The 57,671-nt window shown below is 63.6% G+C and carries 52 protein-coding genes, 1 tRNA gene, 2 rRNA genes and 1 pseudogene (2 of these 56 cut by a window edge); 48 read left to right on the top strand and 8 right to left on the bottom strand.

The features are described 5' to 3' along the window. The 4 genes from HL653_RS05550 to HL653_RS05565 form a co-directional block, all read left to right on the top strand. Positions 1-1,201: ribosomal RNA gene (locus tag HL653_RS05550) — 23S ribosomal RNA — on the top strand (it extends 1,591 nt beyond the left edge of the window). A 134-nt stretch (positions 1,202-1,335) separates the two neighbouring features. Beyond that, positions 1,336-1,450: ribosomal RNA gene (rrf, locus tag HL653_RS05555) — 5S ribosomal RNA — on the top strand. Between the two features lie 146 nt (positions 1,451-1,596). Then, a tRNA-Met gene (locus HL653_RS05560) sits at positions 1,597-1,673 on the top strand. 187 nt (positions 1,674-1,860) lie between these two features. After that, entirely contained in the window at positions 1,861-3,234 is a 1,374-nt protein-coding gene (locus HL653_RS05565) for an integrase arm-type DNA-binding domain-containing protein (RefSeq protein WP_171743636.1), read from the top strand. 255 nt (positions 3,235-3,489) lie between these two features. On the opposite strand, the gene HL653_RS05570 is transcribed toward HL653_RS05565, so the two are convergent. Then, the gene (locus HL653_RS05570) at positions 3,490-4,041 is read right to left on the bottom strand and encodes an opacity protein (protein ID WP_171743637.1); all 552 of its coding nucleotides are present in this window, start codon (positions 4,039-4,041) and stop codon (positions 3,490-3,492) included. A gap of 740 nt (positions 4,042-4,781) precedes the next feature. Here HL653_RS05570 and HL653_RS05575 point away from each other — a divergent pair. From HL653_RS05575 to HL653_RS05615, 9 genes and pseudogenes are all read left to right on the top strand, one after another. Then, positions 4,782-5,263: pseudogene (locus tag HL653_RS05575) on the top strand (glutathione peroxidase). Between the two features lie 268 nt (positions 5,264-5,531). Then, positions 5,532-5,963: a DUF1134 domain-containing protein gene (locus HL653_RS05580; RefSeq protein WP_171743638.1), complete on the top strand. Its 432-nt coding sequence runs from the start codon at positions 5,532-5,534 to the stop codon at positions 5,961-5,963. Between the two features lie 567 nt (positions 5,964-6,530). After that, a complete protein-coding gene (locus tag HL653_RS05585; RefSeq protein WP_171743639.1) occupies positions 6,531-7,025 on the top strand; it encodes a hypothetical protein in 495 nt (164 codons plus the stop codon). 373 nt (positions 7,026-7,398) lie between these two features. Then, entirely contained in the window at positions 7,399-8,094 is a 696-nt protein-coding gene (locus HL653_RS05590) for a flavin reductase family protein (protein WP_171743640.1), read from the top strand. Between the two features lie 179 nt (positions 8,095-8,273). Continuing rightward, positions 8,274-9,347 (top strand): bifunctional DNA-binding transcriptional regulator/O6-methylguanine-DNA methyltransferase Ada, encoded by a 1,074-nt coding sequence (gene ada / locus HL653_RS05595; protein ID WP_171743641.1) that lies wholly within the window; start codon positions 8,274-8,276, stop codon positions 9,345-9,347. A gap of 79 nt (positions 9,348-9,426) precedes the next feature. Next, positions 9,427-9,975, top strand: coding sequence for a methylated-DNA--[protein]-cysteine S-methyltransferase (locus HL653_RS05600; protein ID WP_216599953.1), 549 nt, complete (start codon positions 9,427-9,429; stop codon positions 9,973-9,975). Further along, positions 9,972-10,676 carry a 2OG-Fe(II) oxygenase gene (locus HL653_RS05605; protein ID WP_171743642.1) on the top strand — a complete coding sequence of 235 codons (705 nt, stop codon included), beginning with the start codon at positions 9,972-9,974 and terminating at the stop codon, positions 10,674-10,676. The genes HL653_RS05600 and HL653_RS05605 overlap by 4 nt, the downstream gene beginning before the upstream one ends. 43 nt (positions 10,677-10,719) lie before the next feature. Next, positions 10,720-11,322 (top strand): DNA oxidative demethylase AlkB, encoded by a 603-nt coding sequence (gene alkB / locus HL653_RS05610; protein WP_253717574.1) that lies wholly within the window; start codon positions 10,720-10,722, stop codon positions 11,320-11,322. A 63-nt stretch (positions 11,323-11,385) separates the two neighbouring features. Next, the gene (locus HL653_RS05615) at positions 11,386-11,682 is read left to right on the top strand and encodes a hypothetical protein (protein ID WP_171743644.1); all 297 of its coding nucleotides are present in this window, start codon (positions 11,386-11,388) and stop codon (positions 11,680-11,682) included. Between the two features lie 589 nt (positions 11,683-12,271). Here HL653_RS05615 and HL653_RS05620 read toward each other — a convergent pair. After that, complete coding sequence (locus tag HL653_RS05620; protein WP_171743645.1) at positions 12,272-13,159, bottom strand: LysR family transcriptional regulator; 888 nt, start codon at positions 13,157-13,159, stop codon at positions 12,272-12,274. 106 nt (positions 13,160-13,265) lie between these two features. Here HL653_RS05620 and HL653_RS05625 point away from each other — a divergent pair, with 106 nt between their 5' ends. The 9 genes from HL653_RS05625 to HL653_RS05665 all read left to right on the top strand — a co-directional run bounded on the left by HL653_RS05625 (position 13,266) and on the right by HL653_RS05665 (position 22,691). Then, complete coding sequence (locus HL653_RS05625) at positions 13,266-14,132, top strand: SDR family oxidoreductase (protein ID WP_171743646.1); 867 nt, start codon at positions 13,266-13,268, stop codon at positions 14,130-14,132. 282 nt (positions 14,133-14,414) lie between these two features. Next, entirely contained in the window at positions 14,415-14,744 is a 330-nt protein-coding gene (locus HL653_RS05630) for a helix-turn-helix transcriptional regulator (protein WP_171743647.1), read from the top strand. 10 nt (positions 14,745-14,754) lie between these two features. Beyond that, positions 14,755-15,186 (top strand): arsenate reductase (glutaredoxin), encoded by a 432-nt coding sequence (arsC, locus tag HL653_RS05635; RefSeq protein WP_171743648.1) that lies wholly within the window; start codon positions 14,755-14,757, stop codon positions 15,184-15,186. After that, positions 15,183-15,851, top strand: coding sequence for an MIP/aquaporin family protein (locus tag HL653_RS05640; RefSeq protein WP_171743649.1), 669 nt, complete (start codon positions 15,183-15,185; stop codon positions 15,849-15,851). Before arsC ends, HL653_RS05640 begins: the two co-directional genes overlap by 4 nt. After that, the gene (gene arsH / locus HL653_RS05645; RefSeq protein ID WP_171743650.1) at positions 15,848-16,597 is read left to right on the top strand and encodes an arsenical resistance protein ArsH; all 750 of its coding nucleotides are present in this window, start codon (positions 15,848-15,850) and stop codon (positions 16,595-16,597) included. The genes HL653_RS05640 and arsH overlap by 4 nt, the downstream gene beginning before the upstream one ends. A 61-nt stretch (positions 16,598-16,658) precedes the next feature. Continuing rightward, a complete protein-coding gene (locus tag HL653_RS05650; RefSeq protein WP_171743651.1) occupies positions 16,659-16,985 on the top strand; it encodes a hypothetical protein in 327 nt (108 codons plus the stop codon). Between the two features lie 54 nt (positions 16,986-17,039). Beyond that, positions 17,040-18,302 (top strand): TolC family protein, encoded by a 1,263-nt coding sequence (locus tag HL653_RS05655; protein ID WP_171743652.1) that lies wholly within the window; start codon positions 17,040-17,042, stop codon positions 18,300-18,302. After that, positions 18,299-19,450: an efflux RND transporter periplasmic adaptor subunit gene (locus HL653_RS05660; RefSeq protein WP_171743653.1), complete on the top strand. Its 1,152-nt coding sequence runs from the start codon at positions 18,299-18,301 to the stop codon at positions 19,448-19,450. The genes HL653_RS05655 and HL653_RS05660 overlap by 4 nt, the downstream gene beginning before the upstream one ends. Position 19,451: 1 nt before the next feature. Beyond that, complete coding sequence (locus tag HL653_RS05665) at positions 19,452-22,691, top strand: efflux RND transporter permease subunit (RefSeq protein WP_171743654.1); 3,240 nt, start codon at positions 19,452-19,454, stop codon at positions 22,689-22,691. Positions 22,692-23,045: 354 nt separating this feature from the next. On the opposite strand, the gene HL653_RS05670 is transcribed toward HL653_RS05665, so the two are convergent. After that, complete coding sequence (locus HL653_RS05670) at positions 23,046-23,552, bottom strand: GNAT family N-acetyltransferase (protein ID WP_367613594.1); 507 nt, start codon at positions 23,550-23,552, stop codon at positions 23,046-23,048. Between the two features lie 331 nt (positions 23,553-23,883). Continuing rightward, positions 23,884-24,309 carry an NUDIX hydrolase gene (locus tag HL653_RS05675; protein ID WP_253717990.1) on the bottom strand — a complete coding sequence of 142 codons (426 nt, stop codon included), beginning with the start codon at positions 24,307-24,309 and terminating at the stop codon, positions 23,884-23,886. 252 nt (positions 24,310-24,561) lie between these two features. Here HL653_RS05675 and HL653_RS05680 point away from each other — a divergent pair, with 252 nt between their 5' ends. The 8 genes from HL653_RS05680 (at position 24,562) to HL653_RS05710 (ending at position 34,817) form a co-directional block, all read left to right on the top strand. Then, positions 24,562-25,581 (top strand): aspartyl protease family protein, encoded by a 1,020-nt coding sequence (locus HL653_RS05680; RefSeq protein ID WP_171743656.1) that lies wholly within the window; start codon positions 24,562-24,564, stop codon positions 25,579-25,581. A 79-nt stretch (positions 25,582-25,660) separates the two neighbouring features. Continuing rightward, positions 25,661-25,852: a DUF6771 family protein gene (locus HL653_RS24570; protein WP_367613595.1), complete on the top strand. Its 192-nt coding sequence runs from the start codon at positions 25,661-25,663 to the stop codon at positions 25,850-25,852. A gap of 195 nt (positions 25,853-26,047) precedes the next feature. Then, positions 26,048-26,728 carry a response regulator transcription factor gene (locus tag HL653_RS05685; RefSeq protein ID WP_171743657.1) on the top strand — a complete coding sequence of 227 codons (681 nt, stop codon included), beginning with the start codon at positions 26,048-26,050 and terminating at the stop codon, positions 26,726-26,728. After that, on the top strand, positions 26,715-28,082 hold the full coding sequence (locus HL653_RS05690; protein WP_171743658.1) for an ATP-binding protein: 1,368 nt from the start codon (positions 26,715-26,717) through the stop codon (positions 28,080-28,082). Before HL653_RS05685 ends, HL653_RS05690 begins: the two co-directional genes overlap by 14 nt. A 148-nt stretch (positions 28,083-28,230) precedes the next feature. Beyond that, complete coding sequence (locus HL653_RS05695; protein WP_171743659.1) at positions 28,231-31,461, top strand: efflux RND transporter permease subunit; 3,231 nt, start codon at positions 28,231-28,233, stop codon at positions 31,459-31,461. After that, positions 31,451-32,611 (top strand): efflux RND transporter periplasmic adaptor subunit, encoded by a 1,161-nt coding sequence (locus tag HL653_RS05700; RefSeq protein ID WP_171743660.1) that lies wholly within the window; start codon positions 31,451-31,453, stop codon positions 32,609-32,611. Before HL653_RS05695 ends, HL653_RS05700 begins: the two co-directional genes overlap by 11 nt. After that, positions 32,604-34,025, top strand: a complete 1,422-nt coding sequence (locus tag HL653_RS05705) for an efflux transporter outer membrane subunit (protein WP_171743661.1) — start codon at positions 32,604-32,606, stop codon at positions 34,023-34,025. The genes HL653_RS05700 and HL653_RS05705 overlap by 8 nt, the downstream gene beginning before the upstream one ends. A gap of 159 nt (positions 34,026-34,184) precedes the next feature. Further along, positions 34,185-34,817: a tyrosine-type recombinase/integrase gene (locus HL653_RS05710; RefSeq protein WP_171743662.1), complete on the top strand. Its 633-nt coding sequence runs from the start codon at positions 34,185-34,187 to the stop codon at positions 34,815-34,817. A 201-nt stretch (positions 34,818-35,018) separates the two neighbouring features. Here the strand turns inward: HL653_RS05710 and HL653_RS05715 are convergent, their stop codons facing one another. Continuing rightward, positions 35,019-35,936: a LysR family transcriptional regulator gene (locus HL653_RS05715; protein ID WP_171743663.1), complete on the bottom strand. Its 918-nt coding sequence runs from the start codon at positions 35,934-35,936 to the stop codon at positions 35,019-35,021. Between the two features lie 112 nt (positions 35,937-36,048). Between HL653_RS05715 and HL653_RS05720 the strand changes: the two genes are divergently transcribed. The 10 genes from HL653_RS05720 (at position 36,049) to HL653_RS05765 (ending at position 48,233) form a co-directional block, all read left to right on the top strand. Further along, positions 36,049-37,245: an MFS transporter gene (locus HL653_RS05720; protein ID WP_171743664.1), complete on the top strand. Its 1,197-nt coding sequence runs from the start codon at positions 36,049-36,051 to the stop codon at positions 37,243-37,245. A 341-nt stretch (positions 37,246-37,586) separates the two neighbouring features. Then, positions 37,587-39,206 carry an ABC transporter substrate-binding protein gene (locus HL653_RS05725; RefSeq protein ID WP_171743665.1) on the top strand — a complete coding sequence of 540 codons (1,620 nt, stop codon included), beginning with the start codon at positions 37,587-37,589 and terminating at the stop codon, positions 39,204-39,206. A 200-nt stretch (positions 39,207-39,406) separates the two neighbouring features. Further along, positions 39,407-41,614 (top strand): TonB-dependent receptor, encoded by a 2,208-nt coding sequence (locus HL653_RS05730; protein WP_171743666.1) that lies wholly within the window; start codon positions 39,407-39,409, stop codon positions 41,612-41,614. A 54-nt stretch (positions 41,615-41,668) separates the two neighbouring features. Beyond that, the gene (locus HL653_RS05735) at positions 41,669-42,691 is read left to right on the top strand and encodes an aldo/keto reductase (protein ID WP_171743667.1); all 1,023 of its coding nucleotides are present in this window, start codon (positions 41,669-41,671) and stop codon (positions 42,689-42,691) included. 7 nt (positions 42,692-42,698) lie between these two features. Next, positions 42,699-43,769, top strand: coding sequence for an ABC transporter permease (locus tag HL653_RS05740; RefSeq protein ID WP_171743668.1), 1,071 nt, complete (start codon positions 42,699-42,701; stop codon positions 43,767-43,769). Beyond that, positions 43,769-44,602: an ABC transporter permease gene (locus tag HL653_RS05745; RefSeq protein ID WP_171746800.1), complete on the top strand. Its 834-nt coding sequence runs from the start codon at positions 43,769-43,771 to the stop codon at positions 44,600-44,602. The genes HL653_RS05740 and HL653_RS05745 overlap by 1 nt, the downstream gene beginning before the upstream one ends. Next, positions 44,599-45,609 carry an ABC transporter ATP-binding protein gene (locus HL653_RS05750; protein ID WP_171743669.1) on the top strand — a complete coding sequence of 337 codons (1,011 nt, stop codon included), beginning with the start codon at positions 44,599-44,601 and terminating at the stop codon, positions 45,607-45,609. The genes HL653_RS05745 and HL653_RS05750 overlap by 4 nt, the downstream gene beginning before the upstream one ends. Beyond that, positions 45,587-46,600 (top strand): ABC transporter ATP-binding protein, encoded by a 1,014-nt coding sequence (locus HL653_RS05755; RefSeq protein ID WP_171743670.1) that lies wholly within the window; start codon positions 45,587-45,589, stop codon positions 46,598-46,600. The genes HL653_RS05750 and HL653_RS05755 overlap by 23 nt, the downstream gene beginning before the upstream one ends. A gap of 17 nt (positions 46,601-46,617) precedes the next feature. Further along, the gene (locus HL653_RS05760) at positions 46,618-46,950 is read left to right on the top strand and encodes a tautomerase family protein (protein WP_171743671.1); all 333 of its coding nucleotides are present in this window, start codon (positions 46,618-46,620) and stop codon (positions 46,948-46,950) included. Between the two features lie 11 nt (positions 46,951-46,961). Next, positions 46,962-48,233, top strand: coding sequence for an MFS transporter (locus HL653_RS05765; protein ID WP_171743672.1), 1,272 nt, complete (start codon positions 46,962-46,964; stop codon positions 48,231-48,233). An 18-nt stretch (positions 48,234-48,251) separates the two neighbouring features. On the opposite strand, the gene HL653_RS05770 is transcribed toward HL653_RS05765, so the two are convergent. Then, complete coding sequence (locus HL653_RS05770; RefSeq protein WP_171743673.1) at positions 48,252-49,214, bottom strand: aldo/keto reductase; 963 nt, start codon at positions 49,212-49,214, stop codon at positions 48,252-48,254. Between the two features lie 160 nt (positions 49,215-49,374). Between HL653_RS05770 and HL653_RS05775 the strand changes: the two genes are divergently transcribed. From HL653_RS05775 to HL653_RS05795, 5 genes are all read left to right on the top strand, one after another. Continuing rightward, positions 49,375-50,502: an LLM class flavin-dependent oxidoreductase gene (locus HL653_RS05775; protein ID WP_171743674.1), complete on the top strand. Its 1,128-nt coding sequence runs from the start codon at positions 49,375-49,377 to the stop codon at positions 50,500-50,502. Positions 50,503-50,533: 31 nt separating this feature from the next. Next, complete coding sequence (locus HL653_RS05780) at positions 50,534-51,931, top strand: NtaA/DmoA family FMN-dependent monooxygenase (protein WP_171743675.1); 1,398 nt, start codon at positions 50,534-50,536, stop codon at positions 51,929-51,931. Between the two features lie 2 nt (positions 51,932-51,933). After that, complete coding sequence (locus HL653_RS05785; RefSeq protein WP_171743676.1) at positions 51,934-52,746, top strand: sulfurtransferase; 813 nt, start codon at positions 51,934-51,936, stop codon at positions 52,744-52,746. Between the two features lie 264 nt (positions 52,747-53,010). After that, entirely contained in the window at positions 53,011-53,430 is a 420-nt protein-coding gene (locus tag HL653_RS05790; protein WP_171743677.1) for a hypothetical protein, read from the top strand. 182 nt (positions 53,431-53,612) lie between these two features. After that, entirely contained in the window at positions 53,613-54,068 is a 456-nt protein-coding gene (locus tag HL653_RS05795) for a hypothetical protein (protein ID WP_171743678.1), read from the top strand. A gap of 31 nt (positions 54,069-54,099) precedes the next feature. Here HL653_RS05795 and HL653_RS05800 read toward each other — a convergent pair whose 3' ends face one another. Both HL653_RS05800 and HL653_RS05805 read right to left on the bottom strand, forming a co-directional pair. Further along, on the bottom strand, positions 54,100-54,516 hold the full coding sequence (locus HL653_RS05800; RefSeq protein ID WP_171746801.1) for a MarR family winged helix-turn-helix transcriptional regulator: 417 nt from the start codon (positions 54,514-54,516) through the stop codon (positions 54,100-54,102). A gap of 96 nt (positions 54,517-54,612) precedes the next feature. Further along, a complete protein-coding gene (locus HL653_RS05805; protein ID WP_171743679.1) occupies positions 54,613-54,921 on the bottom strand; it encodes a hypothetical protein in 309 nt (102 codons plus the stop codon). Between the two features lie 326 nt (positions 54,922-55,247). Between HL653_RS05805 and HL653_RS05810 the strand changes: the two genes are divergently transcribed. From HL653_RS05810 to HL653_RS05820, 3 genes are all read left to right on the top strand, one after another. Then, positions 55,248-56,507 carry an MFS transporter gene (locus HL653_RS05810; RefSeq protein WP_171743680.1) on the top strand — a complete coding sequence of 420 codons (1,260 nt, stop codon included), beginning with the start codon at positions 55,248-55,250 and terminating at the stop codon, positions 56,505-56,507. A 253-nt stretch (positions 56,508-56,760) separates the two neighbouring features. Continuing rightward, positions 56,761-57,627, top strand: coding sequence for a nickel/cobalt efflux transporter (locus HL653_RS05815; RefSeq protein ID WP_171743681.1), 867 nt, complete (start codon positions 56,761-56,763; stop codon positions 57,625-57,627). Between the two features lie 6 nt (positions 57,628-57,633). Next, positions 57,634-57,671, top strand: partial view of a metal-sensing transcriptional repressor gene (locus HL653_RS05820; RefSeq protein WP_171743682.1) — the 5' portion only. The gene runs 229 nt beyond the window's last position; the window shows 38 of its 267 coding nt (coding positions 1-38); its start codon is at positions 57,634-57,636; its stop codon lies off the right edge, out of view.

The following is a 57,671-nucleotide window of genomic DNA, read 5'->3' on the forward strand; positions in this document are numbered from 1 at the left end:
TGAAGGAACTCGGCAAATTGCCTCCGTACCTTCGGAAGAAGGAGGCCCCAACTATGCGCAAGCACTGTTGGGGGGCACAGGCCAGGGGGTAGCGACTGTTTAGCAAAAACACAGGGCTCTGCTAAGTCGGCTTCAAGACGACGTATAGGGTCTGACGCCTGCCCGGTGCCGGAAGGTTAAGTGGAGATGTGCAAGCATCGAAATGAAGCCCCGGTAAACGGCGGCCGTAACTATAACGGTCCTAAGGTAGCGAAATTCCTTGTCGGGTAAGTTCCGACCTGCACGAATGGCGTAACGACTTCCCCACTGTCTCCAGCACATGCTCAGCGAAATTGAATTCTCCGTGAAGATGCGGAGTACCCGCGGTTAGACGGAAAGACCCCGTGCACCTTTACTGCAGCTTCAGAGTGGCATTAGGAAAGAACTGTGTAGCATAGGTGGGAGGCTTTGAAGCATTGGCGCCAGCTGATGTGGAGCCATAGGTGAAATACCACCCTGTTGTTTTCTGATGTCTAACCTCGTTCCGTGAAGCCGGAACAGGGACCCTCTGTGGCGGGTAGTTTGACTGGGGCGGTCGCCTCCCAAAGAGTAACGGAGGCGCGCGAAGGTTGGCTCAGGCCGGTTGGAAACCGGCTGTTAGAGTGCAATGGCATAAGCCAGCCTGACTGCGAGACTGACAAGTCGAGCAGAGACGAAAGTCGGTCATAGTGATCCGGTGGTCCCTCGTGGAAGGGCCATCGCTCAACGGATAAAAGGTACGCCGGGGATAACAGGCTGATAACCCCCAAGAGCTCATATCGACGGGGTTGTTTGGCACCTCGATGTCGGCTCATCACATCCTGGGGCTGGAGCAGGTCCCAAGGGTTTGGCTGTTCGCCAATTAAAGTGGTACGTGAGCTGGGTTCAGAACGTCGCGAGACAGTTTGGTCCCTATCTGCCGTGGGCGTCGATATTTGAGAGGACTTGTCCCTAGTACGAGAGGACCGGGATGAACATGCCTCTGGTGGACCTGTCGTCGTGCCAACGGCGCAGCAGGGTAGCTATGCATGGACGAGATAACCGCTGAAAGCATCTAAGCGGGAAGCTCCCCTCGAGATAAGATATCTTAGGACGGTCGAAGACCACGACCTTGATAGATCGGATGTGGAAGTGCGGTAACGCATGGAGCTAACCGATACTAATTGTCCTATTCGCGCTTGAGAGTCCCACCATCATCGACAAGGCTGATGCCTTCGATGTGGCGGTTCCAAGCTCATCATAGTGGTGCACATCGATTTCGAACCCGAACCGCAAGGCGTGACCCAACAGTCACGCCGCATCACGCAGGCTCCATTGCTTGGTGACCATAGCGTCTGTGACCCACCCGATCCCATCCCGAACTCGGCCGTGAAACCAGACAGCGCCGATGGTACTATTGCTTAAGCACTGGAAGAGTAGGTCGTCGCCAGGCATTGAAGCCTGCGTCATGCGCGCGGTTCACGAACCCATACACAATGTCTTTCGCCCGTCAGGGCCCGAACGCCCTCGATCCATATCGGGGGCGTTCGTGTTTGACGGACAAATGGTCCAGGGCTCACACCCAGGACCAACAGGTGGCGCGGGGTGGAGCAGCCCGGTAGCTCGTCAGGCTCATAACCTGAAGGTCACAGGTTCAAATCCTGTCCCCGCAACCAACATCACATAGACCAAAACCGCCCAGGACATCCTGAGGCGGTTTTTTTTATGCCTGCTTTCCGTGGCTTAGCCCCGAGTCGCGATGTCCAGCCGCGTCCGTCCGAGACCCACCGAGCCCCAGGACGTCGATTTGACGGCGGGGGTATTTTTAGCGGTACCTCCCTCGCAGACGATGGAGATACCCCCATGGCGCTCAAGGAACTGGAGGCTCGCTACGCCACGAAGCGGGCAAAGGACTATAAGCTGGCCGACGGCGAGGGCCTGTATCTGCTCGTCCGGCCCAACGGCTCCAAGCTGTGGCGGATGAAGTACCGCTATGCCGACAAGGAGAAGCTGCTCTCCTTTGGCCGCTATCCGGCGCTGAGCCTTGCTGACGCCCGGTTGAAGCGCGCCGAGGCCAAGCTCGCCTTGGCCGCCGGACGTGATCCTGGCGCCAGAGAGACGGCGCCTGCAGGGAAGACGTTTGAGGAGGCAGCGACGGCGTGGCATCAGAACCGCGTCGAGGCGCTCGACGAAGCCCATGCCAACCGGATCATGGCGCGGCTCAAACGCGATGCGTTTCCGGAGCTGGGCCCCATGGCCTTACGCCAGATCAAGCCGGCTGACGTTCTGGCGATGGTGCGGGTCGTGGAGGCGAGGGGGGCTCTCGATGTCAGCCGGCGCCTCAAGCAGCATGTCAGCCAGATCTATCGCTTTGCCATCCCGCAGGGCTGGGCCGATACCGATCCTGCCGCTTATCTGGCGGATCTGCTCAAGCCCAAGCCGCGTGTGCGGCATATGGCCCGTGTGGCGAGCGAAGAGCTCCCGGACCTCGTTCGCGCGATTGACGGGTATGACGGGGAGGAGAACCCGAAGAGGCGCGCCATCACCCGGGCGGCTTTGCTCTTCACGTTGCTGACGTGGGCACGGACCGCCGAAACACGGCTCGCCACCTGGAGTGAGATAGAGCGCCTCGACGGACCCGAGCCGATCTGGCGGGTGCCAGCCGAGCGGATGAAAATGGAGCGCGAGCATATCGTACCGCTGTCCGGTCAGGCTGCAGACCTGCTGAAAGCGCTGCGGGAGCATAGTCGCAGTGCTTATGTGTTTCCGGGCGAGAAGGCCGGGCAGCCGCTCTCCCAGAATACGATGATCTATGGCTGCTACCGGATGGGATATCGCGGGCGGCAGACCGTCCATGGCTTCCGGGGGCTGGCGTCGACCTGGGCCAATGAGGCGGAATGCTACCGTTCGGACTGGATAGAGATGGCGCTCGCTCATGCCGACGAGGATGAGGTCCGTAGCGCCTACAACAGCGCCCTCTATCTCTCGCCTCGCAGGCGCATGCTCCAGGCTTGGGCTGACCATATCACGGCGATGATTGAGGGTGGGGGGCAAGACAGCGCGTCAGCAGCCCTGCAGAGCGGTTGGCCTAGGAGGAACGCGGCGTTCCAATCCGCCGCCGCGTCCCTCTGTCGTGCAGCCGCATCGACTGCGGCCGGATTTAGGTTCGGCGAACGCGCATCCGCGAATGTCGGAGCCCGGGCCTGTCCAGCTACCGGACAGGCAGAGGCTTCCTAGCCGACCGCGCTTAACAAACCGGAACCAGGGCCACGGGAATATTGCGGTCTTTCCGCAATAATTCTGTGGAGAGGCTACGGATTTTCCGCACGGATCGGAGCAGAGCGAACGGAAACAGATCCGCCGTGCTCCTCACCCTGCCGGATCGAGCGGGTCGGCCGACACCTTCTATGACGATGCGTTTCGGGGGGCTGCCGAAGAACCCAAGATCAGGGGCACGCTTAGGCACGTGTCGGCTACCCGCCGCCCTTCAAGTCAGAAGTGGAATACCACGCCCGCCATCGGCCGGATGCTGTCGAAATCATACGTATCGATCTGCAGACGCAGGCGCGCGCCGGCCGGCAGGCTCACGCCGTCAAGGCCAACGTCCTTCGGGCCGACTTCGATACCACCGCCGTATACCCAATCCTTCTGATCACTCCAGCCGCGGCGGCCATTCACCCACTGATAGCCGGCCGACAGAAAGATCAGGCCGCTCTGGCCGGCGCGGAAGCCCGCACGGCCCTTAGCGCCATACTCCCAATCGATATCGCCGAAGCCCTTGGTCGCATTACCTTCGGCGCCGACGAAGAAGGCACCCAAAGGAATGTTCACGCCAGCAATGCCACTGAGCAGCGCGCCGTTGAAACGGCGATGGCCCGGAGCGGAGCCGAACTCGCTGTCGCGGTCGAAGCTATGATAGCCGCCGAGGACGCCGACATAAGGCTCTATTCCAAACGCCTTGCTACCGTCCGGGGCAGCGTCCTGTGCATGAGCTGCAACGGGCAGGAGGGCGGCAAGCAATGCCGCAAAAGCAAACTTCTTCATAAATAGCTCCTAGTACTTTTCTTTAGTGCGTGGGGCCACAAGCGGGCGCGCCGGGGCAGAACTGGGTCGGTTCTCGATAGTTGCTCGCGTCATCGCTTCGAAAAAAGCCGTGTCTTTCCTGCCACAACCCGCTGGCGGTCGGATCATGCCGGGCAAGCCGGTCGACTGCTAAGGCACGATCGTGGCGGCTCCGGCGTTAATGCGGAGAATGCAAGGAGCGCCCATGCCGGATAAGAAGCCCTCAGATCGCCCCACGCGAAACCTGCTCATCTACTTAGTGATCGCCGTGCTCGTCGCGATTGGACTCGTGGCGTATGCGACGCACGGTCCTGGAAGCATCTCGGTCCCCGATCGGCCGGGCTCTAACGGACGCAGCATGAGATAATCAATCGAGCGCATGGTTGCGAAGGACGGCCCCGCTACGCTGGATCGGTCGGCCTTGAGGCTACCTCTGCCATTCTTTTTAGATGCCGAAGGCCATTAGACCCGGAGGCTGATGAAAAGGAGCTCGGGAAAAGATTGAGGTGCGGCTGAGCTGCGGAGGTACTTCGGCCAGGAAGCTGGCATTCGGCCAACGTGGCACAGATCGGCGGCCAGCTGCCTGCCGCATCTCGGTGGCCTCGTTCAGCAGAAAAGGATGCTGTGCTAGCCAACCCAGCATAGCAGCTGCCCGCCAGTTGGAAGCCCGAACGTTACCCCTTAGACAGTAAGTTGTCGAAACCGAGAGCCACCCAAACGAGATGATTAGCGCTTACGACTTCACGGTTCATTCCAATGATGGGCGGGAGGTGTCGCTCGGCGACTATCGGGGCAAAGTCTTGTTGATCGTCAACACGGCCAGCAAATGCGGCTTCACGCCACAGTATGATGGGCTAGAAAAGCTGTACCGGGACCTTCGGGGTCGTGGTCTCGTGGTGCTCGGCTTCCCTTGCAACCAATTCGGCGCACAAGAGCCCGGCGATGCGATCGAAATAGCCAGCTTTTGCAAACTGAACTACGAAGTAGATTTCCCGCTCTTCGAGAAGGTCGATGTCAACGGGTCAGCAGCAAGCCCTCTCTATGAATGGCTGAAGGCGCAAGCGCCGGGCATCCTTGGCAGCAAGGCAGTCAAATGGAATTTCACAAAGTTTCTGATCGACCGCAACGGAAGGTGGCGGCTCGCTTCGCGCCAACGACCAAGCCAGAGGCAATCCGCGGCGAGATTGAAAGGCTGCTTACCTAGCGGCTAGCGAGCCGCTTTGGGAGGGAATACGCCGAGAAGCGGAAAATCGGGCCCGCGGGATCGCTTCTCAAAATCTAGCATTTGCTGATTTGAACCGTTCTCTTCAGCGGTTTGGGCGCTCCGGTCAGAACGACTTGAATTAGGACGAAGCTGCTATTCTTGTTGACCTGCGGCAACGGCGGCTCGCGCGGGAAGCGGTCGGAACTCAGCGACCCTGCAACAATTGCGGAAATATAGCGTTTAGCGCGCAATCTCAGAAGGATTTCACATGAGCATTTGCCGCAACCTCGTTTTCGCGACCGCAGCAGCGGCCTTGGTTGGCACTCCGTTTATTGCTGACGCGAGGACAACCAGCGGTAGAATCTCAATAAGTGAAACCCAGTTCGGCTTCTTGGTCGGCGGGAACGTCGGCGGTGGTACGCTCACGTACAATGGCAAAATCTACAAGTTCAAGATCGGCGGTATTTCAGTCGGCAAAATCGGTGTGGCGAAAATCCGCGGCTATGGTCGGGTTTCGAACCTGACCAACATCTCCAACTTCGCCGGGACCTATGTCGCGGCTGATGCGAGCGCTACGGCTGTCAAAGGCGCGGGCAGCATCAAGCTCAAGAAGGGTGATATTACCCTTGAGCTCGACACCAGTTCGAAAGGCTTGCAGCTCAGCGCCAGCGGAGGCGGCGTCAAAATTACACTCGAGTAACCGGGAATGCCACCCAAGATGGTGCGGTATGGCACGGTCGGCTTAGTTCACTAAGCCGCCGTTGCCCCCCGGTGCCCATTGTCACCTCCTAGGCGTTGCGACGGGCGTATCCCACCGCCTCGTACGGAGCGCTCGATCAATTGATGCTGAAGAGCGCGGGAGGACGAGCAGGGAGCCCGTCCAGCGCTATAATTGGCAATCCCATGCCCATAATAGAGGCGATTGCCGAACGTCCGCTCTACGGCGCTCGCAGGCGACTCCTGCCCGGAGTTGCCGTCTGCGGACCGTTCTCCGCACGGTAGTACTTGGTCGGTAGCCGCCGAGCCCCTCAGACCCAGAAGCAGACTTCATGCCGCCCTTTTCGCTTCCGGAAACCGGCTAACCGTTCATGCCGCCGGTCGTCCGCTATCGAGGTTGCGAACCGGCCGCTCGCAACGGCTCGAAGTGGTGGCAAGCGGACGCTCGCCCGGCGCTAAGTGCTAAGGGTCTTATACCGGCAATAGAGCTGGCTTCCCGGTTTATTGACGCTACAGGTCGCCGCGGGGACGATTTAAAGAAGGGGCGGCGATGCGCAGCGGCTATTGGGTGGTGGCGGTCTTCGCGACAGGCTGGGCCAGCGCCGGGTTAATCGCGGTGGGTTATTCGCCACTCACATGTCTGCTGCCCGCCTTAATCTCAGGCGCCATTCTTCTCTGCGCATACAGCCTGCCATCGACCGGGGGTCAGCTTGGCTCTCACACGCGCAAGGTGCTTGCGCGATGGAGCCTGCTGGAAGGACTGGCTATCGTACTTGCAGTCAATCTACTTCACCAGACGCATCATCCGGACGCAACGTTTCCTATCGTGGCGGCGATCGTCGGTTTTCACTTCCTCCCCTTGGCGCGCGGTATTCCAGTACGGCTATACTATCTCACGGCTGCCGGTTTGGTGCTGATTGGGGCGACAGGAATGCTCGTCCCGACTGGCGAACGCCCATTTTTTGTCGGCCTTGGGGCCGCTGCTGTGCTTTGGGCGACGGCGGTCTATCGACTGACCGAGGCGCGCAGGTTAGTCGCTGCCTGATACTCGCTTGCGAATGTCCGATTCTGGGCGATAGCCGCTCGGCAGGTTGGCAGCGGCAACGACCCAATCGCGGCCGCTCACGCCGCCCGTTTCGCGTCCCAAAACCAGCCGCTCGTTCACGTGAGCCGGCCGCCTGGCTAAACGATTCAGGCGGCCTCTCGACCGGCTCCGGTTTGACAAATGCTTTTCACCGCCCGCGCTCCTCTGCTGTAGCCGAGCTCTGACGTCGCACTCTTCGTCGCGCTGACGCTACGAGGTCTCGCAATTATGGTCACGCGAACGCGCGTTAATCCGATTGCAGAGCAGGAAGCGGAGTTCTTCGCCTCCTGCTCGACCCCATAAGCGGCTCATCGTTCAATCCACGGAGCCTTTCATGATCGATCCCCATGTCACGATCGAGCCGTCGATCCTCTACCTCGGAACACCGGTCGTCCTCATCAGCACGCAGAATGAAGACGGCACCGCCAACCTGGCGCCGATGTCGTCCGCGTGGTGGCTCGGATGGCGGTGCATGCTCGGTCTCCAGACCGCATCGCAGACGCCGCAGAACATGATCCGCACCGGGGAGTGCGTGCTCAATCTGGCGTCCCCGAAACAGGCGTATGCGGTAAATAGGTTGGCCCGCCTGACAGGCACCAAGGATATCCCCGAACTGAAGCAGAAGCTGGGCTATTCCTACGAGCCTCGGAAGTTCGAGGTGGCCGGCCTTACCCCGGTTCCGTCGCAAACAGTGGCTGCCCCGCGCGCGCTGGAATGCCCGATTCAACTGGAAGCCGTCGTCGCGACCCAACATGGCATCATGGACGACGATCCCCGGGTCGCCGGCCTGATCTCCGCATTCGAAGTGCGCATAACGCGCGTCCACGTGCATCCGAGCTTGCTCATGGACGGGCACGAGAACCGCATCGACCCTGCCAAATGGCAACCGTTGATCATGAACTTCCAGAAGCTCTACGGAGTGTCCAGCACCGAGATCGTGCCCTCCCGCCTCGCTGAAATCGACGAGTTGTGCTACCGCATGCCCGACGTGGATCGAGCGCGCGAGGCGTTGCTTGAGACGTGCATCTAAATGGTGTCGAGCGGCATCCCCGGCGACTTGCGAGCCGAGTATGCCCTTCACGGCGAGGCAACGTTCCAAACTCCACGAAATCAGCGGCGCCGGCTCGGGATTTGATTAGAAAGCAAGAGTCGGAGCGCTGCTCTTCCAGCCGATGTCTACCTTGGCTGAAAGATGCAAAGGACAATATCATGATCAGCCAAGATAAGCAGGCGGAAGCGACTCTCGCCGATCCGCGGTGGGCGCGCGTCGTCGCCCGCGACAAGGCCGCCGACGGCGAGTTCTGGTACACGGTCGACACGACGGGCGTCTATTGCCGGCCGTCCTGCCCCTCGCGCGCCTGTAATCCCAGGAACGTCACCATCCATGACAGTCTGGCAAGCGCCCGAGCGACCGGCTTCAGGGCCTGCAAGCGATGCAAGCCTGATGGGCCGGCGACCGAGGTCGTCAATGCCGAGATCGTCACCAAGGCGTGCCGCATGATCGAGGCGAGCGAGACCGCGCCGTCGTTGACCGATCTCGCCGAAGCCCTCGCGCTCAGCTCCGGCTACTTCCACCGCATCTTCAAGGCGCATACCGGCCTCACGCCGAAGGCCTACGCGGCGGCCCATCGCACGAAGCGCGTGCGCGAAGCACTGGTTGCCGAGAACAGCGTCACCGAAGCGATCTATGATGCCGGCTTCAACTCAAGTGGCCGCTTCTACGAAGCGTCCAGGGCCATGCTGGGAATGACTCCGTCGAACTTTCGCAAGGGCGGAGCGCAGGAGGAAATTCGCTTCGCGATAGGCGAAACGACGCTCGGCTCTATCTTGGTCGCATCGAGCGCCAAGGGAGTGGCCGCCATCCTCCTTGGCGACGATCCCGACGCGCTCGCGCGCGATCTCCAGGACCGCTTCCCGAATGCGAGGCTCATCGGTGCCGACGCCGACTATGAGGCGATCGTCGCGAGGGTCGTCGGCTTCGTCGAGGCGCCACAGGTGGGGCTCGACCTTCCTCTCGACGTGCGCGGCACCGCGTTCCAGCAGCGGGTATGGCAGGCGCTGCGCGAGATCCCCGTCGGACAGACCTTGTCCTATACCGAAGTCGCCGAGCGCATCGGCGCGCCGAGTACAACGCGTGCGGTCGCGGGCGCGTGCGCTTCCAACAAACTTGCGGTCGCTATCCCCTGCCACCGCGTCGTGCGTAACAACGGCGCGCTCTCAGGCTACGCTTGGGGCGTCGAGCGCAAGCGCGCGATCCTCGATCGCGAGCACGCCGCAGCCTGATCGCACGGTCCAGCTCTTCTTTCGATTTGAGAGCAAGAGCCGGAGCGTCAATGGCGGCGCCGCGATCTACCTTTCCTCCATGATCGATGGAGTAACTAATATGAGAGACAATCAGCGGCCCTTCGCGGCCGACCCCATCCGCTATGGCTATCGCCCAACCCCTACCGGTCTGGCGGTGATCGCCGTCAGCCGGCGCGGCGTGGCTGCGGTCCTGCTGGGCGCGGACCGGCACGAGATGAGCCGGAAGCTGGCCGAGGCGCTTGCGGGCGCCGATCTCCTCGAGGATGAGACCGCGATCGGCGCGGTTCTGGATGCGGTCGCAAGCCACCTTGATAAACCGACCGAGGAACCCGGCTTTGACCTCGACCTGCGCGGTGATGCGCGTGAGCTTGCCGTCTGGGCAGCGTTGCGCGCAATCCCGATCGGCGAGACCCGCACCTATGGCGCGCTCGCCAAGGCGATCCGCGCCGGTTTCACCGCTCAGGAGGTGGGCGCTGCCTGCGCGGCCAACCGCCTCGCCGTCGTGGTCCCGTGCCATCGCGTCCTCAAGGCCGACGGCTCGATTTCTGGCTATCGCTGGGGCGTCCACCGCAAGCTCAGGCTCCTGGCCATGGAAAAGGCGGCATGACCACGATCGGCGTCTCGGCGTTTGACTGGACCGCCGTCGCCGGCGACCTCGACCGGCAGGGCTGGGCCGTGCTGCCCAAGCTGCTGACGGCGGACCAGAGTGACGCGATCGCCGGCATGTACGGCGACACCGCGGCGTTCCGCAGCCACGTAGTTATGGCGCGGCACGGGTTCGGCAAGGGCGAGTACCGCTACTTCTCCTATCCCCTGCCTAACCTCGTTCAGGAACTGCGGACAGGGCTCTACCCGCGGCTCGCGCCGATCGCGAATGCCTGGCACGAGCGCATGGTGATGGACGTAAGATTTCCGGCGACCCATGCGGAGTTCCTCGAGCGATGCCACGCCGCCGGGCAGCGCCGCCCAACGCCCCTGCTGCTGCAGTATGGCCCAGGCGACTATAATTGCCTGCACCAGGACCTCTACGGCGAGCATGTCTTCCCGCTTCAGGTAGCGATTCTGCTATCCGAACCGCGTGAGGCGTTCGAGGGCGGAGAGTTCGTGCTCACTGAGCAGCGGCCGCGCATGCAGTCGCGGCCTGCCGTGGTGCCCCTGGCGAAGGGCGACGCGGTTGTGTTCGCCGTGAACAGCCGGCCGCATCGGGGCGACAAGGGAGAGTACAGGGTCAAGCTGCGGCACGGGGTCAGCGAACTGCGATCGGGCCGTCGCCACACCGTGGGGATCATTTTCCACGATGCCGCCTGAACGAACCTTCGGCGCCAACCTATTCGAGGAGGAGCGTGGGGCAATGCCGCTGCAGCCGGGCGCCATCCTCCTGGGAGGGTTCGCCGCCCCGGAGGCGGACCAGCTCCTCGCCGACATCCAGCGTATCGAGGAGGCCAACCCTTTCAGACGGATGGTCACGCCGGGCGGTTGGCAGATGTCGGTCGCCATGACCAATTGCGGCGAAGTCGGCTGGGTGACGGACCGCAGCGGATACCGCTACGATTGGCTCGATCCCGAGACGGGCGAGCCGTGGCCGGCGATGCCGATGTCCTTCCGATCCATGGCGGAGCGGGCGGCGGAGGTCGCCGGGTTTACGGGTTTCGATCCGGACTCGTGCCTGATAAACCGATACGAGCCGGGCTCCCGACTTTCTCTCCACCAGGACCGCAACGAGCGCGACTTCGACGCGCCGATCGTCTCGGTGTCGCTGGGACTGCCGGCGACGTTCCTCTGGGGCGGCGTGACCCGTGGCGACAAGCCGATGCGTGTGCGCCTTCTGCACGGCGACGTGGTAGTGTGGGGTGGTCCGGCCAGGCTGACCTTTCACGGCGTCGACACGCTCCACGGCGGCGCCAGTCCAGCCGGCAGCTTTCGCTACAATCTGACCTTGCGAGCCGCCCGATGATGCAACAGCCGCCGTAGGCAACGGGACAGACGGCTATTTATATGTCGAATGGAGCCGTCGCCAATGATCGGTAGCCGTCCGGCAGCTTCCGGCCGCGAGGACCCAGAAGGCGACGTTGCGGATACCCTGCCCGCTCCCGAACTCCGGTCATTGGTTCATATCAATCTCTTGGCTGCTTTCAGCGGCCTGGATTGTCATGTGGAGGTCTCCGAGTGGTGGTTAGCTGCGGCGGCGGATCAGCACTTTACCGGACAGAAGGCGGCGGCGGTGGCGGGGCAGGCTCCAAAATACAACCCGGAGGCCAGCAAGGTCCGTTCATCACCGGGTCGAATGATTTCGATACTCGCAGCTGAATGCTGACGAAGCGGACCTTGCCCTGTACGGATCGGGAATACATTTTGTCGATCCGCAAATCGTCTATTGCTGCGTTGGCGACTGCCTGAAGGATATCCGATTTCGGAGCAACGTCAGTCTTGCACTCGCGCAGCCGTCCGCTCGGTTCGATCTTCTTACATTTCAGATCAATCATTTTGTACGTGCCGCTCGCTTCTGGGATGAGTTTTAGCACACGATCGCTGATCGAGCGGCCGATTGGCACATCCTCCCATTCTTTCTGAGCCCCGGAGAGAAAAACGGTGTGATACACGATCTCAGCGCGAGGCACTGGCGATACACCTGCGCCCGCATTCGTCGAAGTCGCTATGAGCGTTGCGATCCATCCTGCTAAAACTAGCCGCATCACACACCTCCGCGATCCCATTGACCTTACTAACACTTATGCTCCGGCTCGGGATGCGGACTCTTCCGCCCTCGATTGGGGCTCGAACTGATTAAAAGTTCGGCGACCGCGAGGACCCACAAGTCGACATTCGCCACCCAAGCTCAACTATCCAACATCGGCCACTCGTTCATGTCGGCGGCAAAGCGTTTGTCTCATGGAGGGCCCGCCTCACCTATCGATAAATGCGGCAAGCTCTTCCGGTGCTGCCGCGGGAAACGACTGCCGCAGAAACTCTAGGAACGCCGCTACCCTGGCGTTGAGCAGCCTGCGGCTCGGGTAGAGAGCCCAAAGGGCGATCTCGAGACCCGCCACGTCACCCCAGTGCGCAAGCCGGCCGTCGGCGATGTCACGGCCGACGAGCGACAGCGGCAGGCGCGCCGCCCCGCCTCCGGCGCGAGCCGCGTCGCGGATCATCACCATCGATGACAGACGCATGACCGGATGGACGCTGAACTCCGCCGGTCCGTCCGGTGCGAGCATCGACCAAGTCGCCGCGGCATCCCCTCCGCGGACCAACACCGGCACGGCCGCCTCAGTCGGCCGCGGCACGTCGGGAGCAGCCACCACCACCAGTCGGTCGCGCAGGAACGCTCGCCCGACGAGCGTCTCATCGGGCGCGGGATCGACCCGGATCACGAGGTCGTAGCCCTCTTCGATCATGTCCACCGCCCGGTCGTCGGTCGTCACCTCGAGACGCACCTCGGGATGCTGCCGCACGAACGCGGCCGCCAGCCGCCCCATTGCCAGCTGCCCGAACAGAAGGGGCACGCTGATCCGCAGCAGACCCCGCACTTGGCTGCTGCCCGACGCGATCGCCGTGGTGGTCTCCTCCAGCTCGCTCAGCAACGCGCCAGCGCGCTCGAACAGCGCGCGACCTTCCTCCGTGAGCTTGATCTCGCGTCGGCCCCGCTCGAGCAGCCGCAAGCCGAGGCTCCCCTCCAGTTCGGCCACGCGCCGCGACAAAGTAGCTTTCGGCCGGCGCGCGGCGCGTGCCGCTTTTCCGAACCCGCCATGGCGGGCGACGAGCGTGAAGTCGGCGAGCGCAAGCAGGTCCATGTCGTTTCACCAGTGAGACGCTGCGTCCAGATCGCGCGTCTAGTTGCACCGTCATGGATCACTCATCTTCGCCCTGTCAGCAAGACCCAGCGAAGGAGCGAATGCCATGACCATTCTCGTAATCGGAGCCACCGGCCGCGTCGGCCGCCACGTCGTCGACCAGCTCGTCCAGCGCGACGCCGCTGTGCGTGTGCTCACCCGCGATCCCGCCAAGGCCTCCTTGCCCGCCGGCGTAGAGGTTGCGCAGGGCGAGCTGCTCGACATCGATGCGGTGCGATCCGCTCTGGCCGGCGTCCGCACGCTGTTCCTCCTCAATGCCGTCACCGGCGACGAATTCACCCAGGCGATCGTCACGCTCAACCTGGCGCGCGAGGCCGGGATCGAGCGCGTGGTCTACCTGTCAGTCTTCGAGGCCGACCGTGCGGTCAACGTGCCGCATTTCGCGGTGAAGTACGGCGCCGAGCGGATGCTGGAGGCGATGGGCTTCGGCGCCACCATCCTGCGCCCTACCTACTTCATCGACAACGAGGAGATGGTGAAGGACGTGATCCTGAACCACGGCGTCTATCCGATGCCGATCGGCGGCAAGGGCGTGGCGATGGTTGATGCTCGCGACATCGCCGAGATCGCCGCGATTGAGCTAATCCGCCGCGACGCCGCCGAGGCCGCGCTGCCGATCGAGACGATCAACGTCGTCGGGCCGGACACGCTGACCGGCGATGCGGTGGCGGCGATCTGGTCGGACGTGCTCGGTCGTCCGATCGTCTATGGCGGCGACGACCCGAGCGGCTTCGAGGCCAACATGGCGGCGTTCATGCCCAAATGGACTGCCTATGAGATGCGGCTGATGGCCGAGCGCTACGTCAGCGACGGGATGATCCCCGAGGTCCGCGACGTCGAGCGCCTGACCGCGCTGCTCGGCCGGCCGCTTCACAGCTATCGCGAGGCCGCGGCTCGGCTCGCCGGCGCCTGATCTTCCACCGTTAACCCGTCCACCTGTCGCTGGGATCGGCCGGCGTCAGGTGGACCCAATCCCGGCCATTCATGCCGCCCTTCCCACTTCCCGAAACCGGTCATCCGTTAATGCCCCCGATTGCCCGCCGACGACGCCGCGAGCCGACCGGTCGAAACGGCTTGAAGTGAGACAAAGCAGTCAGGCTGTTCTGAGGACCACGACTACCATTGCTGACGCCGTTCGCATCGGGATAAGCCGATAGGTCTTGCTTGCCGGAAACTGATCGGATATTCCCGATCTATGAATCAGGATTTGGCAATCGCTGCGCTCGCGGCTCTGGCGCACCCAACCCGGCTCAACGCTTTCCGCCTGCTCGTCCGCCACGAGCCTAACGGTCTGCCGACAGGTGCGCTGGTCGAGGCAAGTGACCTGACACAGAGCACTTTCTCAACGCACCTCGCTGTGCTTGCGAAAGCCGAGCTGGTGATTGCCGAGCGACAGGGCCGGCAACAGATCCAACGCGCCAACATCGATACGCTTCGTGCTCTCATGACCTTCCTGGCGAAGGACTGCTGCGAGGGCCGTCCCGAACTATGCGAGCCTTTGCTCGCCGACCTCGCCTGCTGCTGAAGGACCGACCGTGACCGACATCGTCATCTACCACAATCCCGCCTGCGGCACGTCGCGCAACGTGCTGGAGCTGATCCGCAACAGCGGCGTCGAGCCGCACGTGATCGAGTATCTGAAGACGCCACCGAGCCGCGCGCTGCTCGTCGACATGGTCGACCGCGCCGGGATGACGCCCCGCGACCTGCTGCGCGAGAAGGGCACGCCCTACGCCGAACTGGGCCTCGGCGATGCTTCGCTATCCGATCAGTTGCTGGTCGACGCAATGATGGAGCACCCGATCCTCATCAACCGGCCGCTGGTGGTGACCCCGCTGGGCGTGAAGCTGTGCCGTCCGTCCGAGGCGGTGCTCGACATCCTTCCGGACGCGCAGCGCGGCGCCTTCGCCAAGGAAGACGGCGAGCAGGTCGTCGATGCCGACGGCCGGCGCGTTGCCGGAGCGTGATACGCCGCGCGCTACTGTCCGAGGCGCTCGGCAGCCTCATCCTCTTCGCGACGGTCATCGGATCCGGCATCATGGCCGAGCGGCTGGCCGGCGGGAACGTGGCCATCGCGCTCCTCGGCAACACGCTCGCCACCGGCGCGATCCTGTTCGTGCTGATCACCATGCTCGGCCCGGTCTCCGGGGCGCACCTCAATCCTGCCGTCACACTGGTCATGCGCCTGCGCGGCCACGTCAGCACCAGATTGGCCCTCGCCTATGCCATCGTCCAGCTCGCCGGCGGCATCCTCGGCGTCTGGCTGGCCCACGTGATGTTCGACGTGCCGGTGTTCCAGATTTCACACCATGTCCGCACGGGTATGGGCCAATGGTTGGGTGAAGCGGTCGCCACGTTCGGATTGGTCCTGACCATCCTCGGCACCGCAAGGATGCGGCCCGAGAGCATTCCGACCAGCGTCGCGCTCTACATCACGGCAGCCTACTGGTTCACGTCGTCGACCAGCTTCGCCAACCCCGCCATCACCGTTGTCCGCTCGCTAAGCGACAGCTTCGCCGGCATCGCCCCATGGTGCGTGCCCGGCTTCGTCGCGGCTCAGGTCTTCGGCGCGCTGACGGCGCATCTCTTCGCTGACATCCTGTTCACCGAGAAACCGAAGGCCACCGTATGAGCCGCGTCCGCGTCCTTCCCGATCCCGGCCACCTGCCCGCCCTCGACCGATCGTTCGTCATCGACCGTCCGGCGCTACGCCTCGGCGCCGACCGGCCGCCGCCGCGCATCTTGCTGCTCTACGGATCGCTCCGCCAGCGCTCCTTCTCGCGCCTCTGCGTCGAGGAGGCGGCCAGGCTGCTCCAGCTCTTCGGCGCCGAGACCCGGATCTTCGATCCGTCCGATCTGCCACTTCCCGACCAGACCGCCGGGGACGACCATCCTGCCGTCCACGAACTGCGCGAGCTGTCGATGTGGAGCGAGGGACACGTGTGGTGCAGCCCCGAGCGGCACGGCCAGATCACCGGCGTGATGAAGGCGCAGATCGACCATCTGCCGTTGTCGATGGGCGGCATGCGGCCGACCCAGGGCCGGACGCTCGCCGTCATGCAGGTGTCGGCGGGCTCGCAGTCGTTCAACAGCGTCAACACGCTGCGCCTGCTCGGCCGCTGGATGCGAATGTTCACGATCCCCAACCAGTCGTCCGTCGCCATGGCCTACAAGGAGTTCGGTGACGACGACCGCATGCGGCCGTCCAGCTACTACGACAGGATCGTCGACGTGATGGAGGAGCTGGTCAGGTTCACTGTGCTGACGCGACCGCACGCAGCTGAGCTGGTCGACCGCTATTCTGAGCAGAAGGAGATAGGGTTGCGTTTGGCGCGCGAGGACCATGCTGCTACCGCGATCGCAATGCAGGTTGACTAGAGCCGGAGCGGGAAAGGTCCGGGGGTTACGACCGGGTCGCTTCGTGCTAGGCAGCCTGAAGATGCGTTCGCTGTTCGCCATTCTCGCATGCCTGATGCTGGTCGTGTCGGCGATCGGCGGCCCTGCGCGCGCTGGGGGTCTGGGCTGCAGCGAGACCGTCGGGGAAGTCGCCGTCCATATCGCAGGCGACTGCGACGAAGTGCCCGCGGACGCTCACAAGAACTATCCCCACTGCCACACCGGCTGCCATGGCCAGCACGTGGCCGCTCCGATGCCGTTCCGCGCCGTCGTGTCGATCGTCGATCTCGCGGGCGAATATGCGCCCGTTGCTTCCGTCACGTTGACTGCGCGACGCGTCGACCCCGCTCTCCGACCTCCCCAGGCCTGACATCGCCGCCGGGCGCGTCCGCGCGCCCGCACCGCACATGTCAGGAGCAATTCCATGCATCGCATACTGGCGGCCGTCCTGGCCGCAAGCGCCTGCGCGCCGTCGCTGCAGGCGCAGTCTAACCCGCCGTCATCGGCGGAGCCCGCGTTGACCCTCAATGAGGCGTTGATGGCGGCCGGCGCCACGTCGCCGGCCATCGAAGCGGCGAAATCTGGCGTGACCGCCGCGCAGGCGCAGCGCACCGTCGCCGGACTTCGTCCGAATCCATCGCTCGACACCATGGCGGAGAACGTCGCCGGCAGCGGCGTCTACAATGGGCTGCGGTCGACTGAAACGACAGTCGGCCTCTCCATTCCGGTTGAACTCGGTAACAAGCGTGGTGCTCGCGTCGCGGTCGCCGACGCGCAGCTCGATCGCGCGACGTTGGACGCCGCGATGACGCGGGCCGACCTGCGCCTGCGGGTGACGCAGGCCTACAACGACGCGGCGGCGGCCGAGCGCCGGCTCGCCAACGCCCGCGAGCAGGTCGGCATCGCGAACGAGGTCCTGCGCGGCGCGAAGGTCCGCGTGTCGGCCGGTCGTGCCTCGCCGTTGGAGGAGCAACGTGCCGACGTCGCCAGGCTGAACGCTCAAGGCGCGGCCGAACGTGCCGAACGGTCCGCCTCAGTCGCGATGGGGAACCTCGCCCGGCTGATCGGACGCGGCGCGACGGCGCTGGATGCCGCCTGGTTCGCCCGGATCGACACGATGGGCCCGCGCCGACCGGCAAGCGGACAGGACACGCTCGCCGGTGCGACTGCACAGGCCGATCTGACGACAGCCACCGCACAGGTCAGGCTAGCGCGTAGCCAACGCATTCCGACCGTGACCGCCGGGGCGGCCGCTCGCAGATTGGAAGCCACCAACGACACGGCGGCCGTCTTCAGTCTCTCCGTGCCGCTGCCCCTCTTCAATAGCGGGCGAGCGGCGGTCGATCTCGCCTCCGCCCAGCGTCAACAGGCCGATGCGCAGCGTCGGGTGGCTCTGCTAGACGTCGAACAGGCTATCGCATCGGCGACGGCCGAGGCCGACAATGCGGCGACGACTGCACGCAATGCCAACGGGCCGACGCTTGCTGCCGCGCAGGAGGCCGCGCGCATCGCGCGGATCGGATACCGCGAGGGCAAGTTCGGCCAGCTCGATCTGCTCGAGGCCGAGCGCACGCTCGCCGACACCCGTGCGGCCGCGATCGACGCGCTCGCCGCCTACCATGACGCACAGGCCCGGCTGGAACGGCTCACCGCCCCGGCGCCCACCGACGCGAAGGACGCACGATGAAGACTCAGACCAGCCGGATGCTCCTGTCCGCACTCCTCCCCCTGGCGCTCACGGCGTGCGGCAAGTCCGACAAGAAGGCCGACGACATGGCCGGGATGGACATGTCCAAGGATGGCGGGAAGCCAGCCGACAAGGACGCGGTGGCCCTCTCCGCCCGGCAGATCGCCGACGCCGGGATAGAGACGGCGCTGCCGACCGTCGGCGGCGTTACCGGTGCAATCGAACTGCCCGGCCTTGTGCAGGGCGATCCTCAAGGCGTTCAGGTGGTCTCCGCGACCATTGGCGGACGTCTGGTCTCGCTCACCCGCAACCTGGGGCAGACCGTCCGGCAGGGAGATCCGCTGGCAATCATCGAGAGCCGCGAAGCCGCATCGCTCACGGCGGAGGTGGAAGCGGCACGCGCGCGCGCCGGTCTCGCTCAATCGAATCTGCGGCGCGAGCAGCGTCTGTTCGCCGAGCGCGTCTCACCCGAACAGGATCTGATCGCTGCTCGGACCGCCGCGACGGAGGCCGGAATCGCACTCCGTCTCGCCCAGCAGCAGCTCGGCGCGACCGGCGGCAGTGGTGGAGCGCTGAACCGCATATCCATGCGCTCGCCCATCTCGGGCCAAGTGATCGCACGCCCGGCGGTGCTCGGGCAGACGGTCGACGCCAATGCCGAGCTCTACCGGGTCGCCAACCTGAAGCAGGTCACGGTCCAGATCTCGCTCCCCCCGACCGATGCGGGCCGTGTTCGACCGGGCATGCGGGTCGAGGTGTCGGCGGCCGGCCGCAAGCAGGACGGTCGGGTCACCTTCGTCTCCCCCGTACTCGACGACAACACCCGGCTCGTGCAGCTGATCGCCACGCTGAGCAACGCTGACGGCATCTGGCGCGTCGGCGAACCCGTCACGGCCGCCATCATGCTTCCCGCGATCGGAGACCGCAGCATCGCCGTTCCGTCCACCGCCGTGCAGTCGGTCGAGAACAGGACGGTGGTCTTCGTGCGGACGCCGACCGGATTCCGCGCGGCGCCGGTCGCGACCGGACGGCGGAACGGCGACCAAGTGACCATCACCTCGGGCCTCGTCGGCACCGAGCGAGTTGCCACCACCAACAGCTTCACGCTCAAGGCCGAACTCGGCAAGGGCGGCGAGATGGAGATGTGATGTGATCTCCCGCCTAGTAACATTCTCGGTCGAGCGACGCTGGCTCATCCTGCTGCTCACCGCAATCGCCGCGCTTGCGGGCATCTTCGCCCTCCAGCGCCTCCCCATCGACGCCGTCCCCGACATCACCAACAACCAAGTGCAGGTGAACGTCCTCGCGCCTTCACTGTCGCCCGACCAGATCGAGCGGCAGGTCTCGTTCACGATCGAGACGTCGCTCGCAGGCATCCCAGGCCTAAAGTTCACCCGATCGCTCAATCGCAACGGCTTCGCACAGATCACGGCCGTCTTCTCCGACAGCACCGACATCTACTTCGCGCGTCAGCAGGTCGCCGAGCGGATGCGGATGGCCCAGGAGCGGCTGCCGGCAGGCATCATGCCGGAGATGGGGCCGATCGCCACCGGGCTCGGCGACATCTTCATGTGGACGGTGGAATTCCGGGAGCTGGACCAGGTCAAGCACCGCGACGGCGAGCCCGGCCTTCAGCGCGACGGCAGCTACATCACGCCCGAGGGCGAGCACCTCGTCAGCGAGGCGGACAAGGCGACCTACCTCCACACCGTGCAGGAGTGGATCGTCTCGCCGCAGCTCCGCGGCACCGAGGGGGTCGCGGGCGTCGACTCGCTGGGCGGCTACGACCGCGAATATCTCGTCGTGCCCGACATGCAGCGCCTGGCGTCCATGCGGATCACCATCCAGGACCTCGCAACCGCGCTGGAGCGCAGCAACACGAGCGTCGGGGCGGGCACGGTCGACCTGAACGGCGCCGGCCTGTTCGTTCGGTCGGACGCACGCGTCCGCACCGCCGACGAATTGGCCCGAACGATCGTGGCCACGCGTGAAGGCGTGCCGGTCCAGCTGAGCCAGGTCGCCACCGTCCGAGCGGGTCAGGGCATTCGCACCGGCTCCGCATCTGAAAATGGCCACGAGGTCGTGGTCGGCACCGCCGTGATGCGGATCGGCGAGAACAGCCGCACCGTCGCCACGGCGGTTGCGGAACGCCTCAAGGTGATCGGCAAGTCGCTGCCCGCCGATGTGGTGGCCAAGCCCGTCCTCGACCGCACGGAACTGGTCAACTCGACGATCGCCACGGTCGCCCGCAATCTCGCCGAAGGTGCCGTCCTCGTCATCGTCGTGCTATTCGCGTTGCTCGGCAACTTCCGCGCGGCGCTGATAGCGGCGCTCGTCATCCCCATCACCATGCTGCTCACTGCGACAGGCATGCTGCGCGCAGGCGTGTCGGCCAATCTGATGAGCCTCGGCGCGCTCGACTTCGGCCTCATCGTCGATGGTGCGGTCATCATCGTCGAGAACGCGCTGCGTCGGTTGGGGGAACGCCAGCACGAGACCGAGGGGCCGCTGCCCCTGAAGGAACGGCTCGCCGTCGTGGCGGCATCCGCCCGCGAGATGATCAGGCCTTCCCTATACGGCCAGGCCATCATCATCATCGTCTACACGCCGCTGCTCACCTTCTCGGGCGTCGAGGGCAAGATGTTCGAACCGATGGCGCTCACCGTCATCATCGCGCTGCTCTTCGCGTTCGTGCTGTCGGTCACATTCGTGCCAGCGGCCGTCGGTGCCTTCCTCGTCGGTCGCGTCGAGGAGAAGGAAAGCAGGATCGTGCACTGGCTGCGGAAACGATATGAGCCCGGGCTGGAGGCGGCCATGCGCCGGCCGAGCGTCACGATCGGCGGCGCCGTCGTCGGCGTCGTGCTGGCCGCACTCGCCTTCACCACGCTGGGCCAGGAGTTCCTTCCCCAGCTCGACGAGGGCGACATCCTGGTACAGGCTTGGCGCCCGCCGGGCACGTCGGTCGACCAGAGCCAGCGCATGCAATTCGCGGTCGAGAAGACGATCAGCCGCGAACCCGAGGTTCGCTACGCCTTCTCGCGCACCGGCACGTCCGAGATCGCGTCGGACCCCATGCCGCCCAACGCCACCGACACCTTCGTCATGCTGAAGCCGCGCAAGGAGTGGCCGGATCCCAGCCTGCCGAAGGCCGAGCTGGTCGAACGGATCGAGAAGAAGGTCTCGACGATCCCAGGCAACAGCTACGAGATCACCCAACCGATCCAGATGCGCTTCAACGAGCTGATTGCCGGTGTGCGCGGCGACATCGCGGTCAAGGTGTTCGGGGACGACTTCGGCAGCATGAACGCCACGGCGGTCCGCATCGCCGAGGTGCTCCGCAGGGTGCGCGGCGCAGCAGACGTTCGGGTGGAGCAGACCGAGGGTTTGCCGCTGCTCGACATCCGACCCAACCGGGACGCCATGGCCCGGGTCGGCGTGACCGCCGGCGACGTGCAGGACCTCGTGTCCGCCACGGTAGGCGGCAAGCAGGCCGGGATGATCTTCGAAGGGGATCGCCGCTTCCCGGTCGTCATACGCCTCGACCAGTCGTCCCGCTCCGACATGCAGAGGCTGGGGCAGCTGCCGGTGCCGACCGCGAACGGATCATTCGTGCCGCTGGCGAGCGTCGCCGAGATCGCGATCGGTGACGGGCCGAACCAGATCAGTCGCGAGAACGGCAAGCGGCGCGTCGTCGTTCAAGCCAACGTGCGCGGCCGCGACGTCGCGGGGGTCGTCGCAGACGCCCAGGCGGCCATCGACGCGCAGGTCCAGCTGTCCCCTGGCACCTATCTGCAATGGGGCGGCCAGTTCGAAAACCTCGCGAGCGCACGCCAGCGGCTCGCGATCGTCGTGCCCGTCTGCTTCACCGTGATCATGCTGCTGCTCTACGGAGCCTTGGGTTCGGTGAGGGACGCGCTGATCGTCTTCACGGGCGTGCCGCTCGCGCTCGTCGGCGGCGTCCTCGCACTCTGGCTGCGCGGCATGCCGTTCTCGGTCTCGGCGGCGGTCGGCTTCATCGCGCTTTCGGGCGTCGCGGTGCTGAACGGTCTGGTGATGGTATCCTCGATCCACGATCTGCTAGATCGCGGAATGGATCGGGCGGAGGCTGCCCGCGCGGGGGCTCTCGTCCGTCTCAGGCCGGTGGCGATGACGGCGCTCGTCGCCAGCTTCGGATTCGTGCCCATGGCGCTCGGCCACGGCGCCGGTGCCGAGGTGCAGAAGCCGCTTGCGACCGTCGTGATCGGTGGCCTGATTTCCGCGACTCTGCTGACCTTGTTTGTCCTGCCGACGCTCTACGCGCGCTTCGGACAGAGGCACGGGCAAGAACCGGGCGGCGGAGCAGATCCCGCATCACCACCAATCGATCCCCGAACGGAGATGGGAAAATGAAGCTCGCCCACACAGTCGGCGCTGCTGCCGCGATCATGCTCCTCTCGACTTGCTCAGCCAATCCTTCGGCCGGCACGAAGGTCGGCCGTGCAGATGAACCGGCCTCGACCCACGCGCTTCGCGAGGTCTCTCCAGCAGGCGCTGGACGATCGAAGAGGTGTTCGTACCATATCTGCTGGACGAGTGATCTCGAACAAAATTTTACGACAGCTTTTGGGGCGCAGGCCCAGCGAGGTGATCGTCTGGCTTTGGTCGTTAGCGGTCGCGACCGTCAGGACCCAGAGTCGGTCGTTCATACCGCCTTTCCCGCTCCCCGGTTCCGGACACTTATTCATCTCGGCCGGACGGCGGCTTTCAGCGAACCGGATCATCCGCCTGAACGCCCAGATCAAGCATGAAGAACTGATTGTGAGCGCTCGGCTGATAGTTACTGAAGGCACCACACGATACGAACCCAGCGCTGCGATAGAGCGAAATTGCTGGAGCATGGAGCGTCGCGGTGCCCGTCTCCAAGCTAAGGCGTTCGTAGCCACGCTTTCGGGCTTCGGCGACGATGTGTGCGAGTATTGCTCGGCCTACGCCCTTGCCGCGAGCTGCGGGAGACGCGCGCATCGACTTCACTTCGCCATGAGACGGGCTGAGCTGCTTCAGGGCGCCAAAGCCCGCGAGCGTTTCGTCATCCCAAGCAGTCCAGAAGGTGACGCTTGGCGCAGATAGGCCGGATGCGTCGAGGGCAAACGCGTACTCGGCCATCACATCCTGAAGCTCTCGCAGATGGTGCGCCAACAAATCAGCGACATGAGGTGCCGCCGGGTCGTCTTGCCTTATTTCCATAAACGCCCCTTCCACGGGTCCTGCCATTATCGCGCCAGGGCGGTCTGGCAAGGTTTTGAAGCGCGTCGCAAAAGGGGGCGCCCTCATGCAATGCTACGATGGCCGCTTTCAAAGCGATGAATTTAACGACGAACGGGGTCAACTGGGCGCGAGCCGCCCGACAGGTCCTTAGCGATCAGACCCAGTTATGGACGCTCAGCACCTCTTTCGCCGCTCCCGAAAGCGGTCATACATTCAGATTTCGTGTTCGGCTTAAATAAGCGATGGCGGCTGTCCGCCTTCACTCGGATCGAGCAAGATGGGGGAGGTAGCAGATAGCTGACCGGCGGCTGTTCCGACATTCATGCTTGCGCAGTTATCAAACCTTTTTAAGTCCACGAACGTAGGACCGGAACTTTCGGATCAATGCCTTGATCTCCGGATCACGCACGACCTGAAGAGCCTCCTTGATGGTGAACCACCGGCGCTCGCGTTGATGCATTTCCTGCCAGACCGGGAGTTCATCGACCACTTCCAGAGGGTAAGCTTGTATAACTGCCTCCTCTCCGATCAGCGAGCGAGCGCTAGCCGGCTGTCGATACGTCCCTATTGGCTGGTGACTGATCCGACCGAGGACGCCAGCCTCCTCGAATGCCTCGCGCTCGGCGGATCGGCTGGCGAGCATTCTCGAGCCGATCTTGCCCTTCGGGACGATCCATCTCTGCCTGGTACGCGACCGGACGAGCAACACCAAAATGCCGCCCGCATCGTCGATCCGATAGGGTATCGCTGCGGATTGAAGCATCACCGAGGAAAGAGACCCATCATCTCGCCTCAATAGTATGTGACACTTTTATGACAATGCTTTTGTCTGGCACCGTAGCTAAGCCATCAACGGTCGATCAGGGCTCTTGGTCGCGTCCGACAGGCGCATGTTTGATTGGTCCCTTCGCCCAAGTGCGGTAAACTTCGGGCTGCGATGAGGACCGATCGATTGCAGCGATGGCCGCGCAACAGGTGGTTATGCGCGATCCTGGTTTCCGGATTGGCATTTCTGATGCCTCTCGCCGCCGGCGCTGCATCTGGGGCACCGCCGGGTCACCTGCCCACTCTCGTCGAACCAACGATGATGCCCCCCATTCCGCCAGCCAGCATCGATGAGGCATTGGAGGTCGGCGGCGAAGCGATCGAAGGGCGCAAGATCGATACGCGAATGACCGTCGACGTGCGATTGAACGATCGCGGCCCGTTTCGCTTCATCGTGGACAGCGGCGCCGACACGTCGGTGATCAGTGCGAGCGTCGCCCACGCCCTTCAATTGCCAGCCGGCACGCCAGTCATCCTGAATGGCACGACGGCAAGCAGCCAGGTCGATCGCGTCCATGTCGCAACCTTCGGATTGGGTTCGACCACCATCAAGGATCTGGAACTTCCCGTCCTGGAGGACCGATTTGTCGGTGCTGACGGGCTGATCGGCATCGACGCCCTTGTCCGTCAACGGCTCATGCTGGATTTCGAAGCGCGCCTCATCAAGGTCGAGGATGCGAGTGAGCCGGAGACACAATCGGATGGGGAAATCGTTGTCACCGCACGGCGACATGACGGCCAGTTGATCCTTACCCAGGCGAAGGCCAACGGCAAATCCATCAATGTGATCATCGATACGGGTTCTGAAGTGACGATCGGCAATCTGGCACTGCGCGGTCTGCTGGTGCGTAGAGGCGGCGCGAAACTGTCGCCGATTGCTGTCAGCGGTGTCACAGGCGTGAAGGTCGACCTCGAAATGGCCCAGCTCGCCGAGCTTCGGATCGGTCCGATCGTCCTTCAGAATGTGACCATCGCGTTCGCCCAGATACCCCCCTTCGTGATATTCGGACAGACCAAACAGCCGGCGCTGCTCCTCGGCACAGATCTGATGGATACGTTCCGTCGTGTTTCGCTCGACTTCCGCGCCCGCAAGGTTCGCTTTCAGGTGCGGCGCTGTGTGTCCCGGTCGATCGTTATCAACAACACACAAGCCCCCTCTTACTCGCGCCTATCGCTTGCCGACGACGGCAACGAGGCATGTCAGAGATGATTGGCCCCGCCTCAAATCTCGAACGCCCGGTCGAGCGGGTACTTGTGGCAGCTAGCTTGGCATGCCCTACTAAAATGGTATGAATACCATCAGCACCGCAGAGATTGCCGCTGTTCTGTCGACCGCGCCAGCTTGGGCAAAACATTGCCTTCCTGTCGCGGATCCCCGGCTACAGGAAAAGGGTGCGACCGAAATCGCAGTGTTCTTATGCCATGCGCTTGAGAAACAAGCGGCGTCCCAGATGCCCAGTGAGGCGTCGGATCCAGTATAACGCGGCAGCCAATATCGCCGGCCAGAGAACCGGACCAAACCGTACGGTGCCCGGCGGCCAGCTTTTTTACATTTTTATGACGCGCAAATAGCGCATGATGGGATAGGCAAGCCCGGCGGATGGCCGGATTGTTCGACCCGCCATTCGCGCTCGTCGGCCCGCGCTGGCCAAACACATTCGGAGTCAATCGACGCGATGCCACGCGTGCTAGTTATCGAGGACGATCTCGTCGTCGCCCGCTCGATCAAGACTCAGTTGGAGAAGAATGGCCACTCCGTGGCGCTTGCGGAGGATGGCGAAGCTGGACTCACCCTGGCGCTTTCCGAATATTTCGATGTAATCGCGCTTGATCGGATGCTGCCGAAACTGGATGGACTGAGCATCATCGGCCGCCTGCGCGAGCGCTCCATTCCGATCCCCGTGCTGGTGGTAAGCGCGCTGTCCGATGTCGACGAGCGGATCGCCGGGTTGCGCGCGGGCGGCGACGATTATCTGGTGAAGCCCTTCTCCCATCAAGAGCTGGCCGCACGCATCGAGGCACTGGTGCGCCGCTCGCCCGCCGCGGCCCGACGGGAAGCCACGTTGCGCGCCGGGACGATCGAAATCGACTTGCTGGATCGGAAAGCCTCACTGGAAGGCAAACTCCTGCGTCTGCCGGACATGGAGTTCCGGCTGCTGGAATTCCTCGTCCGCAACGCCGGCCGCGTGGTGGGGCGGCGCGTTATCTTCGAGCAGGTCTGGGGCCATTATTTCGACCCCGGCCCCAACTTAATCAACGTCCATATTGGCCGCCTGCGCAAGAAGATGGAGACACCCTCGCGGAGCGCCGTCATCGCGACCGTGAAGGGCGAAGGCTATCGGCTTGAGCTATCGTAGCCGGCTGAGGCTGCGGGAGGTTCAGGCAACCTCGGCCTTCCGCCTCACGCTCGTCCTGGGAAGCCTGTTCGCAGCCGCCATGGTGATCATGGCCGTCGTCATCTACACGGCGACGGCGCAGCAATTGATCGTCCGCAGCGAGGGCATGCTGCAGCGGGAATCGCTCCGGCTGCTCAATGCCCCATCACATCGGGTCGAACAGGATGTGAAAGAGGAGGTCGCGCGCAACGCGAAGGGGCTCGATCATTTCGGGCTGATCAGCGCGGACGGTCTCACTCGGCTCGCGGGCGATATCGGGCCTTATGCGAACGTCGTGCTCGATCACCCCAGCGACGTTCCGGATCTGGACGGGCAGGCGGCGATGCGCGTGCTCGCCAGCCGGCGGGGCGATGGCCGCATCGTCGTCGTCGGCCGCGACATCAGCGAGCGCCGCTATCTGCTGACGGTCGTGCTGGAAGTGATCGTCGGCGCGCTGGCGATCATCCTGCCCGGAGCGCTGTTGATCGGGGCGCTGATCAGCCGTCCCTCGCTCAGGCGCATCAGGGATCTTCAGAGCGCATGCCGGCGGATCGCGGTCGGGGAACTCGACGTGCGCATGCCGGTCGCCGGCCGCGGCGACGAGCTCGATCAGGTCGCGATCACGATCAACGACATGGTGGGCGATCTCGAACGCGTGGTGAGCCAGGTCAAGAACGTAACCGATGCGATCGCGCACGATCTGCGAACCCCGTTGACGCGGGTGAAGAGCCATCTTCTCGACTATCATGATCGGGCTCGCGACGGCGAACTGGCGGAGGATCAGGTCGCCCAGCTCAGCCACGATCTCGATCTGGTGCTTGAGCGCTTCGCGGCCTTGCTGCGGATCGCCGAGATAGAGGCGAGTGCACGAACCTCGCGCTTCGCCGAGGTAGATCTGGGCGAACTCGTCGCAACAGCCGCAATGCTGCATGCGCCCGTCGCGGAGGACAATGGTATCGGCCTTACGGCGCAGGTGTCCAGCCACGCTCCCGCGCTCGCCGACCCTCAGCTAATGCTGGAAGCACTTTCGAATCTGATCGACAACGCGCTCAAATTCGCCGGCACCGCCGTATCTGTTCTCGTTACCGAAGATGGCGACCGAATCCTCATATCGGTCAGCGACGATGGCCCCGGCATTCCTGCGGCCGAACGGGACGCTGTTCTCCAGCGTTTTTACCGTCGCGGCGAGCAGGATGAGCGATCGGGCATGGGGCTGGGCCTCAGCATCGTCTCGGCTATTCTGCATCTGCACAAATTCCAGCTCGTGCTGGAGGACGCCCACCCCGGCCTTTGCGCGACGATTATCGCACACAAAATCACGCATTCGGAAGACTAGACGACGCTTTCCTTCAAATTTTCTATGTGAACACAAATTTATTCGCCTCGGATCGCGCTATCTGCGGACAATAGCCTCGCAATGGTGCGGCGCGGCATCGGCGGTTCGAACCGAGCACCCCGCCCTGCCGACGACAAAGGGGAAATGGGTGCTCCATCTGGTGAAGCTCGCGCTGTCGCGGCCCTACACCTTCATCGTGCTGGCCATCATGATCCTGCTTTCGGGCACGATGGCATGGCTGCGGACGCCCACCGACATCTTCCCGAACATCAAGATCCCGGTGATCGCGGTCGTCTGGAGCTATAACGGCCTGCCGCCCAAGGACATGTCCGGCCGCGTCATCACCTATTTCGAGCAGGAACTGTCGACTACCGTCAACGACATCGATCATGTCGAAAGCCAGTCGCTCGCCGGGGTCGGCGTCGTCCGCATCTTCTTCCAGCCCAATGTCGATATCCGCACCGCGACAGCGCAGGTCACGTCGATCTCGCAGACGGTGCTGAAGAATATGCCGCCCGGCATCACTCCGCCGATGATCCTGAACTACAACGCATCGACCGTGCCGATCGTGCAGCTGGCGCTATCGTCGAAGAATCTTTCCGAACAGAAGATCTTCGATCTGGGCCAGACGGCGATCCGCCCCTCGCTCGCCGCCATTCCCGGCGCCTCGATCCCGACGCCCTATGGCGGGCGCCAGCGCCAGATCCAGATCGATCTCGATCCCGCCGCGCTCGAAGCGCGCCATCTCTCGGCCGCCGACGTGAGCGCCGCGCTGGCGGCCCAGAACCAGATCGTCCCGGCCGGCACCGCGCGCATCGGCCGCCACGAATTCAACATCCAGCTCAACAACAGCCCCGAAGACTTCAACGCGCTGAACGATCTGCCGATCAAGACCGGCGAAGGCGGCACGGTCTATATCCGCGATGTCGCCCACGTCCGCGACGGATCGCCGCCGCAGGCCAACGTCGTTCGCGTCAACGGCGGCCGCGCCGTGCTGATGATGGTGCTGAAGAGCGGCTTTACCTCGACCGTCGAGATCGTCGACAACGTCAAGGCGCTGATCCCCCAGCTCAAGCTTTCGCTACCCTCCTCGCTCAAGATCGATCTGCTGTCAGATCAGTCGATCTTCGTCCGCGCGGCCGTGTCCGGCGTGGTGCATGAGGGCGTCACCGCCGCCGCTCTTACCAGCCTGATGATCCTGCTGTTTTTGGGATCGTGGCGCTCGACCGTGATCATAGCCGCCTCGATCCCGCTCGCGGTGCTGGCGGCGGTGGCGGGGCTCGCCATTTCCGGCGAGACGCTGAACGTGATGACGATGGGCGGCCTCGCGCTCGCCGTCGGCATCCTCGTCGACGACGCGACCGTGACGATCGAGAACATCAACTGGCATCTCGAACAAGGCAAGACCGTCACCGGGTCGATCCTCGACGGCGCAGAGCAGATCGTGCGGCCGGCGCTCGTGTCGCTGCTGTGCATCTGCATCGCCTTTGTGCCGATGTTCTTCCTGCCCGGCGTCGCCGGATTCCTGTTCGCGCCGATGGCCAAGGCGGTGGTGTTCGCGATGATCGCCTCGTTCGTCATCTCGCGCACCCTGGTGCCGACGATGGGCAATTATCTGCTGCGCGAACATGCGGCCCCGCACACGACGGAACAGATGGTGACGCATGACGCCGAGGTCGGCCATCCGCACTCGCGCAATCCGCTTCGCCGCTTCCAGCACGGATTCGAGGTCAGGTTCGAGCGGATCCGCGCCGGCTATGTCGAGATGCTGCGCCTCGCGCTGGCCGGTCGCGGCCGCTTTCTCGGCGGATTCATGGCGGTCGTCGTCCTGTCGTTCGCGCTGGTGCCGTTCCTGGGTCGGAACTTCTTTCCCTCCGTGGACGCGGGGCAGATCAACATGCACGTCCGCGCGCCTTCAGGCACCCGGATCGAGGAGACCGCCGCGCTCTTCGACAAGATCGAGGACCGGATCCGCAAGACGATCCCGCGCGACCAGCTCGGCTCCATCGTCGACAATATCGGCCTGCCGGTATCGAACGTGAACCGGGCCTACATGAATTCCGGCAGCGTCGGCCCGCAGGACGGCGACATCCTGGTCTCGCTCACCATGGAGCATGGCCCGACCGAAGAGTTCGTGAAGCAACTGCGGCGTACGCTGCCCGTGGAATTCACCGGCACCACCTTCTCGTTCCTACCCGCCGACATGGTGAGCCAGATCCTGAACTTCGGCGCGCCCGCCCCGATCGACGTGATGATCAGCGGCAAGGATGCCGGCGCGAACAAGGCCTATGCGGATCTGCTGGTCGCGCGCATGAAGCGCGTCGCGGGGCTTGCCGACGTCCGCCTCCAGCAGGCCGACGATTATCCGCAGATCGACATCAACGTGAACCGCAGCCAGGCCAGCACCGTCGGCCTGACCGAGAATGACGTGACGCGCAGCCTGTCGATCAATCTGGCCGGCAGCCTGCAGACCGCGCCCGTCTTCTGGCTCAATCCCGAAAACGGCGTGTCCTATCCGATCGTCGCACAGGTGCCGCAGCACCGGATCGCCACGATGAGCCAGATGGAAAATCTGCCCATCTCCAGCGGGTCGGGCGATCGGTTCCAGATCCTCGGCGCGCTGGGGTCGGTTGCGCGCGAAGCGTCGCCAGCGGTGGTGTCACATTATTCGGCGAAGCGCTCCTACGACGTCTATGCGACCCTTCAGGGTCGCGATCTTGGCGCCGTCGCCGCCGACATCAACCGGATCATCAAGGAGACCGAAAAGGACAAGCCGGTGAGCGCGACAGTCGTGCTGCGCGGCCAGGTGCAGACGATGAACACGGCCTTCACCGGCCTGATCCTCGGCCTCGCGGGTGCGATCCTGCTCATCTACATGCTGCTGGTCGTCAATTTCCAGTCGTGGACTGACCCCGCCGTGATCGTCTCGGCGCTGCCGGCAGCACTCGGCGGCATCGCCTGGATGCTGTTTGCCACGGGCACTCCCTTGTCCGTCCCGGCCCTAACCGGCGCGATCATGTGCATGGGCGTCGCCACCGCCAATTCGGTGCTGGTCGTCACCTTCGCCCGCGAACGGCTGACCGAGACGGGTGACGCCCTTCTGGCCGCGATCGAGGCGGGCAGCACGCGCTTTCGCCCGGTGATGATGACCGCGCTCGCGATGATCATCGGCATGGGGCCGATGGCGCTGGGGCTGGGTGAAGGCGGCGAGCAGAATGCGCCGCTCGGCCGCGCCGTGATCGGCGGCCTGATCTGCGCCACCATCGCCACCCTCGTCTTCGTGCCCTCCCTCTTCAGCCTTGCCCATCGCCAGCGCCTCCACGCGCCCGCGCCGGGCGATGCGGCCGACGCTTCCGGAGATATCGCCTATGCAGAATGACCCTCTTCCCGATCAGAAGATCCGCAAGCGGCTCCGGGTCGCGGGCGCCGTCGCGGCGATCGCCGCGATCGGCGTAGTTGCGGCGGGCACCATCTCACGCGCCAGCCAGACGAAGGAGGCCCAGCAGTGGGCGGACAATACGGCCGTGTCGACCGTCCACCTGATCACGGTCTCGGGCAATGAAGAGGGCCAGCCGCTGATCCTGCCAGCCACCATGCAGGCCTGGGTCGGCTCAAAGCTCTATGCGCGGGTGCCCGGTTATGTCCGCTCCTGGCAGCACGACATCGGCGCGCATGTCTCGGCGGGCGAGTCTCTAGGCGTGATCGACACGCCGGAACTCGATCAGCAGATCGTCGCCGCGCGCGCCCAGCTCGACATGGCCACCGCCGCCCAAAAACTCGCGACCAGCACGGCCGCGCGCTGGAACGATCTGCTTTCCGATCGCTCCGTTTCGAAGCAGGAGGCCGACGAGAAGAATGGCGACCTTGCGACCAAGAAAGCAGCGGTCAATGCGGCCAAGGCCAATCTCGGCCAGCTGATGGCGATGAAGGCGTTCGCCGTCATCCGCGCGCCGTTCGCCGGAACGCTCACCGCCCGAAATGCCGACATCGGCGATCTCGTCGGACCCAATGCGAGCGCGCAGCGCCCGATCTTCGCTGTCGCCCAGACCAGCCGGATACGCATTTATGCCAATGTCCCGCAAAGCTATTCGGCGCAGATGCGGCCGGGCGTGAAGGCCCAACTGGTTCTGCCCGACTATCCGGGCCGATCCTTCACCGCCGAGATCATCGGCAATAGCGGCGCGATCGATACCCAGACCGGCAATCTCCAGATTCAGCTCGCCGCCGACAATGCCGATGGCGCGCTCAAGCCCGGCGGCTTCGCGCAGGTGAAATTCGCTTTGCCCGCGCGAACCGACGTGGTGGAGGTGCCGTCCAGCACGCTGATCTATCGCGGCACCTCCCCCCAGGTGGCGACGGTGGACCCCACCGGGCATATCCATATGCGCCCGCTGATCCTCGGCCGCGATCTGGGCCGGACGGTGGAAATCCTGTCCGGCCTCCACAGCGGCGACCACATCGTCGACAATCCGCCGGACTCGCTGGCCGAAAAGGATCTCGTGAAGGTCGGGGCGGCGAGCAATGCCTGATCGCCGGTTGCGGCGCTGGGCCGTCCTGCTGCCCGCTCTGCTGGGCGGCTGCTCGTTCGCGCCGGACTATCATCCGCCCAAAACCGAGCCGGTCGCAGCCTTCAAGGAAAGCGGCCTGTGGCAGCCCGCGCAGCCCGCTGACACTACGATCGCCGCCGATTGGTGGCGGCAGTTCGGAGATCCGACACTCGATCAGCTGGAGACGCAGGTCGCCTCCTCAAATCCCACCCTTGCCGCGGCGCTAGCCCGTTACGATCAGGCGAGAGGCTTCCTGACGCAGACGCGAGCAGCCACCCTGCCCGATGTCGGCGTGACGGCCGATCTGTCGCGCAACCGGCAATCGGATGACCGACCTCTCCGCAGCGACGCCCAGCCAACCTATTATGGCGCGCATACCCTCGAAGCGCAGTTTGGCTTCGAACTCGATCTGTGGGGGCGGATCCGCAACATGGTCGCGGCGGGAAAGGCCGAAGTCATGGCCTCGGCGGACGATCTCGCCGAGATTCGCCTGAGCCTCCAGACCGAGCTCGCTCGCCAATATTTCGCCCTGCGCGGCTACGATCGCCAGATCGCGGTCCTGACCCAGACCGTGGATGCCTTCGCACAAGCCGATCATCTGACGCGGAGGCGCGTGTCGGGCGGGGTCGCATCCGAGCTGGACGCCACCCGCTCGGGCACGCTGCTGGCGGAAGCGAGAGCGCAACTGGCCGACGTGCAATCGCAGCGCGCGCAGACCGAGCATGGGATCGCGACGCTGATCGGGGAAAATCCGTCCCGCTTCACGCTTGCCGCCGCCCAGATCGATCTGCAGCGCCCCCAAGTGCCGACCGCCCTGCCCTCCACGCTGCTCGAACGCCGGCCCGACATTGCGGCAGCCGAACGCCGCATGTTTTCTGCCAACGCGCAGATCGGCGTAGCCCGTGCCGCCTTCTTTCCGGCAATCCGTCTCGGCGGTGGGATCGGTTATCAGGGAACCGCCCTTTCCAGCCTGATCACGGCACCCAACACATTATGGTCGGCGGGCGTCTCGAGTCTTCTGCCGCTCTTCGATGGTGGGCGGAGACGAGGATCGCTCGCCGTGGCCCGCGCCCGCTGGACCGAAACGACGGCCTCCTATCGTGGCAAGGTGCTGCAGGCATTCCAGGAGGTGGAGGACAATCTGGCCACGCTCCGTTACCTCCAGACACAACTGGACGCCGAGCAGGATGCGGTGCGGCAAGCCGCTGCCGGTGAATCCCTTTCGCTGAGCAAATATACGAAAGGCGCGGCTATCTATCTCGACGTCGTAACCGCGCAAACAACAGCACTCCGAACGCGCCTGACACTGATCAGCCTCGAGACACGTAATCTCCAGGCCAGCGCACGACTCATGACAGCGCTGGGAGGTGGCTGGACACGGTCGAGACCATCATAGCCGCTACAATGCAGAGACTCCCGCCGCGTTCATGCAACAGTTGGCGCGCTTTGCGTCATCCGACCGGTTCACTTTCGTTGCACCAACCATGGAAACGAACCGAAGCTTTACCGTGTCGGTATATCGTTCCTCGATCGTCTGCCGCTGTGGAGAGAAGCGATGGGGCTGTCATCGTTTGATCCTGCCTTCCATGAACTTCGCCCTTGGAATGAGGGGCGCGTCGTCGGTGCCAAACGTGCTCTGAAGCCGCAACAGGTCTGGGCCATCCGCTTTTGGCTCGACCAGCATCGGCGGCTACGAGACCGGGCGCTTTTCGACTTCGCCATCGACAGTAAGCTTCGCGGTTGCGACGTGGTCAAGATTCGCATCGGCGATATCGTCGCGGGTGGACGTATCCGGGATCGCGCGGTCGTGGTCCAGCAGAAGACCAAACGTCCGGTGCAGTTCGAACTAGTCGAGCCTGCCCGTAAAACATTGCTCGCGTGGCTTGAGCGGCGCGGTGGCACCTTGAATGATTTCGTCTTCCCGTCGCGCAATGACTACATGGGCCATATGAGCACGAGGCAATATGCACGTCTCGTTCGCGAATGGGTGACGGGCATCGGCCTTCAGGCTCAGGACTACGGCACGCATTCACTACGGCGCACCAAGGCGTCGATAATTTACAAGGCAACCGGCAACCTCCGTGCCGTTCAGATCCTGCTCGGTCATTCCAAGATTGAAAGCACCGTTCGTTACCTCGGCGTTGATGTCGAGGATGCCCTCGAATTGTCAGAAAGAACCGAAATCTGAGTTGGTCGGCCAGACCCAATTCCGGTCAATCATGCGGCCTCAGGCGATCCCCGAAACCTGCCATCCGTTCATGTGAGCGGCCCGGCCATTTGGGACTATCGAGCCAATAGCTCGAACGGCTTGGATTGGGACAGATCTGCCGTTCGCACGGCCATGGTTGCGCGGCGGCTTTTGACCCCACAGCAGTCATACGAAACGCCCTTACTCCATCGGGCCATGAGCTCCCGGAAGTTGGGATGGAGCGAACAGCCGTTCGGCGACAAAATCTACAAACAACCGTGTCTTAGGTGCGAGGTACCGGCTAGGCGGCCAAAGGATTCGGAACGTGCCTCCCCCGCGTAATGCATCGTCCAGCACACAGACCAGCGCGCCGCGCTCGACCTGTTGACGTACCGCGAACTCGGGCAGGCAGGCGAGCCCCAGTCCACTTTCGGCCATGCAGATCAAAGGCTCAATCGTGCTCGCTACCGCGGTGGCCGGCAGCGTCGGTCGCGTGTCTCCGGGCCAGACGAGAGGCCATTCGTCAAGCCTCCCCGTGCTGGGAAAGCGATGACGTAGACAGCGGTGCACCGCGAGTTCGGGTGCGCTCACGGGGATGCCATAAGTGGCCAGATAGTCGGGCGAACCGACCAGACGAAAGCGGAACTGGCCCAGCATGCGGGCCATCAGCCGGGAGTCGTTCGGCTCGCCGGTTCGGATGACCGCATCGAAGCCCTCGTCGATCACGTCGACGATGCGATCGGTAAAATCGAGATCGAGTTCGACCGCAGGCCAGGCGCGCATGAACGCGGTCAGCGTTGGCATCATCAGCATGCCGACCAGCGGCAGGCTGATCCGCAGCCGACCGCGCGGCGCGCCACGAGTGTGCGACAGCTCGAGTTCCGCCGCCTCCATCTCGGCCAGGATGCGGCGAGAGCGTTCGAGAAATAGTGCGCCCTCATGCGTAAGCGTGACAATGCGGGTGGAGCGATGGAACAGCCGAGTGCCCAGCCGATCCTCCAGCCGGGCAATCGCCTTGCCGACTGCCGACGCGGAAACGCCGAAGGCCTTACCCGTGGCGGTAAAGCTGCGCGTCTCTGCCGCCTGCACGAACATCGCGAGCACCCCCAAGCTATCCATCCAAGCTTCCTATTGCGGACTATTCAGTCCGGAGTATTTCGCATTACAGCCCGATTATAGCAAAACGGGAACTCGCTATTTCCGTCCTGCACCGACAATGGATCAGGACAGTATGGCGACGACGATCGATACGACGGTACGGGAAGAGGCGCGTTTCCCCTGGTCGGCCTTGCTGGCCTTGGCGATGGCAGGGTTCATCACCATCTTGACCGAGGCCTTGCCCGCCGGGCTGCTCCCGCAAATCGGCGAGGGCCTCTCGGTGTCCCCGTCAATGGCGGGGCAGATCGTCACGATCTACGCCATCGGCTCGTTGATGGCAGCAATACCCCTGACGGCAGCGACACAAGGCATGCGGCGCCGGCCGCTCCTGCTGGCCACAATCGCCGGTTTCGGGATCGCCAACACGATCACAGCATTTTCCTCATCCTACCCGCTGACGATGACCGCCCGGTTCGCGGCCGGGGTGTCGGCCGGGCTGCTATGGGCGCTGCTGGCCGGTTATGCCGCCCGTATGGTGAGCGATCGACTGCAGGGTCGCGCCATTGCCGTTGCCATGGTGGGTACGCCCTTGGCGCTGTCGCTGGGCATTCCGGCAGGCACGCTCCTCGGCGGCGTGATCGGCTGGCGCGCCTGCTTCGGGTTGATGAGCGTGCTGACGCTGATGCTCATCCTATGGGTGCTGGCAAAGGTGCCGGATTTCGCAGGCCAGGCCACGGCACAACGCCGCACGCTGTGCAGCGTGCTGGTCATTTCCGGCGTACGCCCGGTCCTGATCGTGACGCTGGCCTTCGTACTTGCCCATAACATCCTCTACACATACATCGCACCGCTTTTGGCGGCGATGGGCATCCTTGGGCGGATCGACCTCACGCTGCTTTTCTTCGGGCTCGCCTCGCTCCTCGGCATCTGGATCGTCGGTGCTCTGATCGATCATCATCTGCGCGCGCTGACGCTCAGCAGCGTCGCTCTGTTCGCGATCTCCGTGCTGGCCCTTCGCCTCGGTGAGGGCGTTCTTCCTGCGATCTACGCAGGCGTCGCGCTCTGGGGCCTCGCGTTCGGCGGTGCGGCGACCCTATTCCAGACCGCGCTGGCGCGCACGGCGGGTGATGCGACCGATCTTGCCCAGTCGATGCTGGTGACCGCCTGGAACATGGCGATCGCCGGCGGTGGGATCGTGGGTGGCATCCTGCTCGATACCATCGGCGCTTCGGCCTTCGTGCCGGCAACACTGTGCCTGCTCGTCCCCACCTTCGTCGTCGCGTGGAGTGCCCGCACACGCGGCTTCCCCACCAGCATCGGCGCGGACTGAACAAACGGAGGCGATGGAGCAAACCTAGGATCGTGTCGCCTAGGTCAACTGACCGCTTCCAACGAAAGCTGCCATGTATTTCCCAGCCCTGGACGGCTTAAATTGGTCGATAGCGACCTCCCCCGCCTCGCCCGAGGTGACCCAAAGCCGGACATACAGACCGCCCATTCCGGTTCCCGAAACCGGTCATTCGTTCATGTCCCTATCAACCGCTTTTTATGTTGCGAGCTAATCATCAACCGCGCACTGAGCGGCTGCTCCCATTCAGCTCCCGCGCACGCCAGATGCTGCCCCGCGCGGGGCCCCTCAGCGAAAAATGACGTTCGCCCGATTCCCGACGCTTGCCGATTTTGCAATCAACTCCTAGTACTTCTGTAGGAATAGGAGATATTATGGTTCGCGGGACGGTCGGTTTGTGCATTTTGCTCCTTTCCGGATGTCATTCGGCCGAGCAGCCACGCGGCAATCGGACGCTGACGGCCACGATCGGCTACCCCGAGCCCCACACGGTTTTCGCGCCCGGCGGCGGCGGCGGCGGGCCGGCCTTCACCAGCAGCAAGGTGCTGGAACGCCTCGCGCGCTATAATGCCGACCAGACCTTTTCGCCGGTGCTGGCAGAGCGCTGGGTGATCGCCCCCGACGCAAAGAGCATCGATCTTGTCCTGCGCAAAAACGTGAAGTGGCATGACGGCAAGCCGTTCACCGCCGAGGATGTCGCATTCAGCGTGCGTGATTATTGGAAGAAATATTATCCGGACAGCATCCTCGATTTCCTTGAGGACGTGACGGTCAAAAGCCCCACCGAACTGACGATTCGTTTCAGCCGCCCGGTTCCCGAATTCAGCCTCCTGAAGCTGATGGCAGGCCCGGCCAATTATGTGCTGCCCAAGCACCTCTACGAGGGCAAGGACATCCTCCTGAACCCGGTCAACAATGCGCCGGTCGGCACGGGGCCTTGGAAGTTCAAACAGTGGGTGCGCGGCAGTTACGAGGAGTTCGAGAAGAACCCCGATTACTGGGTACGCGGCGAACCGAAGCTCGACAAGCTGATCGTGCGCTGGTGGCGCGAGCCGGCCTCCCGAGCGGCGGCATTCGAGACGGGCGAACTGGATGTCGGCGTTTCCAATCCGGTGCCGCTCGGCGACGTCCAGCGCCTGCAGAAGAATCCGAAGCTGAACGTGTCCTTCCAGGAGGAAGGCCTCGCCGTCTCGGTTTATTTCAATGTCCACAACCCGGTGCTGTCGGATCGGCGCGTGCGACAGGCATTGCTGCACGCAATCGACAAGAAGTTCATCGCCGACACGATCTATCACGGGCTCGCCAAGCCCGCGACCGGCCCGATCCTGAGCTCCGACAAGCTCTATTATACCGACCAGCTGCCCCGTTACGATTATGATCCAAAGCTCGCCGCGCGCCTGCTGGACGAGGCGGGATATTCGGTGAAGGCAGACGGCACCCGCTTCCGCGTCAATCTCGTCGCCAGCGGCTGGTCCGAAGAAAATGGCAAGGTCGGCAGCTACCTGAAACAGGTGCTCGGCGATCTGAAGATTCCGGCGATCCTGCGGGTGCCGGATCGGGCCAATTCGCTGAAGGCCCTTTATACCGATTATGATTTCGACATCGCCTATTCGCAGGGCGGCGGCACGCCGGACGAACCGGTGCCCGAGCTGGCGCTGCTCTATACGAAGGCCGGTATCTCGAAGGGCCTGATCTTCCGGAATGCATCGCGCTACACCTCCCCCGCGATGGAGGATCTCGTCGGCAAGATCACCGTCGAGGTGGACCCTGCGAAACGCAAGCAGCTGATCCAGGCATTTGCGCGTCTCGCCATGACCGATGTGCCGGAGGCGCCGATCGTGGAGTGGCCAGCCCATATCATCACGCAGCGCGATGTTCGCATCAACTCGCAAGCTGCCGCCTTCTACACCGATTCCTGGGGCAGCGCGACGAAAGGAAAGTAGTCGCACAGTCATAAAAAGATCAGCTTGCCCCAGCGATAGAGATATTTGCCAAGCAATCTCCTACCAATTTGGTGGGATATATATAAACCAAAATAAGATCCGCTCGGATTATAACAATAATTGATCAGATACGATTCTGCATTGGTCGCGAAAGGGATTTCGCGGGCGGCCTCGCGCTGCCTTACAAAGGTGGGAATGATATGAACACAACTCTACTTGCACGAACAATCTCTGTCGGATCCCTGACTGTCGGGTTACTTTGGGCTGCAACCGCTGCGAACGCCGCGACCCCAGGAACCGCCGCAGCGGCGCCCGCTCCGGCCGATACTCCGCAGATTGCCAAGGACGGCGAAGGGCTGGCCGATATCGTTGTCACCGGTGAGTTCCGCAAGGAAGAGCAGCAGCATAGCCCGGTTGCGATCTCCGTGGTTTCCAGCGAGACGCTGACGTTGAAAGGGCTCGAAAATCTGCGCGATATCGCGACCCGCATTCCGGGCCTGTTCGCATCGCCCACCGCACTCACCCACAGCACCGTCAGTTACTATATCCGCGGCGTCGGCGAGACGGACTCGATCGCGAACCAGACGGTCGGCACCTATGTCGACGACGTCTACATCGCCCGTCCGATCGGCGGTACGTTCGAACTGAACGACGTTGAGAACATCCAGGTTCTGCGCGGTCCACAGGGCACGCTGTACGGCCGCAATTCCAGCGCCGGTGCGATCAAGATCACCACCGCCACGCCGGGCAACGAAACCCACTATTTCGCCGAGGGCACGCTCGGCAATTATAACTCGGTGATCATCCGGGCGGGTGCGAGCGCCCCCATCGTCGAGGACAAGCTGGCAGCCAGCATCTCCTACATTCACCGCCAGCGGGACGGCACCGTCCACGATGTCACGCTGAACAAGGACGTCGGCAAGCTGAATTCCGATTATATTCGCGCGAAGCTGAATTTCACGCCGACTGACCGGATCGCGTTCCTGCTCACCGGCGAATATTTCCACGACGCCAGCGATCCGACGCCGCTCATCAACCGTAATCAGCCGGGTGGCGTGGACCCCAATCGCAATTACAGCGATGTCGCGATCTACAATCGCACCAATCTCGGCGGCGTGTCGCTGCGCGGCACATTCGAGCTGAGCGATACCAGCACCATCAAGACGGTGACGGCGTTCCGCGCCTTTCGTCAGCCCGGCCTCTACGATCAGGACGGCAGCGCGACGCTGATCAACCGGACCTATTCGTTTCACCGCAACGAGAATACCTCGCAGGAAATCCAGTATCTGCTGGAAACAAAGCGCCTGCATGCCGTGGCGGGCGTGTTCGCGCTCTACGACAATTTTCGCTCCTACCGGACCAACTACAGCCCGTTGGCCAGCAGCAGCCTGCTTCCGGACCGGACGAGCCTGCAGAACAGCAAGGAGCGAACAAAGAACATCTCCGTCTACGGCCAGGCGACCTACGATCTGACGGATGCCCTCCATGTCATCGCCGGTGCCCGCTACACGCACGAAAGCCACAATTTCGACTTTCAGGGCAACAACAACAATGGCCTGACCGGCGCGGCGCTTCGCTATCTGCCGTCATTCTATACCGTGCACGTGCCATATGTGAGCTGGAACTCGTTCACGCCGAAACTGGGCGTGTCCTATGATCTGAACGCGCGCAGTTCGGCTTATGTCACCTACTCGAAGGGCTTCAAGGCGGGCGGCTTCGACGGGCGCGCCAACAGCCAGGTCGCAGCCGTATTGCCCTACGATCCCGAGACGGTGACGACTTGGGAAGGCGGCATCAAGACCGAGTTTCTCGATCGCAAGGTGCGTACCAACGTCGCCGTCTTCCACAACAAGATCAACGGCTATCAGGCAACCGCGCTGGACGAGAATGCGATCCAGCACCGCATCAATCTCGGCGAAGTGCGCACCCAGGGCTTCGAGCTGGAAGCGACAGTCGCCCCGCTCCGCCGGCTCATCTGGCAGAGCAATGTCAGCTTCCTCGATTCCAAGGTGCTCACCACCGGCGGCGCGGCCAGCAACAGCACGACGTTCCTCGGCAAACAGGTCACCAATGCGCCGAGGTGGCAGTATTTCACGTCGCTGGATTACGATCTGCCGATCAAGGCGGCCGGCACCTACAGGGTCGGCGCGGAATTTTTCTATCGCAGCCAGATCTACACCGACGGTCCGAACACCTATGCGGCGCGCGGCGTACCTCAGAAGCTGGTCAACCTGTCGGCAAGCTACACGACACGCGGCGGGCGCTGGCAGTTTTCGGGCAATGTCAGCAACCTTCTCGACAAAAGGTACGATCAGGGCGGCACTGCCGGCGACGGCATCACCACGATCAATGCCGCCACCTACAACGAGCCGCGCCTTTGGTATCTCCGCGCCCGCTTCAATTATTGACGGGCGGCGGCCAATCGCTATTCCCAGTTAAACGATAGGATTAGGGAAATATCCATGGAATATGTCCGGCTCGGATCTACCGGGCTGAAAGTCTCGCGTATCGCCTTCGGTTGCTCCAGTTACGGCTCGACCGACTGGATGCCGTGGGCGCTGCCCGAGGCTGAGGCTCTGCCCTTCTACGAGCGCGCGATCGAGAGCGGCATCAACTTCTTCGACAATGCCGATTCCTATTCGACCGGTCTGGCCGAAGAGATTTTCGGGCGGGCGATCGCCAAGATCGGCGTGCCGCGCGACCGCATCGTCATCGGCACAAAGGTTTTCGGGGCGATGGGGCCGGATGTGAATCAGCGCGGCCTGTCGCGAAAACATATCCGCCATGCGATCGACGACAGCCTGCGCCGGCTGGGGGTCGACTATGTCGATCTCTACCAGATCCACCGGCTCGATCCGACCACGTCGCCGGAAGAGATCATGGAGGCGCTCGACGATGTCGTGCGGGCCGGCAAGGCGCTGCATATCGGCGCCAGCTCGATGTACGCGTGGCAGTTCGCCAAGCTCCAGTCGATCGCCGAGAGGGCCGGCTCGGCCCGCTTCGTGACGATGCAGAACCGCTACAACCTTCTCTACCGCGAGGAAGAGCGGGAGATGGTGCCGCTGTGCATCGATCAGGGCGTGGGCATCATCCCCTACAGCCCGCTCGCGCGCGGTCTGCTCACCGGGAGCCGCCGGCGGGGCACCAAGCGGTCTGAAGTGGTCAAGGATTTCACACGCCCCGAGGACGAAGCCGTGGTCGATCGCGTGCTGGCCGTGGCCGAACGGCGCGGCGAGAGCCCGGCGCGCATCGCGCTCGCCTGGCTGCTCTCGCGTCCCGGCGTGACGGCACCGATCGTGGGCGCGACGAAGCTCTCGCACCTGGACGATGCGATCGCGGCGCTGGAAACAAAGCTTTCGCCCGAGGAGATTGCGGAACTGGAGGAGCCCTATGGCTGCCAGCCGCCGCAATTCGATCGCGCGACGGTCCCCTCGCACAACCATGCCGCCGCCGCAGCGTTGGCAGCGGCGCGCGGCGAGGCCTAATCCGACCATGGCGCAGCCTGCGACCGCGACGGGATTGCCGACGCCCTATTCCGATCCGCTGCGCTTCGAGGGCGCGGCGGCGGCCGCCCGGTCGCGGTTGCTCCTCGTCGCCCGTCGCGCGGTCGTGCGGCTGCTCACCCATGTCCTGCCCCTGATGCTGGCGGTCACGGTCGGGGCGTTCCTGCTGATCCATTCCGCCAAAGGCAGCGTCGTCGACGTGATGACGTCGGAGATGCAATTGTCGGATCCGGCGACGATCGCGCACCTGAATGCGGTCTACGGGCTCGACCAGCCGCTGCTGGTCCAGTTGTTGCGCTACATCTGGTCGGTCGCGCGGCTGGATCTCGGCTTCTCCTATCGGCAGGGCATGTCGGTCGTCTCAGCGATCATGCTGCATCTGCCGGCGACCCTGCTGCTGATGGCCGCCGCGATCCTGGTGGCGGCATCGATCGGCATCCTCGGCGGTGTCGCCGCGTCGCGCCGGCCCAACGGCTGGCTGGACCGTTCGATCTCGGTCGCGGCAGTGATGCTGTTCGCTGCGCCGAGTTTCTGGTTGGGCATCCTGCTCGTCGTGCTGTTCTCGGTCCATCTCGGCTGGACGCCGGTTGGCGACATGCGCACGATCGGCCTCGACGACAGCCCGCTGGCAAACCTGCTGGACCTGCTCCACCATCTCGCATTGCCTGCGCTCGCGCTGGGCCTGCACAAGTCGGCCATCTATCTGCGCGTCACGCGCAACGCGATGATCGGCACCGGGCGCGCCGATTTCGTCCGCACCGCCCGCGCCAAAGGCTTGACCGAGCGGGCGATCACTTTCCGCCACGTGCTGCGCAACGCGATGATCCCGGTCGTCACGGTGATAGGCCTACAGTTCGCGACGGTGCTGAGCGGCAGCATCGTGGTCGAGGCGGTGTTCAATTGGCCAGGCCTCGGCGGCTTGCTGTTCGATTCCGCGATGGCTCGCGATTATCCCCTGGTGCTGGGCATCGTCATCATTGGCTCAACGATCGTGATCCTCGTCAACCTGCTCGTCGATCTCGTCTATACATGGCTAGATCCGCGCATGGCTGACCGGTGATGCGCCTGCTTCTCTCGCTGCGCGCCGCCGGCCTCACTGCGTGGATCGGGCTGGCACTGACCACGCTGGTCGTCGCGGCGGCGCTCACCTCGCCGTGGATCTTCCCCGGCGATCCGCTCCGCATCGTCGGCCCCGCTTTGGAATGGCCGGGGCAGGATCCGCGCTTCCCGCTCGGCACCGATGCGCTCGGTCGCGACATGCTGGCAATGATCGCGCACGGAGCGCGGACTACGCTCATCATCGGTCTCGCCGCCGCAGGCACCGCGCTGGTGATCGGCGTGACGGTGGGCGCGCTCGCGGGCTATTATGATCGCGGCATCGGCCCGCTCGCCAGCCGTCTGATCGAGCTGTTCCAGACCATACCGGGCCTGATCTTCATCCTCGCCATTACCGCCTTTCTCGGCGCACGGATGCAGTTCATCATCCTGTCGATCGGCTTCGTGTCGTGGGATCCGATCGCCCGGCTGACCCGGGCTGAATTTCTGGCTTGGCGGCGGCGCGACTTCATTCTCGCCTGCCGCTCGATGGGGATGGGCGACGGCCGGATCATCCTCGGCGAGATCCTGCCCAATGCGCTGGGGCCGATCTTCGCGGTGTTCACCCTGTCGGTGGCAGGTGCGATCTTGCTGGAATCCGGCCTGTCCTTCCTTCAGCTCAGCGACCCCAATGTCTCGACGTGGGGAAGGCTGATCGGCGACGGGCGCGGGCTGATCCGGACCGAGTGGTACGTGTCGGCGCTGCCGGGCGTGGCAATCGTGCTGACCGTCGTTGCCCTTAGCCTGATCAGTGACGCCGCCAATGACGGCCTCGCCGCGCGAGGGAAGGGTCAATGACGGGCACGATCGTCGCCGAACTGGACAAGGTCTCGACCGCGGTCGCCACGCGCCAGGGCCAGCTGCCCGTGCTGGAAGAGTTCGATCTCGCGCTCCGCCAGGGAGAGACGGTCGCCGTGGTCGGCGAATCCGGTTGCGGCAAGTCGATGGCGGCGCTCACGCTGATGCGCCTGCTGCCGCGCGGAGAGGTGGATGTATCGTGCGGGGCCGTGCGTGTTGCCGGGCGGGACATCACCACCCTGCCCGATCGCGAGGTCGCACGTCTGCGCGGCCGGGAGATCGCGATGATCTTCCAGAACCCGATGAGCGCGCTGAACCCGGTGATGACGATCGGCCGCCAGCTGGAAGAGGCGATCGCCGTCCACGATCCGCGCCCGCGCGCGGCTCTGCGCGAACGGGCGCTGGAACTGCTGCGCATGGTTGCGATCCCCGATCCGGAGACGCGCCACGGCGAATATCCGCATCGGCTGTCGGGTGGCATGTGCCAGCGCATCGCGATCGCGATGGCCATCGCGTGCTCCCCCCAATTGCTGATCGCAGACGAACCGACGACGGCGCTCGACGTCACGATTCAGGCGCAGATGCTGCAATTGCTGCAGCGGCTGAAGGACGCAACCGGCATGGCGATGCTGTTCATCACGCACGATCTCGGCGTGGTCGCCGAAATGGCCGATCGCGTGGTCGTCATGTATGCGGGCCGCAAGGTGGAGGAGGCGAATGTCGCCGATCTCTTCGCCCGGCCGCTTCACCCTTACACCCAAGGGCTGATGGCGCTGACCTTGTCGGCCGGCCAGCCGCGCCAGGGCCGACTGCCGGAGATTGCCGGCATGGTGCCACCGCTCGGCCAGCGACCGGCAGGCTGCACCTTCGCGCCGCGCTGCCCCCACGCCTTTGTCCGTTGCCGCGAACAGGCGCCTCCGCTCGCCGATCATGGCGGCGGCCACAAGGTCGCCTGCTGGCGCGCCGAACAGGAGGACGACGCCCGTGTCACTCCTCTCCGTCACTGATCTGCAGGTTCACCTGCCGACGAAGCGCGGCACCGTGCATGCGGTCAACGGCGTCTCGCTGGACGTCGGCTATGGCGAGACGGTCGGCCTGATCGGCGAATCCGGCTGCGGAAAATCGACGTTGGGCAAGGCATTGACGCGGCTTGTGCCCTCAACCGCCGGGACCATCGCGCTGGAAGGACAGGATCTCACCCGGCTGAACGAACGCGCGTTGCGGGCACTGCGCCCGAAGGTCCAGATGATCTTCCAAGACAATTACAGCGCACTCAACCCGCGCCATAGTGTCGGCCATAGCATCGCCCAGCCGTTGCGCCTCGCTGGCTGGTCGCGCAGCGCCGCACGAGCCCGCGTCGAGGATCTGCTCGGAAAGGTCGGTCTGTCGCCAGATGCCGCACAGCGGTTGCCGGATGCCTTTTCGGGCGGACAGCGCCAGCGCATCGGGATCGCTCGCGCCATCGCCGTGAACCCGAAGCTGGTCATCTGCGACGAGCCGGTTTCGGCGCTCGACGTGTCGGTTCGCGCGCAGGTGCTGAACCTGCTCGGCGATCTGCAGACCGAGCTTGCGATCTCCTACCTGTTCATCTCGCACGATCTGGCGGTGGTCGAGCATATCGCCGACCGTATCCTCGTCATGTATCTCGGCTTCGTCGTTGAGGAAGGCCGTCGCGAGACGTTCTGGCGGAGCCCGCTGCACCCTTACACGCAGGCTCTGCTCGCCGCCGTTCCCGCCGCCCGGCCCGATGCCGCCAAAGCGCGCGACAAGACGTTGCTCGCCGGCGAGCTGCCCAGCAATCTTCACCTGCCCGAAGGCTGCCCGTTCCAGGCCCGCTGCCCGCTGGTCGAGGCACGGTGCCGGGTCGAGCGGCCGCGCCTGCGCGACGGCGCCGGCGGCAACCGCGTCGCCTGCCATCTTGCCCCCGCTGCCGATGCGGCGCGGCCGGCGCCCACCCCTCAACCGCCTGCACTCCGCATCGTCGGCACGCGGCCATAACGTCCGGGAGATCCATCTTGCCCTCCACCGTCATCACCACGCGTCAAGGTTGGATCGAGAATGCCGAAGGCTTCCTCGACGCGGTTCATTCCGCATTGGTCGAAACGATTGGGGTGAAACCCGACGACCGGACGCTGCGCCTGATCCAGCTGCCGCCCTATGCGCTGCCGTTACCGCCCCGGCGCGGCGAGCGTTACGTGTTGGTCGAGATCAGCCTGCTGCCGACACGCACGGTGGAGGAGAAGCAGGCGCTCTATGCCGCGCTCCGCCGCAACCTCGAAGCGTTCGGCACGGCCGCCGGTGACGTGAAAACCATTCTCCATGAGGTTGCTGCGGAGAATTGGGGCTGAGTACGCATCGGGTGGGCGCCAGCACGGCGACCGCCAGCTCCGCAGGCTATGCGGCGTTCGCCCATCCCGAATTCCGCCTGTTCTTTTTCGCGCGGCTTGCGAACAATCTCGGAACGAACATCATGCTGCCCGCGCTCGGCTGGCAGATCTACGCGCTGACCCACGATGCGCTGGCGATCGGGATCATCGGCGCGGTGACGTTCGTGCCGGTCGCGATCATGACGTTGCCCTCGGGGCAGATCGCCGACCGTCTGGAAAGGCGGGCCGTCTATCGATCGTTCCAGATCGTGCTGGGCGTCGGCGCCCTGATCCTGCTGGGATTGAGCTTGGCCGGCATCCGCGCGCCGCTCGGTTATTATGCCGTCGCGGCGTTGTTCGGCGCGGCCAAGACCTTCTCGGCGCCGGCGGCCAGCGCATGGATGCCGCACCTCGTCTCCCGCCGCGACTTCCCCAATGCCGTCGCGTGGATATCGTCCGCATTCCAGCTCACCAACGTCGCCGGCCCCGCCGTGGCGGGCCTGATGCTGTACGTCTCGGGCACGGCGGCGGCTTATGGCTTCGCAGCCTCGTCCTATTTCGCCTCGTTCGTGCTTGCATCTCTGATCGCGACGCGCAGCCGGGGTGGCGATACGCGTCGTGCAGGGCTGGGACATCTGTTCGGCGGCCTCACCTACATCTGGAAGAGCCGGCTGATCTTCGCGGCGACGACGCTCGACCTGTTCGCCGTTCTGTTCGGAGGCGCAACGGCGTTGCTGCCAATCTACGCCGACCAGGTGCTGCACGTCGGCGCGTCCGGCTTCGGCGTGCTGCGTAGCGCGCCCGCTGTCGGCGCGGCGCTGACCGGATTGTACCTTGCCCACCGCCCGCTCCGCAGCCGGGTTGGCGCTTTTACGTTCATCGCCGTCGCCGTGTTCGGGCTGATGACGATCCTGTTCGGGCTGTCGCGCTGGTATCTGCTGTCGGTCGCGGCGCTGATCATACTCGGCGGTGCCGACATGATGGGCGCCTTCATCCGATCGACGCTGGTTCAGCTTGTCACCCACGACGACATGCGCGGGCGGGTCAGCGCGGTGAACATGGTCTTTTCCAGCGCCCGCAACGAATTGGGCGACATGCAGTCGGGCTTTGCCGCCTCTTTGATCGGGGTTGTACCGGCGACGGTGGCGGGCGGGGGCGCGGCACTCGGCGTCGCTGCTTTGTGGGCGTGGCGCTACCCCGTCCTGCGCCGGATCGATCGCTTTCCGGGGATGGATGCGGAGACGGAAACGCCCTCCGCGTCCTGATCCCCGGCAGCGCGGCTTCTAGCTCGGCCCCTGCGCCGGTGCGGTCGCCGGGAAGCGCGCGCCGACCGTGCCGCCCAGCGGAAAGGCTGCCTCCAGCTCGGCGACCGTTGCGGCATCGAGGGCGATGTCGTTGGCCGCCCAGTTGCTCTCGAGATGGCGGATGTGGCGCGTGCCCGGGATCGGGACGACACCCTTCGACAGTACCCATGCCAGGCTCACCTGCGCTATGCTGTTGCCGAGGCGTGTCGCGACCGCCTCGATCGCCGCGCGGCGCTTCGCATTTTCGATCGCCGCATCGCCATGGAAGCGGGGGTGATTCTGGCGCACGTCCTTATCGTCCTCGGCACCGTTCGCCCCGGCGAGGAAGCCGCGCCCCAGCGGACTGAAGGCCACGAATTTGATGTCCAACTCCCGCACCAGTGGCAGGATCTCCGTCTCCACATCGCGGGTCCACAGCGAATATTCGCTCTGCAATGCGGCGATCGGATGCTCCTGATGCGCGCGCCGGATCGTCTCGGCGGTGGCTTCCGACAGCCCGATATTGGCAATCTTGCCTTCCTGCTTCAGCCGCGCAAGTTCGCCGACAGTCTCCTCGATCGGCACCGTCGGATCGATGCGGTGGACGTAGTAGAGGTCGATCTGCTCGACGCCGAGCCGCCGAAGACTGCCCTCGACCTGCTGGCGGGCGTAAGCCGGATCGCCGTTCACTCGGCGAGAACCGCCGTCGCTGCGCGGTACGATGCCGAACTTGCTCGCGATGGCCAGCCCGGTACGCCGTCCCCGGATCGCCTCGCCCACCAGCCTCTCATTGTGGCCAGCCTCGCCATAGACGTTTGCCGTATCGATCAGGGTGATGCCAAGCTCGATCACCCGATCCAGCGTCGCACGGGATTCAGCCTCGTCGGCGTGGCCGTAATTATGGGACAGACCCATGGCGCCGAAGCCCTGGGAAGTGACGTCGAGAGTACCGATCAGCGGCATGCAAAATCCTCATGGAAGGCCAGGTTTCAGCCTGCGTCCAAAGACCGCAGAGCCGCAGAACGCGGCGATTTCAAAAACCATATTGAACCTATAGGATATAGGGGTTATCGCAGCAACCCTCGCGCTTTCGCGATGCCCGTCGCCAATCCGGATCTCTCGCATGACCGCTGCTGACTCTTCGTTCCGTTCTCCCCGCCCGCTCGTCTTCGGCTATGATTATGCGCCCTTTGGCAGTCACCCCGCCGCCATCACGGGCAGCAGCCAGGCCGATCCTTTCGATCCGTCCTACGTGACCGGCGTCGCCCAGTTGGCGGAGGCCGCCGGGTTCACCTTCATTCGCTTCGGCGATCGTGCCCTGGATCGCGGCGGCGTGGACTCCGTCCTGCGGACCGAGCCGATCACAACGGCGTCCTTCGTCGCGACACGCACGTCGCGGATCGGCTTCGTCGTCACCGCCAACACCAGCTATCATGAGCCGTTCAACGTCACCCGCCTGATCGCCTCGCTGGATCACGTGACCCATGGACGCGCCGGATGGCAGTTGCTGACCGCTACTGAGCGGGCCGCGGCGGCATCTTTCGCAACTCTTGCTGCGCCGGGCGACGATCATCGCGCCCGCGCTGCCGAGACGATCGTGGTCGCCCGGAAGCTGTGGGACAGTTGGGGCGACGCGGCGTTCGTCCGGGACAAGGCAACCGGCGCCTATGTCGATGGGACCAAGATTTCTTCCATCGAGCATGAAGGTGACCTCTTCCGTGTGAAGGGCCCCCTCAACGTCGCGCGTTCGCCGCAGGGACATCCGGTCCTCGCGATCGAGGTCGTTTCCGATGAAACCGCCGCATTCGCAGCACGTGAGGCCGATCTGGTCCTGCTTGGAAATGACGAGGGCAACTGGGCCGATATTGTCCGGCAAGAAACCCGGCGGATCGGGCGTGACCCGGCCGCCATCCGTTTCCTCCGCCGCTTCGCACCCGTCATCGCGGAAACGCGAGAAGACGGGCAGGCCCTCCTGGCTACGCTGGAACAGGCAGAACCCTCCCAAGGCGGCACCCGCTGGATCGCCGGCAGCCCCACCGATATCGCCGATATCCTTGCCGAACAGGCCGATCGCGACGGTCTCGACGGCTTTCTCTTCCAGTTCGCGCAGGCGCCGGATCAGTTGCAGCGGTTCGCGGCGCTCCTCGCGCCCGAACTCAGGCGCCGTCACCTGCTTGTCGATAGCGCGCCCGGCGCGACGTTCCGCGATCGGCTCGGCCTCGCCCGCGTCGCCGACCGGTTCGCCGCCTGATATTTCCCGTACACATCGAAAGCGCACAATCATGTCCACCTCCGAGCGAGAGCTTCATTTCGGCCTGATGTTCTGGGCCGGCGGCACCCATCCGGCCGGATGGCGGATGCCGGGCTCACACGCAGAAGCCCCCTTCGACATCGAGTTCCTCCAGCACGTCACCCAGATCGCCGAGCGCGCGAAGTTTGACTTCCTGTTTCTCGGCGACCGCTTGGCGAGCGACCCCGCTTTGCAGACGACCAATCCAGCCCAGATGTCCCGGCTGGAGCCGTTCGTATCGGCGGCCAGCCTGGCGGCGGCGACCTCGCACATCGGCATCGTCGTCACCGCCAATCCGACGTATTACGACCCCTACAATATCGCCCATCTGATGGCATCGCTGGATCATCTGAGCCGGGGCCGCGCGTCGTGGAATCTTGTGACCGGCGCCGACGAGATGGCCGCCGCCAACTTCAGCCGCTCCGAACATTGGGACACCGAGAAGCGCTACGACTGGGCTGACGAATTCGTCCAAGTGACAAAGGCACTGTGGGACAGTTGGGACGATGACGTCGCCGCGACCGGCGGCGCAGGTCAGCCGATCGGCCATCGCGGCCGTTTCTTTTCCATCGACGGCCCGCTGGACGTGAGGCGGCCGCCGCAGGGCCATGTCGTGATCCTCCACGCCGGCACGTCGGACCGTTCGCGCGAACTCGGCGCGCGCGATGCCGACGTGATCTTCGCCGGCCAGCCGACCATTCCGGCAGCGCAGGTTTATTATTCCGACATCAAGAACCGCGCGAAGAAATATGGCCGCGCGGAAAACGACATCGCGATCCTGCCCGGCATGACCCCGATCGTCGCACCGACGACCGAGCAAGCTGTGGCGCTCTACGATCAGCTCAACAATTTCGTCCCGCTCGACCCGGAAGATGGCGAAGTGTTCGGCGCGAAGCGATATGGCGCGCTCGGCGGCAAGGGCCGGCGCAATCTCGGCAACGTCTCGCAGATCATCGGCGTCGATGTGCGCGGCCGTCTGCCGGACGAACTCGTCGATCCGCTGGTGCTGGCCGAGGCAAACGAGGAAGGCCAGCGTATCTTCGCCGGCATCACCGAGCGCACGCGTCGCGACGTCACCGGCTCCAACCGTCTTACCTATCGCGACCTCATCATCGGCGCGACGGGCCAGGGTGGCGGCGCATTCGTCGGCAATCCGGAGGAAGTCGCCGACCATATCCAGCGCTGGTTCGAGGTGAAGGCCTGCGACGGCTTCAACATCTTTCCGGCCTATGTGCCGGATGCGGTATCGGCGTTCGCCGATCTCGTCGTGCCCGTCCTTCAGAAGCGTGGCGTCTATCGCGCTGATTATTCAGGTACGACCTTCCGCGATCATCTCAACATTCCGAAGCCGGAGAATAGCCTGCGACATCGCGCCATTCGGGCGGCCTGACTGTGACCGAAACGCTCCCTCAATCGCCGCTGATTTCGGGCCATGCGCTCGTCGATCTGCTCGTCATCGCCCCAGATACCGTGCTGCTCGATCTGGAAGGCGACACCGACAAGGCGCTCGACGGAGCCTTCGCGGTGACGATCGAGACGCATTTTGCCAGCCCTGGTGGCGGCACCAAGGGCGCCCGCCCCCTGCCCGATATCCAGACACTGCAGGAACATGTGAGTTCGTGGAGTGTCTCCGCTTCAACCCCGGTCGTCGTCTATGATGATAGCGGCGGGCTGAAAGCGGCCCGGGCCTGGTGGGTGCTGCGCTGGGCAGGCCTTACAAACGTCCGCCTGCTGGATGGAGGCATCGGCGCGGGTATCGCGGCCGGTATTCGCACCGGCGCATTCGCGCAGCCCACCGGACATGGCGATATTGTGCTCTCAGCCGGCCATCTGCCGGTACTGACCGCCGATGAAGCCGCCGACCATGCCGCTCACGCGATTCTGCTGGATGCGCGGGCCGCAGGTGCCTTCGCCGGCGATCCCCACACGAGGCAGGGCGGCCATATTCCTGGCGCAAGGCATGCACCAGCGTCAGCCAACCTCGCAGCCGATCACTCGTTTCTCAATGAACAAACACTGCGAGGCCGCTATCACGCGCTCGGGGTGGACGGCACGATACCGATCGGCGTCAGTTGCGGCAGCGGCGTATCCGCCACACACGACATTTTGGCCTTAGAGCTGATAGGCATCAGCGCGGCTTTGTTCACAGGGTCGTGGTCCGCGTGGACAGCAGACAGCCATCGGCCCGTCGCTTACGGAGACTAAGTAGCGACAAGATCGAGCCGGCATGGCTGTGCCCAGCCGGGGTCTTAAGTTTGCGCCCCGGATTTGAGAAGGGCTCATCAGACTTGACCCATAAATGCGACATTCGATGCGCGCTTGGAGCCCCTCAAAATCAGACGCTTGTTCATAATATCACGATGCGGCTTTCGCCTTTGAGGTAGATGAGGAGTGCGTCGCGACAATCAGTCGCCCTCGCCGGCGATCTGCCTTTGGGCCATCGACCCATGAATAGCGGGACAACCGGAAATGAAGCCGCCCTACATCCAGCTCATTCGAGACATAGGCGGTGCGAACATCCCACATCACTGGATATGCGTGAAAGCAAATCATCACGGCATATCGCCTGGCGCCGAGCATGTATTCGGCTTGAAACTGCGCCGATGGCGGATCCAATCGTTTCAAGGGTCGTTCTGCGACTGCGACTTCACCGCGCACGACCGTGGGACGCGGGAGAAGAGGATGGCGAGAACGACATATACGGTGGCACGCCACATCGAGGGCGGATGGAGTGTTGAAATTCACGGCCGTGTCCTTCGCTATGAAACGAGGGATGAAGCGGTCCGCTGCGCGATGATCGCAGGTAAAACCGAGACTCTTTGCGGCAATGACGGTTTGATCGCGATTGAGCGGGATGATGGCACGTTCCGCGCGGAATTTATCCACTAGTAACGGTCAACTCACTTCTCACATCCTCGGATGAAACGCGTCACGGATGACGACCATTTTCAAGCGCACACAGAGATTCAAATACCAGCCACGCGATGAACGCATGCCATGCAGAGCAAATCGGCGTAAGCTTTCGTTTACCACAAATGGGTAAATGCCCCTGACACAATCAGGGGTAGGCTTTGCACAGAAGTTTCTTTGTCGGAATTGCGTTCCTACTGGGGATGGCGAGCCTGCCAGCGCATGCCGGGCTACTCGACGGCCTCGGCACCTGTACGCTTACGGTCAACGCATCCGGCACAATGAGGCTGGCAGGCGACGGCAAAACGCTCAGCACGACGGCGACGGGCGGGCTCAGCGCGGGAATGCTCCTGGTGGGCGTCAACATCACGCCAGAGCTTGTATTCTCGGCACCAACTGTGGTCGGGCCTACGGGTTGGCCTGGATCTCCGAAAACGGAAATCTCGATAGATACGCTGAGCGGCACGCGAACAGGATTCACGAGCAACGCGATCACTGTGCGTCCCGGCGTCCTGATCGACACACTGACTTTTCAGGCCCGCGTCACCAACAACGACGGATTCAAGGCGGGCAATTACACGGTCAATACAACCGCAACCTGCCAATCGGCTACGTAGGCCGGTATCTGTCAATGCCACGGGAGTAGCCTCAACCAAGGCGGCCGAGAATCGCACTCAGAACGGGACGGATCCTGACGACCTCATCGCGATGAACCATCGACAGGCGCCCAAGGCGACGAGTGGCTTCAGGCGTCAGACGCAACCATATTCGACGCCGATCTTCGACCTCAGGCTCGCGAGCTACAAGATCAAGGGCAATGAGCCGGTCCGTCAACTCGCTCGCGCTATGAGGCTGGATGAAAAGTTGCTCCCCCAGCTCGCCAATTGTCATTCCCCCGCGCGAATCCGCTCGCATCGCCAATAGCGCCTGATGCTGCTGCGGCGTCAGGCCCTGTTGCTTGGCGGCCTGCTCGCTGAATTGAAGAAACCGGCGCAGTTCGTAACGAAACGCAGCCAAGGCTTCGTAATCCTCCTGCGGAAGGAACCCTGGTTCATCTAGCGGCATGGCGATCACGACGCTTTGGCCGAACGCCCGCGAAGGTCAACACTATCGCCCTCCGGATCATCGGAAGCTAACGACAGGTACCCAAGCGAAAGGCTCTCAATGATGCCGTCTCCGCAAAGCCACGACCGATTTCGATCGCGCAGGAGTGCCTGCGACGTCCTCGGTCAGCGTCGATTGGGCGACTAGCGCCACGATCGACAACAATCCTCCGAACAGAAAGAACATTTGCGTGAAATCGCTGGAATGAAGGAGCGAAGCCAGCAGAATAAATAAGAGGCCAGGCGCCCATCCGGGATGCAGAGTCCAACTGGCGACCTTCCAGCCCAGCCAGGCAACTGTTGCAGCGGCCAGCGCCCCACCGACGATGGCAAGCAGCGTGTGCGCCACGATCACGACCATAGCCATGGCCCTCTCCATTTTCTTAGACCGCACTTTTGCCGGTCCTTATGCAGTCAACATATGTCGGGTTACGACATATATCAAGCTAACCGCATATGCGCGGAGACGATCTGAGGCGCAATTTATCCAACGTTAAAGGATCTCGAATTAATCTCCCATTCTTTTGTCGAATATCGCGTTTTGATTACGGAATCCGTCGCTTCATGCTGCAAGCACGGCATCAGGGCGCCGGCAACAACATGTTCAACCAGCTTGGTTGCAGACGCACGCGACGAGCCGACGCATATTAACTGGCAAGACCCAGTCTCTGAAGGCGTCACAGTATAGGCCTCGTGCCGGCGCCGATTTTCCTGCTAATCGCTTTTATCAGCTCGTTCGTCGAAAGAGCGGCGACGAGTGATCGAAATACATGTTCGGAGCATCGCAGCCGAGATGATGCCATGAAAGACAGCCGCGCGAGGGCACAAGCGTCCGCGGCCCTCAGCCTTCTCGCCGTGAGCATGTTGACCAATCCCGCCGGCGTATTGGGCGCGACGACACCGGCGATCGTCACCGCTCTGGTCACGGAACTCGGCCAGACGCTGCGCAGCGCGACAATGCTCGTCGCGATCGAATTTGTGACCATGACTCTTGCGATCATGGCCGCGCCGCTTTTGCTGTGCCGGATCGGTGGCCGGGTTCTCGCCATCGCTTCCTGGATGCTGATGCTGGCCGGGCAGTTGGGCACGATTCTCAATATCCCTGTCGCCCTGGCGGTTGCGCGCGGCGCGACTGGCCTTGGCGAAGGTGCCCTTTATGGCCTCGCGCTTGCCGTGCTCGGTCGAAGCGCCAAACCGGATCGAGCCTTTGGCGTCGTCGTATTTGCAAATCAGGTCGTGAGCGCCGTTCTTCTGGCTTTCGCCGGCTGGGCACATCAACATGATCCGCGCTCCGGAATTTTACAGCTCATAACCGCCTTTCAGTTGCTCACCGGCTTTTTCATCCTGGCCATCGACCGGCAAAGGGTGAGCTCCCGCGAGCCAACTCCAGGATCGCTCGGCGGCCTGCTTGTCATTGCGCCGGCGCTCCTCGCCATATTTCTCTTCGCCGTCGCGTTCGGCACAATTTGGCCCCTGGCCGCGTCGATCGGTGAGATCAGAAATGTGCCAACCGGCGAGATCAATTCCGCGCTTGCGGTGGCAGGAATAGGGGGCATTGCTGGAGCGGCCGCAGCCGTTGCCCTCGGAAACCGCGCAGGCAGGACCATTCCCTTGCTGACGGGATCCGTGGCGATGGCGATCGCTCTAGTTGGGGTGGTCGTTGGGCCGTTGGCGATCGCTGCTCCGGCGGCCCTCTTTCTCTGGTCGTTCCTCGTTCCCTATTATCTGGGGACCATCGCGATGATGGACGGCGGCGCCCGGTTCATGGGGATCGCTGGCGCCATGCTGCCTTCCGGCATCGCCGCCGGGCAGTTTTTCGCAAGTTGTATGTCCGGAACGATCCCCAGCACATTGGGGATCTGCGCGGCGATGTTGCAGGTCGCCTCCGCGATCGCCCTTTCGTTCTACCTGTGGATGTCCAAAAGCGACGGTCGCAATCGCGCTGGCCGTTGAAGCCGGAGCGACCCAGTCCCGGACATTCAGGCCGCCTTCCCCGCTCCCCAACTTCAGACGTTCATTCATCGCACTTGATCGATCGTGACGGCGGGCATTGTGACTTTCCCGCCGGGCGGCTTTCGGGCGCGGTAGGGCGCTAGCCGACCGGCGGCTCTAGGCGGTTCGCTGCTGAAGGAACCAACGAGAAAATTATCATTGATATCCCCTCCAGGGGGATGGCAATTTGCCAAGACGGTTTTTATGGGAAGGCATGACTTCTCTCTCAGATCTGCTCGCCCAAAGTTCGGGCCACGCCTGGCTGTTTATCCCAAGCGCTATCCTTCTGGGCGCTCTCCACGGCCTTGAGCCGGGGCATTCCAAGACGATGATGGCTGCTTTCATCGTGGCTGTTCGCGGCACCGTGAAGCAGGCGATCCTCCTTGGTCTGGCAGCGACCGTTTCGCACACCGCAATTGTCTGGATCGTCGCACTCGGCGGCACCTATCTTTTCGAGGGCCTGAGCCCGGAGAAGTCCGAGCCCTATCTACAGTTCGCATCCGGCCTCCTGATCCTTGCGATTGCTCTGTGGATGCAGTGGCGGACGCGACGCGAACAACTCCATGCCCATGATCACCACCATGGCCATCATCACGACCATGACCATCATCACGATCACGGCGACCATCACCATCACGATGATCACGACCGTCACAACGACATGGAGCGGGTTCTCGACGTTTCGGACGGTGGCTATCAGGATGCTCACGAGCGTCAGCATGCAGAGGATATCCGCCGCCGGTTCGCCGGCCGCGAGGTGACGACCGGACAGATCGTCCTATTCGGCATCACGGGCGGCCTGATCCCGTGTCCCGGTGCCATTACGGTGCTGCTCCTCTGCCTTCAACTGAAGCGGCTGGTGCTCGGCTCGGTCCTCGTGCTGTGCTTCAGCATTGGCCTTGCCATCACAATGGTCGCATCCGGCGTCATCGCGGCGATGAGCGTCAAATATGCCGAGCGACATTTCTCTGGCTTTGGCTCGATCGTCCGCAAGGCGCCCTATGTCAGCGGCCTCGTCATCCTGTGCGTGGGCCTCTACGTCACCCTTATGGGCTGGCAGAGCCTTCCTCACGCTGGATGATCACACATGAGTCACGCCGCCAATCCTGACCTTCTCAACCGCCT

The sequence above is a fragment of the Sphingomonas sp. AP4-R1 genome (assembly GCF_013113735.1).
In the GTDB taxonomy this organism is placed as follows: domain Bacteria; phylum Pseudomonadota; class Alphaproteobacteria; order Sphingomonadales; family Sphingomonadaceae; genus Sphingomonas_I.

Excerpts from the sequence above, each read along its gene's own strand:
- HL653_RS05600 (WP_216599953.1), top strand. The coding sequence starts at position 9,427 with ATGATCGATGGAGTAACTAATATGAGAGACAATCAGCGGCCCTTCGCG.
- HL653_RS05780 (WP_171743675.1), top strand. The coding sequence starts at position 50,534 with ATGTCCACCTCCGAGCGAGAGCTTCATTTCGGCCTGATGTTCTGGGCC.
- HL653_RS05800 (WP_171746801.1), bottom strand. The coding sequence starts at position 54,516 with ATGCCGCTAGATGAACCAGGGTTCCTTCCGCAGGAGGATTACGAAGCC.
- HL653_RS05775 (WP_171743674.1), top strand. The coding sequence starts at position 49,375 with ATGACCGCTGCTGACTCTTCGTTCCGTTCTCCCCGCCCGCTCGTCTTC.
- HL653_RS05570 (WP_171743637.1), bottom strand. The coding sequence starts at position 4,041 with ATGAAGAAGTTTGCTTTTGCGGCATTGCTTGCCGCCCTCCTGCCCGTT.
- HL653_RS05650 (WP_171743651.1), top strand. The coding sequence starts at position 16,659 with ATGCGTTCGCTGTTCGCCATTCTCGCATGCCTGATGCTGGTCGTGTCG.
- HL653_RS05770 (WP_171743673.1), bottom strand. The coding sequence starts at position 49,214 with ATGCCGCTGATCGGTACTCTCGACGTCACTTCCCAGGGCTTCGGCGCC.
- HL653_RS05750 (WP_171743669.1), top strand. The coding sequence starts at position 44,599 with ATGACGGGCACGATCGTCGCCGAACTGGACAAGGTCTCGACCGCGGTC.
- HL653_RS05580 (WP_171743638.1), top strand. The coding sequence starts at position 5,532 with ATGAGCATTTGCCGCAACCTCGTTTTCGCGACCGCAGCAGCGGCCTTG.
- HL653_RS05815 (WP_171743681.1), top strand. The coding sequence starts at position 56,761 with ATGACTTCTCTCTCAGATCTGCTCGCCCAAAGTTCGGGCCACGCCTGG.
- HL653_RS05735 (WP_171743667.1), top strand. The coding sequence starts at position 41,669 with ATGGAATATGTCCGGCTCGGATCTACCGGGCTGAAAGTCTCGCGTATC.
- HL653_RS05590 (WP_171743640.1), top strand. The coding sequence starts at position 7,399 with ATGATCGATCCCCATGTCACGATCGAGCCGTCGATCCTCTACCTCGGA.
- HL653_RS05685 (WP_171743657.1), top strand. The coding sequence starts at position 26,048 with ATGCCACGCGTGCTAGTTATCGAGGACGATCTCGTCGTCGCCCGCTCG.
- HL653_RS05565 (WP_171743636.1), top strand. The coding sequence starts at position 1,861 with ATGGCGCTCAAGGAACTGGAGGCTCGCTACGCCACGAAGCGGGCAAAG.
- alkB (WP_253717574.1), top strand. The coding sequence starts at position 10,720 with ATGCCGCTGCAGCCGGGCGCCATCCTCCTGGGAGGGTTCGCCGCCCCG.
- HL653_RS05605 (WP_171743642.1), top strand. The coding sequence starts at position 9,972 with ATGACCACGATCGGCGTCTCGGCGTTTGACTGGACCGCCGTCGCCGGC.
- HL653_RS24570 (WP_367613595.1), top strand. The coding sequence starts at position 25,661 with ATGAATACCATCAGCACCGCAGAGATTGCCGCTGTTCTGTCGACCGCG.
- HL653_RS05660 (WP_171743653.1), top strand. The coding sequence starts at position 18,299 with ATGAAGACTCAGACCAGCCGGATGCTCCTGTCCGCACTCCTCCCCCTG.
- HL653_RS05720 (WP_171743664.1), top strand. The coding sequence starts at position 36,049 with ATGGCGACGACGATCGATACGACGGTACGGGAAGAGGCGCGTTTCCCC.
- HL653_RS05630 (WP_171743647.1), top strand. The coding sequence starts at position 14,415 with ATGAATCAGGATTTGGCAATCGCTGCGCTCGCGGCTCTGGCGCACCCA.
- HL653_RS05620 (WP_171743645.1), bottom strand. The coding sequence starts at position 13,159 with ATGGACCTGCTTGCGCTCGCCGACTTCACGCTCGTCGCCCGCCATGGC.
- HL653_RS05805 (WP_171743679.1), bottom strand. The coding sequence starts at position 54,921 with ATGGCTATGGTCGTGATCGTGGCGCACACGCTGCTTGCCATCGTCGGT.
- HL653_RS05585 (WP_171743639.1), top strand. The coding sequence starts at position 6,531 with ATGCGCAGCGGCTATTGGGTGGTGGCGGTCTTCGCGACAGGCTGGGCC.
- HL653_RS05740 (WP_171743668.1), top strand. The coding sequence starts at position 42,699 with ATGGCGCAGCCTGCGACCGCGACGGGATTGCCGACGCCCTATTCCGAT.
- HL653_RS05625 (WP_171743646.1), top strand. The coding sequence starts at position 13,266 with ATGACCATTCTCGTAATCGGAGCCACCGGCCGCGTCGGCCGCCACGTC.
- HL653_RS05710 (WP_171743662.1), top strand. The coding sequence starts at position 34,185 with ATGGGGCTGTCATCGTTTGATCCTGCCTTCCATGAACTTCGCCCTTGG.
- HL653_RS05730 (WP_171743666.1), top strand. The coding sequence starts at position 39,407 with ATGAACACAACTCTACTTGCACGAACAATCTCTGTCGGATCCCTGACT.
- ada (WP_171743641.1), top strand. The coding sequence starts at position 8,274 with ATGATCAGCCAAGATAAGCAGGCGGAAGCGACTCTCGCCGATCCGCGG.
- HL653_RS05700 (WP_171743660.1), top strand. The coding sequence starts at position 31,451 with ATGCAGAATGACCCTCTTCCCGATCAGAAGATCCGCAAGCGGCTCCGG.
- HL653_RS05745 (WP_171746800.1), top strand. The coding sequence starts at position 43,769 with ATGCGCCTGCTTCTCTCGCTGCGCGCCGCCGGCCTCACTGCGTGGATC.
- arsH (WP_171743650.1), top strand. The coding sequence starts at position 15,848 with ATGAGCCGCGTCCGCGTCCTTCCCGATCCCGGCCACCTGCCCGCCCTC.
- HL653_RS05615 (WP_171743644.1), top strand. The coding sequence starts at position 11,386 with ATGATCGGTAGCCGTCCGGCAGCTTCCGGCCGCGAGGACCCAGAAGGC.
- HL653_RS05705 (WP_171743661.1), top strand. The coding sequence starts at position 32,604 with ATGCCTGATCGCCGGTTGCGGCGCTGGGCCGTCCTGCTGCCCGCTCTG.
- HL653_RS05670 (WP_367613594.1), bottom strand. The coding sequence starts at position 23,552 with ATGGCAGGACCCGTGGAAGGGGCGTTTATGGAAATAAGGCAAGACGAC.
- HL653_RS05655 (WP_171743652.1), top strand. The coding sequence starts at position 17,040 with ATGCATCGCATACTGGCGGCCGTCCTGGCCGCAAGCGCCTGCGCGCCG.
- HL653_RS05790 (WP_171743677.1), top strand. The coding sequence starts at position 53,011 with ATGAAGCCGCCCTACATCCAGCTCATTCGAGACATAGGCGGTGCGAAC.
- HL653_RS05675 (WP_253717990.1), bottom strand. The coding sequence starts at position 24,309 with ATGCTTCAATCCGCAGCGATACCCTATCGGATCGACGATGCGGGCGGC.
- HL653_RS05715 (WP_171743663.1), bottom strand. The coding sequence starts at position 35,936 with ATGGATAGCTTGGGGGTGCTCGCGATGTTCGTGCAGGCGGCAGAGACG.
- HL653_RS05680 (WP_171743656.1), top strand. The coding sequence starts at position 24,562 with ATGCCTCTCGCCGCCGGCGCTGCATCTGGGGCACCGCCGGGTCACCTG.